The organism is Pseudarthrobacter sp. NPDC059871, assembly GCF_042731175.1.
Classification (GTDB): Bacteria; Actinomycetota; Actinomycetes; order Actinomycetales; family Micrococcaceae; genus Arthrobacter.
Genome location: NZ_JBHWJV010000011.1, coordinates 1 through 55,587, shown reverse-complemented (window position 1 = coordinate 55,587; position 55,587 = coordinate 1). Strand labels below are relative to the sequence as shown.

At 67.1% G+C, this 55,587-nt stretch carries 53 protein-coding genes, 6 tRNA genes, 2 pseudogenes and 1 riboswitch (1 of these 62 only partly in view); of the genes and pseudogenes, 25 read left to right on the top strand and 36 right to left on the bottom strand.

Annotation, left to right across the window (positions count from 1 at the left end; genetic code table 11):
• A protein-coding gene (locus ACFV4R_RS15335) for an anthranilate synthase component I (RefSeq protein WP_377203229.1) crosses the window boundary here: on the bottom strand, positions 1–58 show its beginning. The gene continues 1,502 nt to the left of window position 1, outside the view; the window shows 58 of its 1,560 coding nt (coding positions 1–58); the start codon lies at positions 56–58; the stop codon falls past the left edge of the window.
• Between the two features lie 107 nt (positions 59–165).
• Positions 166–636, bottom strand: a complete 471-nt coding sequence (hisI, locus tag ACFV4R_RS15330; RefSeq protein ID WP_377203228.1) for a phosphoribosyl-AMP cyclohydrolase — start codon at positions 634–636, stop codon at positions 166–168.
• A gap of 111 nt (positions 637–747) precedes the next feature.
• Here hisI and ACFV4R_RS15325 point away from each other — a divergent pair, with 111 nt between their 5' ends.
• Positions 748–1,392: a TIGR03085 family metal-binding protein gene (locus tag ACFV4R_RS15325; RefSeq protein ID WP_043794572.1), complete on the top strand. Its 645-nt coding sequence runs from the start codon at positions 748–750 to the stop codon at positions 1,390–1,392.
• A 72-nt stretch (positions 1,393–1,464) separates the two neighbouring features.
• Here the strand turns inward: ACFV4R_RS15325 and hisF are convergent, their stop codons facing one another.
• From hisF to ACFV4R_RS15250, 15 genes are all read right to left on the bottom strand, one after another.
• Positions 1,465–2,241, bottom strand: a complete 777-nt coding sequence (hisF, locus tag ACFV4R_RS15320) for an imidazole glycerol phosphate synthase subunit HisF (RefSeq protein WP_377203227.1) — start codon at positions 2,239–2,241, stop codon at positions 1,465–1,467.
• A 44-nt stretch (positions 2,242–2,285) separates the two neighbouring features.
• The gene (gene hisG, locus ACFV4R_RS15315) at positions 2,286–3,140 is read right to left on the bottom strand and encodes an ATP phosphoribosyltransferase (protein WP_377203226.1); all 855 of its coding nucleotides are present in this window, start codon (positions 3,138–3,140) and stop codon (positions 2,286–2,288) included.
• Positions 3,141–3,229: 89 nt separating this feature from the next.
• A complete protein-coding gene (locus ACFV4R_RS15310) occupies positions 3,230–3,493 on the bottom strand; it encodes a phosphoribosyl-ATP diphosphatase (protein WP_015936881.1) in 264 nt (87 codons plus the stop codon).
• Positions 3,494–3,615: 122 nt separating this feature from the next.
• Positions 3,616–4,101, bottom strand: coding sequence for a 6,7-dimethyl-8-ribityllumazine synthase (gene ribH / locus ACFV4R_RS15305; RefSeq protein WP_045730399.1), 486 nt, complete (start codon positions 4,099–4,101; stop codon positions 3,616–3,618).
• Positions 4,102–4,148: 47 nt separating this feature from the next.
• Positions 4,149–4,880, bottom strand: coding sequence for a GTP cyclohydrolase II (gene ribA / locus ACFV4R_RS15300; protein ID WP_091719650.1), 732 nt, complete (start codon positions 4,878–4,880; stop codon positions 4,149–4,151).
• Positions 4,877–5,599 (bottom strand): 3,4-dihydroxy-2-butanone-4-phosphate synthase, encoded by a 723-nt coding sequence (gene ribB, locus ACFV4R_RS15295; RefSeq protein ID WP_377203225.1) that lies wholly within the window; start codon positions 5,597–5,599, stop codon positions 4,877–4,879. The genes ribA and ribB overlap by 4 nt, the downstream gene beginning before the upstream one ends.
• Positions 5,596–6,267, bottom strand: a complete 672-nt coding sequence (locus ACFV4R_RS15290; protein ID WP_377203224.1) for a riboflavin synthase — start codon at positions 6,265–6,267, stop codon at positions 5,596–5,598. The genes ribB and ACFV4R_RS15290 overlap by 4 nt, the downstream gene beginning before the upstream one ends.
• A 17-nt stretch (positions 6,268–6,284) precedes the next feature.
• A complete protein-coding gene (gene ribD, locus ACFV4R_RS15285) occupies positions 6,285–7,388 on the bottom strand; it encodes a bifunctional diaminohydroxyphosphoribosylaminopyrimidine deaminase/5-amino-6-(5-phosphoribosylamino)uracil reductase RibD (RefSeq protein ID WP_377203223.1) in 1,104 nt (367 codons plus the stop codon).
• On the bottom strand, positions 7,388–8,107 hold the full coding sequence (gene pnuC / locus ACFV4R_RS15280) for a nicotinamide riboside transporter PnuC (protein ID WP_377203222.1): 720 nt from the start codon (positions 8,105–8,107) through the stop codon (positions 7,388–7,390). Before pnuC ends, ribD begins: the two co-directional genes overlap by 1 nt.
• Before the next feature lie 96 nt (positions 8,108–8,203).
• Positions 8,204–8,363: riboswitch (FMN riboswitch) on the bottom strand.
• Positions 8,364–8,402: 39 nt separating this feature from the next.
• A complete protein-coding gene (rpe, locus tag ACFV4R_RS15275; RefSeq protein WP_377203221.1) occupies positions 8,403–9,083 on the bottom strand; it encodes a ribulose-phosphate 3-epimerase in 681 nt (226 codons plus the stop codon).
• 49 nt (positions 9,084–9,132) lie between these two features.
• The gene (locus ACFV4R_RS15270) at positions 9,133–10,716 is read right to left on the bottom strand and encodes an RsmB/NOP family class I SAM-dependent RNA methyltransferase (protein ID WP_377203220.1); all 1,584 of its coding nucleotides are present in this window, start codon (positions 10,714–10,716) and stop codon (positions 9,133–9,135) included.
• A complete protein-coding gene (fmt, locus tag ACFV4R_RS15265; protein WP_377203219.1) occupies positions 10,713–11,633 on the bottom strand; it encodes a methionyl-tRNA formyltransferase in 921 nt (306 codons plus the stop codon). Before fmt ends, ACFV4R_RS15270 begins: the two co-directional genes overlap by 4 nt.
• The gene (gene def / locus ACFV4R_RS15260) at positions 11,630–12,232 is read right to left on the bottom strand and encodes a peptide deformylase (RefSeq protein WP_377203218.1); all 603 of its coding nucleotides are present in this window, start codon (positions 12,230–12,232) and stop codon (positions 11,630–11,632) included. The genes fmt and def overlap by 4 nt, the downstream gene beginning before the upstream one ends.
• 51 nt (positions 12,233–12,283) lie before the next feature.
• The gene (locus ACFV4R_RS15255; protein ID WP_377203217.1) at positions 12,284–13,144 is read right to left on the bottom strand and encodes a cytochrome; all 861 of its coding nucleotides are present in this window, start codon (positions 13,142–13,144) and stop codon (positions 12,284–12,286) included.
• A 104-nt stretch (positions 13,145–13,248) separates the two neighbouring features.
• Positions 13,249–13,320 (bottom strand) — tRNA-Val (locus tag ACFV4R_RS15250).
• Between the two features lie 325 nt (positions 13,321–13,645).
• Between ACFV4R_RS15250 and ACFV4R_RS15245 the strand changes: the two genes are divergently transcribed.
• The 7 genes from ACFV4R_RS15245 to ACFV4R_RS15215 all read left to right on the top strand — a co-directional run bounded on the left by ACFV4R_RS15245 (position 13,646) and on the right by ACFV4R_RS15215 (position 16,076).
• Positions 13,646–13,718: transfer RNA gene (locus ACFV4R_RS15245), tRNA-Gly, on the top strand.
• A 45-nt stretch (positions 13,719–13,763) separates the two neighbouring features.
• Positions 13,764–13,834 (top strand) — tRNA-Cys (locus ACFV4R_RS15240).
• Between the two features lie 42 nt (positions 13,835–13,876).
• Positions 13,877–13,948: transfer RNA gene (locus ACFV4R_RS15235), tRNA-Val, on the top strand.
• 51 nt (positions 13,949–13,999) lie between these two features.
• Positions 14,000–14,072, top strand: a tRNA-Gly gene (locus ACFV4R_RS15230).
• 37 nt (positions 14,073–14,109) lie between these two features.
• Positions 14,110–14,181, top strand: a tRNA-Val gene (locus ACFV4R_RS15225).
• Positions 14,182–14,345: 164 nt separating this feature from the next.
• Positions 14,346–14,609 (top strand): antitoxin, encoded by a 264-nt coding sequence (locus ACFV4R_RS15220; RefSeq protein ID WP_377203216.1) that lies wholly within the window; start codon positions 14,346–14,348, stop codon positions 14,607–14,609.
• Positions 14,610–14,819: 210 nt separating this feature from the next.
• On the top strand, positions 14,820–16,076 hold the full coding sequence (locus ACFV4R_RS15215) for a benzoate/H(+) symporter BenE family transporter (protein WP_377203215.1): 1,257 nt from the start codon (positions 14,820–14,822) through the stop codon (positions 16,074–16,076).
• 51 nt (positions 16,077–16,127) lie between these two features.
• On the opposite strand, the gene zapE is transcribed toward ACFV4R_RS15215, so the two are convergent.
• Positions 16,128–17,165: a cell division protein ZapE gene (gene zapE / locus ACFV4R_RS15210; protein WP_377203214.1), complete on the bottom strand. Its 1,038-nt coding sequence runs from the start codon at positions 17,163–17,165 to the stop codon at positions 16,128–16,130.
• 229 nt (positions 17,166–17,394) lie between these two features.
• Here zapE and ACFV4R_RS15205 point away from each other — a divergent pair, with 229 nt between their 5' ends.
• The 3 genes from ACFV4R_RS15205 to ybaK are packed head-to-tail and all read left to right on the top strand — an operon-like array spanning position 17,395 to position 19,317.
• A complete protein-coding gene (locus ACFV4R_RS15205) occupies positions 17,395–18,318 on the top strand; it encodes a sulfurtransferase (RefSeq protein ID WP_377203213.1) in 924 nt (307 codons plus the stop codon).
• A 27-nt stretch (positions 18,319–18,345) separates the two neighbouring features.
• Entirely contained in the window at positions 18,346–18,810 is a 465-nt protein-coding gene (locus ACFV4R_RS15200; RefSeq protein ID WP_091723945.1) for a SufE family protein, read from the top strand.
• Between the two features lie 12 nt (positions 18,811–18,822).
• A complete protein-coding gene (gene ybaK, locus ACFV4R_RS15195; protein ID WP_377203212.1) occupies positions 18,823–19,317 on the top strand; it encodes a Cys-tRNA(Pro) deacylase in 495 nt (164 codons plus the stop codon).
• Positions 19,318–19,360: 43 nt separating this feature from the next.
• Here the strand turns inward: ybaK and ACFV4R_RS15190 are convergent, their stop codons facing one another.
• On the bottom strand, positions 19,361–20,638 hold the full coding sequence (locus ACFV4R_RS15190; protein WP_377203211.1) for an alpha/beta hydrolase family protein: 1,278 nt from the start codon (positions 20,636–20,638) through the stop codon (positions 19,361–19,363).
• 138 nt (positions 20,639–20,776) lie between these two features.
• Between ACFV4R_RS15190 and ACFV4R_RS15185 the strand changes: the two genes are divergently transcribed.
• The 9 genes from ACFV4R_RS15185 (at position 20,777) to ACFV4R_RS15145 (ending at position 31,050) form a co-directional block, all read left to right on the top strand.
• On the top strand, positions 20,777–21,268 hold the full coding sequence (locus ACFV4R_RS15185) for a hypothetical protein (protein WP_091719620.1): 492 nt from the start codon (positions 20,777–20,779) through the stop codon (positions 21,266–21,268).
• A gap of 14 nt (positions 21,269–21,282) precedes the next feature.
• On the top strand, positions 21,283–21,831 hold the full coding sequence (gene msrB / locus ACFV4R_RS15180) for a peptide-methionine (R)-S-oxide reductase MsrB (protein WP_377203210.1): 549 nt from the start codon (positions 21,283–21,285) through the stop codon (positions 21,829–21,831).
• A gap of 236 nt (positions 21,832–22,067) precedes the next feature.
• Positions 22,068–23,432 carry a DUF6421 family protein gene (locus tag ACFV4R_RS15175; RefSeq protein WP_377203209.1) on the top strand — a complete coding sequence of 455 codons (1,365 nt, stop codon included), beginning with the start codon at positions 22,068–22,070 and terminating at the stop codon, positions 23,430–23,432.
• Positions 23,433–23,446: 14 nt separating this feature from the next.
• Entirely contained in the window at positions 23,447–24,160 is a 714-nt protein-coding gene (locus tag ACFV4R_RS15170; RefSeq protein WP_377203208.1) for an SDR family oxidoreductase, read from the top strand.
• Between the two features lie 74 nt (positions 24,161–24,234).
• Entirely contained in the window at positions 24,235–25,332 is a 1,098-nt protein-coding gene (locus ACFV4R_RS15165; RefSeq protein ID WP_377203371.1) for a threonine aldolase family protein, read from the top strand.
• A gap of 55 nt (positions 25,333–25,387) precedes the next feature.
• Positions 25,388–26,038, top strand: coding sequence for a DUF3000 domain-containing protein (locus tag ACFV4R_RS15160; RefSeq protein ID WP_377203207.1), 651 nt, complete (start codon positions 25,388–25,390; stop codon positions 26,036–26,038).
• A gap of 70 nt (positions 26,039–26,108) precedes the next feature.
• Positions 26,109–27,440 (top strand): HRDC domain-containing protein, encoded by a 1,332-nt coding sequence (locus ACFV4R_RS15155; protein ID WP_377203206.1) that lies wholly within the window; start codon positions 26,109–26,111, stop codon positions 27,438–27,440.
• A 128-nt stretch (positions 27,441–27,568) separates the two neighbouring features.
• Positions 27,569–28,864, top strand: a complete 1,296-nt coding sequence (locus tag ACFV4R_RS15150) for a thiolase family protein (protein ID WP_377203205.1) — start codon at positions 27,569–27,571, stop codon at positions 28,862–28,864.
• The gene (locus ACFV4R_RS15145; RefSeq protein ID WP_377203204.1) at positions 28,861–31,050 is read left to right on the top strand and encodes a 3-hydroxyacyl-CoA dehydrogenase NAD-binding domain-containing protein; all 2,190 of its coding nucleotides are present in this window, start codon (positions 28,861–28,863) and stop codon (positions 31,048–31,050) included. Before ACFV4R_RS15150 ends, ACFV4R_RS15145 begins: the two co-directional genes overlap by 4 nt.
• Before the next feature lie 22 nt (positions 31,051–31,072).
• Here the strand turns inward: ACFV4R_RS15145 and ACFV4R_RS15140 are convergent, their stop codons facing one another.
• Genes ACFV4R_RS15140 through ACFV4R_RS15130 form a run of 3 tightly spaced genes read right to left on the bottom strand, consistent with a single transcriptional unit; the run spans position 31,073 to position 34,361 of the window.
• On the bottom strand, positions 31,073–32,761 hold the full coding sequence (locus ACFV4R_RS15140) for an ABC transporter ATP-binding protein (RefSeq protein WP_377203203.1): 1,689 nt from the start codon (positions 32,759–32,761) through the stop codon (positions 31,073–31,075).
• Positions 32,758–33,507 carry an energy-coupling factor transporter transmembrane component T gene (locus tag ACFV4R_RS15135; protein WP_377203202.1) on the bottom strand — a complete coding sequence of 250 codons (750 nt, stop codon included), beginning with the start codon at positions 33,505–33,507 and terminating at the stop codon, positions 32,758–32,760. The genes ACFV4R_RS15140 and ACFV4R_RS15135 overlap by 4 nt, the downstream gene beginning before the upstream one ends.
• 11 nt (positions 33,508–33,518) lie before the next feature.
• On the bottom strand, positions 33,519–34,361 hold the full coding sequence (locus tag ACFV4R_RS15130) for an ECF transporter S component (protein WP_377203201.1): 843 nt from the start codon (positions 34,359–34,361) through the stop codon (positions 33,519–33,521).
• Between the two features lie 245 nt (positions 34,362–34,606).
• On the opposite strand from ACFV4R_RS15130, the gene ACFV4R_RS15125 reads away from it, so the two are divergent.
• A complete protein-coding gene (locus ACFV4R_RS15125; RefSeq protein WP_377203200.1) occupies positions 34,607–36,031 on the top strand; it encodes a mycothione reductase in 1,425 nt (474 codons plus the stop codon).
• Between the two features lie 10 nt (positions 36,032–36,041).
• Here the strand turns inward: ACFV4R_RS15125 and ACFV4R_RS15120 are convergent, their stop codons facing one another.
• The 8 genes from ACFV4R_RS15120 to ACFV4R_RS15085 form a co-directional block, all read right to left on the bottom strand.
• Positions 36,042–37,067: a nucleoside hydrolase gene (locus tag ACFV4R_RS15120; protein ID WP_377203199.1), complete on the bottom strand. Its 1,026-nt coding sequence runs from the start codon at positions 37,065–37,067 to the stop codon at positions 36,042–36,044.
• A gap of 76 nt (positions 37,068–37,143) precedes the next feature.
• On the bottom strand, positions 37,144–38,121 hold the full coding sequence (locus ACFV4R_RS15115) for an aldo/keto reductase (protein ID WP_377203198.1): 978 nt from the start codon (positions 38,119–38,121) through the stop codon (positions 37,144–37,146).
• A gap of 9 nt (positions 38,122–38,130) precedes the next feature.
• The gene (locus ACFV4R_RS15110) at positions 38,131–38,691 is read right to left on the bottom strand and encodes a hypothetical protein (RefSeq protein ID WP_377203197.1); all 561 of its coding nucleotides are present in this window, start codon (positions 38,689–38,691) and stop codon (positions 38,131–38,133) included.
• Positions 38,688–39,272 carry a DUF402 domain-containing protein gene (locus ACFV4R_RS15105; protein ID WP_377203370.1) on the bottom strand — a complete coding sequence of 195 codons (585 nt, stop codon included), beginning with the start codon at positions 39,270–39,272 and terminating at the stop codon, positions 38,688–38,690. The genes ACFV4R_RS15110 and ACFV4R_RS15105 overlap by 4 nt, the downstream gene beginning before the upstream one ends.
• A 47-nt stretch (positions 39,273–39,319) precedes the next feature.
• The gene (gene dxs / locus ACFV4R_RS15100; protein WP_377203196.1) at positions 39,320–41,293 is read right to left on the bottom strand and encodes a 1-deoxy-D-xylulose-5-phosphate synthase; all 1,974 of its coding nucleotides are present in this window, start codon (positions 41,291–41,293) and stop codon (positions 39,320–39,322) included.
• Between the two features lie 141 nt (positions 41,294–41,434).
• Positions 41,435–44,248, bottom strand: coding sequence for an aconitate hydratase (locus ACFV4R_RS15095; RefSeq protein WP_377203195.1), 2,814 nt, complete (start codon positions 44,246–44,248; stop codon positions 41,435–41,437).
• Between the two features lie 180 nt (positions 44,249–44,428).
• Positions 44,429–45,817, bottom strand: coding sequence for a class I SAM-dependent RNA methyltransferase (locus tag ACFV4R_RS15090; RefSeq protein WP_377203194.1), 1,389 nt, complete (start codon positions 45,815–45,817; stop codon positions 44,429–44,431).
• Entirely contained in the window at positions 45,814–47,790 is a 1,977-nt protein-coding gene (locus tag ACFV4R_RS15085; RefSeq protein WP_377203193.1) for an APC family permease, read from the bottom strand. The genes ACFV4R_RS15090 and ACFV4R_RS15085 overlap by 4 nt, the downstream gene beginning before the upstream one ends.
• 119 nt (positions 47,791–47,909) lie before the next feature.
• Between ACFV4R_RS15085 and ACFV4R_RS15080 the strand changes: the two genes are divergently transcribed.
• Both ACFV4R_RS15080 and ACFV4R_RS15075 read left to right on the top strand, forming a co-directional pair.
• Positions 47,910–48,584, top strand: a complete 675-nt coding sequence (locus tag ACFV4R_RS15080) for a TrkA family potassium uptake protein (RefSeq protein WP_045730364.1) — start codon at positions 47,910–47,912, stop codon at positions 48,582–48,584.
• A pseudogene (locus ACFV4R_RS15075) lies at positions 48,581–49,273 on the top strand (potassium channel family protein); the annotation flags it as partial. The gene ACFV4R_RS15080 and the pseudogene ACFV4R_RS15075, both read left to right, overlap by 4 nt.
• Positions 49,274–49,565: 292 nt before the next feature.
• Here the strand turns inward: ACFV4R_RS15075 and ACFV4R_RS15070 are convergent.
• The 4 genes from ACFV4R_RS15070 to dut all read right to left on the bottom strand — a co-directional run bounded on the left by ACFV4R_RS15070 (position 49,566) and on the right by dut (position 52,110).
• A complete protein-coding gene (locus ACFV4R_RS15070) occupies positions 49,566–50,246 on the bottom strand; it encodes a DUF3159 domain-containing protein (RefSeq protein WP_377203369.1) in 681 nt (226 codons plus the stop codon).
• A gap of 173 nt (positions 50,247–50,419) precedes the next feature.
• Positions 50,420–50,785 carry a hypothetical protein gene (locus ACFV4R_RS15065; protein ID WP_377203192.1) on the bottom strand — a complete coding sequence of 122 codons (366 nt, stop codon included), beginning with the start codon at positions 50,783–50,785 and terminating at the stop codon, positions 50,420–50,422.
• Positions 50,778–51,491 carry a DUF3710 domain-containing protein gene (locus ACFV4R_RS15060; RefSeq protein WP_377203191.1) on the bottom strand — a complete coding sequence of 238 codons (714 nt, stop codon included), beginning with the start codon at positions 51,489–51,491 and terminating at the stop codon, positions 50,778–50,780. Before ACFV4R_RS15060 ends, ACFV4R_RS15065 begins: the two co-directional genes overlap by 8 nt.
• A 97-nt stretch (positions 51,492–51,588) precedes the next feature.
• Entirely contained in the window at positions 51,589–52,110 is a 522-nt protein-coding gene (gene dut, locus ACFV4R_RS15055) for a dUTP diphosphatase (protein WP_377203190.1), read from the bottom strand.
• 139 nt (positions 52,111–52,249) lie between these two features.
• Here dut and ACFV4R_RS15050 point away from each other — a divergent pair, with 139 nt between their 5' ends.
• Both ACFV4R_RS15050 and sepH read left to right on the top strand, forming a co-directional pair.
• Positions 52,250–52,735, top strand: a complete 486-nt coding sequence (locus ACFV4R_RS15050) for a DUF3093 domain-containing protein (RefSeq protein ID WP_377203189.1) — start codon at positions 52,250–52,252, stop codon at positions 52,733–52,735.
• 191 nt (positions 52,736–52,926) lie between these two features.
• The gene (gene sepH / locus ACFV4R_RS15045; protein WP_377203188.1) at positions 52,927–54,318 is read left to right on the top strand and encodes a septation protein SepH; all 1,392 of its coding nucleotides are present in this window, start codon (positions 52,927–52,929) and stop codon (positions 54,316–54,318) included.
• Positions 54,319–54,419: 101 nt separating this feature from the next.
• On the opposite strand, the gene ACFV4R_RS15040 is transcribed toward sepH, so the two are convergent.
• A complete protein-coding gene (locus ACFV4R_RS15040) occupies positions 54,420–54,641 on the bottom strand; it encodes a hypothetical protein (RefSeq protein ID WP_377203187.1) in 222 nt (73 codons plus the stop codon).
• Between the two features lie 66 nt (positions 54,642–54,707).
• Positions 54,708–55,587, bottom strand: a pseudogene (locus ACFV4R_RS15035) (hypothetical protein); the annotation flags it as partial.

Below are 55,587 nucleotides of genomic sequence, written 5' to 3'. Positions count from 1 at the left end.
GGCCGGCCAGCTCCCGGAATTCCTCAAGGCTGGGGCTGATGGTTCCAAGGTCCTGCATGGCTATGCTTTTCCGCCTGTTCTTAGAAGGGCCGGCTGCGCCGGGCGCCTGAAGTTCTTCGGGGAGCCGGTCTCCCCTTTCGGCCGGGTGGGCCTGCGGAGCCGGGCTCAGTCGTTGGCCGCGGTCACCACGGCCAGGTCCCTGCCGTCGAAGCAGGTCCTGGTGCCGGTGTGGCAGGCGGCACCCACCTGGTCCACCCGCACCAGCAAGGCGTCGCCGTCGCAATCCATGGCTACGGACTTGACCCACTGGACGTGGCCGGACGTATCGCCCTTGCGCCAGTACTCCTGGCGGGACCGGGAGTAGAAGGTGACCCTGCCGGTGGTCATGGTCCGGTGCAGCGCCTCGTCATCCATCCAGCCGAGCATGAGGACCTCGTTGGTGTCGTACTGCTGCACGACGGCGGCCACCAGGCCTGCGTTGTCACGCTTCAGCGCGGCGGCAAGCGCCGCCGGAAGGGGGCTCGCCGGTGCGGAGGTTTCCGGAGCGCCCCCGGCAGCGCCGGGCAAGGCAACGCCGGGCAGGGCGGCACCGGTGGTTTGGGCGGCGGTTTGTACGGGGGCAGGCTGCTCAGACATCAGGTCAAGTCTAGTGCCTTGGCCACAGCCGGACCCGATGTGAACAACGGCACGCCGGCCGCAGGGGCCGTGCTGCCCAAGTTCGGGCCTCTCATGCTAGTTTTCCAAGTGATGCATTTCGTCGAACCGTCCCGAGAAGTCCTGGCCGAAACCCTGCTTGCGGCCGGCCCTGACGCGCCCACGCTCTGCAAGGGGTGGCGCACCAGGGACCTCGCCGCGCACCTTTACCTGCGTGAGCGGAAGGCTGCCGTGGGGCTTGGCCTGATCATCAAGCGGTTGGCCAAAGCCTCAGACCAGGCCACAGCGAAACTGGCTGCGAAGCTGACCAACACCGAGGACTACGCCGGCCTGGTCAATACCTTCCGCGCCGGTCCCCCGGCACTCTCCCCGATGAGCATCAGGGCATTGGATGAGAGTGCCAACCTGATCGAGTACTTCGTCCACACCGAGGATGTCCGCCGGGCCGTCGACCGCTGGGCGCCCCGCGCCCTCGACGAGGCCTACTCCGACGCGCTCTGGGATGAACTCGTCAAGCGGGCAGCCATCCTGTACCGCGGCGTGGATCTGGGCATCGTGCTGGTCCGGCCGTCGGGTCCCCGCCACGTGGCCAAGCGCGCACCGGTATCGGTGGCCATCGTTGGCGAGCCGGGCGAACTGCTGATGCACGCCCACGGCCGCACCCGCCACGCCCTGGTCACCTTCGAAGGCCAACCGGACGCCGTCGCGCTCCTGCAGTCAGCAGAAGTCGGCCTTTAACCCACTCGCGCCATCAGTTGGTGTCGCTAAGAGCGCCTCTTAACAACCCCAACTGACAGCGCAACGGGAGGGTCAGCGGACCTCGAAGCCGGCGTTCCTGATGGCGTCCTTGACCTGGTGCATCATGTCGTTCGGGCCCCAGTGGAAGATCGAGGCGGCCAGGACGGCGTCTGCCCCCGCCGCGACAGCGGGCGGGAAGTGTGCGGGTTCCCCGGCGCCGCCCGAGGCGATCAGCGGCACCTTGACGGCGGCGCGGACCATCCGGATCATTTCCAGGTCGAAGCCGTCCTTGGTTCCGTCCGCATCGATGGAGTTCAGCAGGATTTCGCCCACCCCGCGGTCGGCTGCCTCCTTGGCCCACTCGATTGCGTCGATTCCGGTGCCGGTCCGCCCGCCGTGCGTGGTCACTTCGAAGCCCGAGGCGGTCGGCTTGGATCCGGCACGGGTGCGGCGGGCGTCCACGGACAGGACGAGGACCTGGGAACCGAAGTGCCGGGTGATCTCGTCAATGACGTCCGGGCGGGCGACGGCGGCGGTGTTGATGGCTGCCTTGTCCGCGCCGAACCGCAGGAGCTTGTCCACCTCGGCCACGCCGCGGACGCCGCCGCCAACGCACAGCGGGATGAAGACTTCCTCGGCGGTGCGGCGGACCACGTCGAAGGTGGTCTCGCGGTTGCCTGAGGACGCCGTGACGTCGAGGAACGTCAGTTCGTCGGCCCCCGCATTGTCGTAGCGGTGGGCCAGCTCAACGGGGTCGCCGGCGTCGCGGAGGCCCTCGAAGTTGACGCCCTTGACGACGCGACCGGCGTCAACATCAAGGCAGGGAATGACGCGGACTGCTACTGCCATGGGTACTCCTGGAGAAATCTGCGGTGCTGTGTGGGGTTCCGGCGCTAAATCCGGCAGGCGTGGATGCTGCTGACCAGGATGGCCCGTGCACCGAGATCGTACAGTTCGTCCATGATCCGGTTGGTTTCCTTCTTCGGCACCATGGACCGGACGGCCACCCAGTCGGAGTCGCGCAGCGGTGACACCGTGGGCGATTCCAGCCCGGGGGTCAGGGCAGCCGCTTTTTCCACCAGTTCCTTGCGGATGTCGTAGTCCATGAGGACGTACTGGCGGGCCACCAGGACACCCTGGAGGCGGCGGATGAGGACGTCGACTTCCTTGGCGGTACCGTTGGTTGTCCCGCCGGTGCGGCGGATCAGGACGGCCTCGGACTTGAGGATGGGGTCGCCGAAGATTTCCATCCCGGCGGCCTTGAGGGTGTTGCCCGTTTCCACGACGTCAGCGATGGCGTCGGCGACACCCAGGCGGACTGAGGACTCCACGGCGCCGTCAAGGCGTACCACATTGGCGTTGATGCCGCGTTCGGCAAGGTAGCCGCGGAGCAGGCCGTCGTAGCTGGTGGCGAGGCGCTTGCCGTCGAGTTCTTCGGCGGAGGCAAAGTCGCCCACGGGTCCGGCGAACCGGAAGGTGGAGGCTGCGAACCCCAGCGGAAGCAGTTCTTCGGCTTCCACCTCGGCGTCCAGCAGGAGGTCGCGGCCGGTGATGCCGACGTCGAGGGTCCCCCGGCCCACGTACACGGCGATGTCGCGCGGGCGGAGGAAGAAGAACTCGATGTCGTTATCCGGGTCCACCATGACCAGTTCGCGGCTGTCGCGACGCTGGCGGTATCCCGCCTCGGACAGCATCGCGGAGGCGGCTTCGGACAGGGATCCCTTGTTGGGGACGGCAACTCGGAGCATGGGGGTGTTCTTTCTGGATGGAATGTCTAGGGGTTCAGGCAGTGCTGGCCACGGCTGGACCGGCGGCAGGACGCGCGCCGGGCTGGTGGCTACAGATGCTTGTAGACGTCTTCCAGGGTCAGGCCTTTGGCGAGCATCAGAACCTGCAGGTGGTACAGCAGCTGGGAAATTTCCTCGGCCGCGGCTTCATCGGATTCATATTCGGCAGCCATCCAGACTTCGGCTGCTTCCTCAACGACTTTCTTACCGATGCCGTGCACACCGGAGTCCAATTCAGCGACGGTGCGGGAGCCTTCCGGGCGGGTGGCTGCCTTCTCGCTGAGCTCAGCGAACAGCGTCTCGAAATTCTTCACGCCCTCCAGCCTACTTGCTGCGGCACGGCGGGCGCTTCCCGGGCCGTTCCATGACGGACGCGATGTGAGCGAATACACACCGCGCCCGCCATTGGCTTTCGGTACTGCCTGGTGCCTGTCGGCTACGTGTACTGCTTGAGGACGACGGCGGTGGCCAGTGCCGCGGTGACGGCCTCGTGCCCCTTGTCTTCCTTGGAGCCGGGGAGGCCGGCGCGGTCCAGGCCCTGCTGTTCGGTGTCGCAGGTGAGGACGCCGAAGCCCACCGGCACCCCGGTGCGGACGCTGACGTCGGTGAGTCCCGACGTCGCGGCCTGGCAGACGTACTCGAAGTGCGGGGTACCGCCACGGATGACGACGCCGAGCGCCACCACGGCGTCGAAGTGCGGTGCCAGGCGTGCGGCCGCTACCGGGAGCTCAAAGCTGCCGGGTACGCGGATGACCGTGGGTTCGTTGATGCCGGCGTCCTTGGCCGCGCGCAGGGCGCCGTCCAGGAGGCCGTCCATGATCTGGGTGTGCCAGCTGGCCGCGACGATCGCGAGCCGGAGCTGCGACGTTTCGGCCGGGTTGAGGGTGGTGAGGTCGATATCGGGGGCGCCGTGTCCGCTCATGGGTGCGAGGTGTCCGTTCAGTCTGGTGGTTCAGTGGTGTGGTCAGGTCAGTCTTGTTCGTGGCGGAACGGACCGTCAGGGCCCGGTACCGGCACGGGGTCGGCCCCGGTGTCCAGCAACAGCCGGTGTTCCATGCGGTCCTTCTTGGTCCGCAGGTACCGGATGTTCTGCTCGCGGGAGGGCACCTCGGTGGGAACCATCTCCACCACCTTGACGCCGGCCTTGGCCAGCCGGTTCTGCTTGTCCGGGTTGTTGCTGAGGAGCCGGACCTCGTGCAGGCCCATTTCGGCGAGCACCTGAGCGGCGGCCTTATAGCAGCGCGCATCCACCGGCAGGCCCAGCTGTTCGTTGGCCTCTACAGTGTCGAAGCCGGCTTCCTGCAGCGCGTAGGCCTTGATCTTGTTGGCCAGGCCGATGCCGCGGCCTTCCTGGCCGCGCAGGTACAGCAGGGTGCCGCCGTGTTCATGGATCAGTTCCAGGGCGTAGGCCAGCTGTTCGCCACAGTCGCAACGGTATGAGCCGAAGACGTCACCGGTCAGGCATTCCGAGTGCAGCCGCACCAGCGGCGCCTTTCCGTCGCTGGGCGGGTTGGGCGAACTGACGGCGAGGTGTTCCACGCCGGTCACAAGGTCGGTCCATGCCTGCGCCACAAAGTCACCGAAGGCGGTGGGAAGCTGCACAATGGGACCGCCGCTGACGGGGTGTGGAGCCCCACCGTTGCCGGTGTGGTGCTTCCGGTGACCGTTCTGGCTGTCGTCGCTGGCTGCCGATGCCGTCATCGCTTCTCCTTTTCTCCGCCCGGAACAATCCGGACATTCTGATCCAGGCCTCCCCCGGTCCCGGCTTCAAGATACGCCACCAGGTCCTCGATGGAGACCAAAGGGCACCCATGTTCCGCTGCGAACGAACGGAGCCCGTCCAGGCGCATCATCTCACCGTCGTCGTACACCACCTCCGCGATGACGCCGACCGGCTCAAGTCCCGCCAGGCGGCACAGGTCCACCGCGGCCTCGGTGTGGCCCTGGCGCTCCCGCACACCTCCGTCAACCGCACGGAGCGGAAAAATATGCCCCGGGCGGGTCACTGAAGCGGGGAGGGCCTGCGGATCCGCGAGGACGCGTGCCGTGAGGGCGCGGTCCGTGGCGGAGATGCCGGTGCTGACACCAATGGCGGCGTCGCAGGACACCGTGTAGGCGGTGCCTTTGGCGTCCTCGTTGACTGCCGTCATGGGCGGGAGTTCCAGGGCGTCTGCCCGCTCCCCCGTCAACGGCACGCAGATGACGCCGGAGCTGTAGCGGATGGTCCAGCCCATCAGCGCGGGCGTGGCATGCTGGGCTGCGAAGATGATGTCGCCTTCGTTTTCCCGGTCCTCATTGTCCACCACGAGCACCGGCCTTCCCGCCGCCATGGCGCGGACGGCGTCCCCGATGGAATCCAGTCCGCGGGTGGGAACCACTGCCGGCACGGCTCCGGGTTCCAGGCGGGCAGTCCCGTTCACAGGGCACCACCCGGTGCTCCCGCAACGGTGCCCCCGGTCTCGGTGCCGCCGGTACCAACGGTGCGGAATGCGAGCAGCCGTTCGGTGTACTTGGCGAGGACGTCCACTTCCAGGTTGACCCGGCTTCCGGTGGTCTTGGTGCCGAGACCGGTCTCTGCCAGGGTAGTGGGGATCAGTCCCACTTCGAACCAGGGCTGTTCCTCCGCGGCGGCGCTGACGGCCGTCACGGTGAGGGAGACGCCGTCGATGGCGATGGAGCCCTTCTCGGCGATGTAGCGGGCCAGGTTGGCGGGTACTCCGAAGCGGAGCCGCTCCCAGTTGCCCTGCGGCTCGCGTTCCAGGAGGACGCCGACGCCGTCCACGTGGCCCTGCACCACGTGGCCGTCCAGCCTCCCTCCTGCGGGGACGCACCGTTCCAGGTTGACGGCGTCCCCGGCGGCCAGCTCGCCGATGGTGCTCCTGACCAGGGTTTCGCCCATGACGTCAACGCTGAATTCCTTGCCGTCGATGTCCGTGGCGGTGAGGCAGACGCCGTTGACGGCGATGGAGCCGCCCAGGGCCAGTCCCTCGGTGGTGCCGGGGGCGCGGAGCCGGACGGTGGCGCTGGTATCGCCGTCGCGCTCAACGGCGAGCACCTCTCCCTGTTCGGCGATAATTCCGGTAAACATCAGTAGCCTCCCTGGGCTTATCGCGCAGCTTCGCGCGATGGTTGTTGGTCAAATGCAACGTGGCGTTGCGGTTTCAGGTGAAGTCTCAGGTCACGGCCCAGCGTGCGCACGGCGCCGCCGTCGGAAGCGTCCCACTCCCATTGCTGGGCGTCCGGAAGGGTGCTGATTCCCAGCCCGTCCAGCGAGGAGGTCCCCGAACCGAGCAGTGTGGGTGCCAGGTAGACGATCAGTTCATCCACCAGCCCTGCCGTGAGGAATGCGCTGAGAATCCGTGAACCGCCTTCCACCATGACGTGGCGGGTTCCGGACGCATACAGGGTGGTCAGCGCCTCGCGGGGGTCCCGGGTGGCAAGGTGGACGGCCAGGCCGTCGTCGCCCAGGATTGCGGCGTCGTCGGGAATGTTCCGCAGGCCCATGACGGCGCGGACCGGCTGCCTCGCTGCCGGGTTGCCCGAGGCGTCGCGGGCATTCAGCCGCGGATTGTCCACCGCGACCGTCTGGGTTCCCACCAGGATGGCGTCGATGCGGCTCCGGATCCCGTGGTTGTCTGCCAGGGACTCCGGGCTGGAGATCCACTGGCTGGTGCCGTCTTCGGCTGCGATGCGTCCGTCGAGGGTTTGGGCGATATGGAGGGTGGTGAAGGGTCGCTTTTCTGCTACGGCCTCGAACCACCGGCGGTTCAGTTCCAGGGATTCCGCTGCCGCCAGGCCGCTGCGGACAGCGATACCGGCCTTGCGCAGGGTCGCTGCTCCCCCGGCGGCAGGGTCGTGGGGATCGTCCACGGCGTAGACAACATCGGTGATGCCGGCGGCGATGATCGCTTCCGTGCACGGTCCGGTCCGGCCCACATGGTTGCAGGGTTCCAGGGTTACCACCATGGTGCAGCCGGCAAGGTCCACGCCCGCTTCCTGGGCGCGGGCCACGGCATCAGCCTCAGCGTGGGCGGTGCCCGCGCCGCGGTGGTATCCGGTGGCAAGTTCGCGGCCGTCAGGGCTTACGACGACGGCACCCACCAGGGGATTGGCGCCGCGCGGCCCCTGCAGGGCAGCTTCGAGGGCGTGCTCCATGGCTTGGACTTCCGCGGGGGTGAAGGGTGCGGCCACCCGGAGTTCGGCGGCCATCAGAGCTTCACCCGCGGGTCCGGAAAGGCGGTTTCCACCGAGGCCGGCTGCTCGTCGCGCCCGCCGGCTGTGCCAGCCCTGCGGGAGGCATTCCACCAGACAAAGAACCCGGCCAGGGTGAAGAAGCCGTAGAAGAGGTACATGAAGGCGCTGGCGTAGTAGCCGGCGCTGAACAGGAGCGGGACCCCCACAATGTCCACGGCCACCCACATCAGCCAGAACTCGGTCCAGCCCCGCGCCATGCCGTAGGTGGCCAGGAGCGATCCCACGAAGGTCCAGGCGTCAGCCCACACCGGCGGGTAGGACCCCAGGGAGTCAAAAAGCGGGGTCAGGGCAACGGTGCCGGCCACCAGCGCGGCCGCAAGGATGAGCCGGGTCCGGTTGCTGGCCCACTGGGGCACGACGGCGGTGTTCCCGCCATCGGCGCTCCGGCCCTGCTTCCAGCGGTGCCAGCCATAGGCAGCCACGGCGATGAACATCACCTGGCGGCCGGCCTGCCCCCACAGGGTGGCCGGTGTGGCGGAGCCGAAGACGTTGCCCAGGAACACCGTGAGCAGCAGCAGGTTGCCAACAATGCCCACGGGCCAGGCCCAAACTTTGCGGCGCATGCCGCCGAATGCACTTGCCAGGCCGAAAATGTTGCCCAGCACTTCTCTCAATATCAGGACAGATCCCCCCACGGGGATCTGAGCGTCAAAGAGCCATCGCAGGAGGTCCATGTCTGTGTGTCGTTCCTTCCCTGTCAGAACCGCGATGGCTCCGGGGGTATACGACAGCAGAACGCTTCGGAGCCCACGGGCGCCGAAGATACAGCTGTACGTGCTTCTCTCATCCAGACTTTAACTGTCGGTACCGGAATTTCACCGGTTCAACCGTTCACCGGGGCTTCGCCTGGCTTGCCAGGAAAAACCATCGGTTCGCGGGTCGCGGACTGTCACCGCCGGTTCGGACTTACACCGACCCCGGAGCACGTATGTGTGTTGTTATTGTGCCACAACTGGATGTGGCTTCTTCTTATTCCGCCGTCGCCTTCCGTAACGAACGGCTGCCTTCCTCGCGGAGCCGTTCGATGGCTGCCGCGGGGTCGTCGGCCCCGTAGACAGCGGAGCCGGCTACGAACACGTTCGCTCCGGCTTCCGCGGCGCGGGTGATGGTGTCCTCAGTGATCCCGCCGTCTACCTGGATGGCCACGCCGATGCCGGAACCGTCAATGGCGGCGCGGGCGCGGCGGATCTTGGGGAGGGTGACGTCGAGGAAAGCCTGGCCGCCGAAACCCGGTTCCACAGTCATGATGAGCAGCATGTCCAGCTCGGACAGCATGTCCAGGTACGGCTCCACGGCGGTGGATGGCCGCAATGCCATTCCCGCTTTCGCACCCCTGCTGCGGAGTTCACGGGCCAGCTTGATAGGCGCGATGGACGCCTCTGCATGGAACGTGACGGAGGCCAGGCCCGCGTCCGCGAAACCAGGCGCCCAGCGGTCGGCGTCGGCGATCATCAGGTGGGCGTCCAGGGGAACCGGGCTGACCGCCTGGATCCGCTGCACCACCGGCAGTCCGATGGTGAGGTTGGGGACGAAGTGGTTGTCCATGACGTCCACGTGCACGGCGTCGGCGTTGCTGATGCGCTTCAGCTCGGCCTCAAGGTTGACGAAGTCGGCCGAGAGGATGCTCGGGTTGATGCAGCATTGCGTCACGGGGATGCCTTTCGAAGGGTGGCTGGTGTGCGTGTGCCGGAGGGTGGCGTCAGGCCTTTTTTCGGATGAGGGCCAGGAACATGGCGTCGGTGCTGTGGACATGCGGCCACAGTTGCGCGGTCAGTTCATGCCCTGCACCAAGGTTCCCGGTGAGGCTGACGGAGTCGAGCACGGCCCCGGCGTCAAGGAGTTCCAGGTCATCACGTTTCCGCAGGGCGTCCGACACCACGGCGGTGGTTTCGGCGGGATGCGGCGAGCACGTCACGTACGCCACAACTCCCCCGGGCCGGACAGCTGCCAGCGCCGAAGTGAGCAGGTCGCGCTGCAGCGGTCCCAGGTCAGCCAGGTCCTTGGGCGAGCGGCGCCAGCGGGATTCAGGACGGCGGCGCAATGCCCCCAAACCGCTGCAGGGCACATCCACCAGGACACGGTCGAAGAATCCGGGCTGCTCTGCGCCGACCTCACGGCCATCCCCGGTGCGCACCTGCCAAGTGTCGTCCGGGACGGCGGACAAGGCCTGTTTGACCAATTTGGCGCGGTGCGGTGCGGGCTCGTTCGCCAGCAACGTGGCTCCGCGTTCCCGGGCGAGGGCGCCGAGCAATGCCGCTTTCCCGCCGGGTCCGGCGCAGAGGTCGAGCCAGGCTTCAGGCGCTGCGGCACCGGGAGATGCGGTTCCCAGCTCCACCGCAGCCATCGCACGGGCCACCAGTTGCGAGCCGACGTCCTGTACCCGGGTGGTGCCTGCGCGTACCGAGGACAACCGTCCCAGGTCTCCACCGCTGGACAGGGCGGACCCTTCAACAAGTTCACCGGGTGTGGCGCCGTCTTCAAGCGCTTCGTCAAGGTTCCCCAGTCCGGGAAGGGCCACCAGGTTGACCACCGGGGCCGCGTTGTCCGCTTCGAGCAGGGCGTTGATTTCCCCGACCGGGCGGCCGTGGGCCACCAAGGCCTGGCGCATGGCCCGGACGATCCATTCGGGGTGGGCGTGGCGGAGCGACGCGATGCGGGTTTCGTCGGTTTCGTCCGCTACCAGCAAGTCCAGCCACTCATCCAGGCTGTGGGCGCTGACCTTGCGAAGGACCGCATTAATCAGGGCGGAGGGTCCTGCACCGATGACTGCGCGGGCGAGACCCACCGTCTGGTCCAGTGCCGCATGGGCAGGGACGCGCATGGCGAGAAGCTGGTGGACGCCGATGCGCAGCGCATCCAGGACTGCAGGGTCCAGCTGGTCCAGCGGCCGGTCGACGCAGCGCGCCAGGACGGCGTCGTAGGTCCCCTGTCCCCTCAGCGCGCCGTAGCTCAGCTCGGTGGCGAACCCGGCGTCGCGCTTGTCCAGCCGGTGCTGCCGGATCCGGGCCGGCAGGACAAGGTTGGCGTAGGCGTCCTCCTGCGCAACGGCGCGGAGTACCTCGAATGCCACGAGCCGGGCGGGGTCTGCCCGGCGGGTGCGCTGTGCGGGCGCGTTCTCGGTGAAGTTCCGCTGCGGGCCACGGTTCCGCTCCCGGCCCTGGGCGTCGCGGCGGCTGTTGTCCCGCGGGCCGCCCTGGCCGCGGCCGCTTTGGCTGGCGCCACGCCCGCGGCCGGAGGGACGGCCTTGCTGTGCACCACCGGAATTCGTACCGGATCCACTCATTCGAATACCACGCCTTCCAGCGAACCAATGCCGCGAGCCCAATCGGGCGCGGCCATCATCTTTTTTCCGGCGGGCTGGATGCGGGTCAGCTCCACAGCGTGGGAACCGGTGCCCACCAGCACGCTCTTGCCGTGAACTGCCAGGGCACCAGGTGCGAGGTCCTCAACATCCGGACGCAGCCGCACAGGATCGAGCTTGACGCGCTGGCCATCCAGGAGCGTCCAGGCTCCGGGCTCGGGGGTGGCGCCACGGGCCTGGCGGCCGATGGCCAGGGCCGGGTGGTGCCAATTCAAGTGCCCGTCTTCCAGGGTGAGTTTTGGCGCCAGCGATACGTCTCCGGCCTGTGGCACCGCAGATGCCTTACCCGTTGCGACGGCGGACAGGGTCTGCGCCAGCAGGACCGCGCCGCTGTGGGAGAGCCGTTCCAGGAGCTGGCCGGCCGTGTCTTCCGGGCCAACGGACTCGGTGAGGGTGCCGAACACCGGTCCCGTATCGAGCCCCTTCTCCAGCTGGAAGGTCACGGCGCCGGTGACGTCATCGCCGGCCATCACCGAGCGCTGCACAGGTGCGGCACCGCGCCACGCGGGCAGCAGCGAAAAGTGCAGGTTGATCCAGCCGTGGCGTGGAATGTCCAGGGCTGCGGGGGGAACCAGCCCGCCGTAGGCCACGATGGCTGCGACATCGGGGGCAGCGGCCGAGATCTGTTCGACGGCGGCGTCGTCAACCTTTGCAGCGTAGATGACATCCAGCCCCAACTCGAGGGCCCGCGCAGCGACCGGCGACGGCGTGAGGACGCGTTTGCGCCCAACCGGGGCGTCCGGGCGGGTCAGGACGGCGACGACGTCGAAGCCGGCGTCGACGAGGGCATTCAAAGAGGGAACCGCGACGGCGGGAGTCCCCGCGAAAAGGACCCTCACCCCGCATTACCAAAACTGGAGCCGGCAGTACCGGAACCGCCGAAGCTCGCTCCACCGAAGCTGGACCCCACGGTCTTCGCGCGCTTGGCGGTGGTGCGCTCCGTGACGGAGTCGTAGTTGGCGTTGCGGATGGAGCGCAGGGCGGACTTGCGGTCCTCGCCCTCCAGCCGGTCTGTGTAGAGGACGCCGTCCAGGTGGTCGTTCTCGTGCTGGAAGCAGCGGGCCAGCATGCCTTCGCCTTCGATGGAGACCGGGTTGCCGTGCATGTCCACGCCGGTGACGCGGGTGGCGCGGAAACGGCGTACGGGGAAGCCCAGGCCCGGGATGGACAGGCAGCCCTCCACGTGGTCCGGCTGGTAGTCGTCACTGTTTTCGAGCACGGGGTTGATGATGTGCCCTTCGACGCCGTCAATCCGGTAGGTGAAGACGCGCTTGCTGACACCGATCTGGGGCGCGGCAAGGCCGGCACCATCCACGTCCTCCATGGTTTCGGTCATGTCGGCGACCAGCTTGGCAAGTTCAGGCCCGAATTCCGTCACAGGATCGGCCACAGTGCGGAGCACGGGATCGCCGATAATGCGGATATTCAGAATAGCCATGCGCGGATTTTCCTCACGGTTAGCGGCAATGGGACCAATCCAGTTTAGGCGCTAGGCGGTGCGGGCCTGGGCCAGCGGCGGCGGGGCGATCGGGAGCAGGGCAGTGCCGGCACTGATGGTGTCGGCCGAGAGCTCCCACACGCGCCGCAGGGCGCAGAACTTCCACCAGTGGTGCTTGAGGACCTCGGGGTTGGCCCGCACCGGACGGACCTCCGTTTCCCCGATGGCCACCGCCAGCAGGACGGGGTCTTCCCCGTACTTCCACGGTTCCCAGGTACCCGCCACCGGATCCACCAGGCTCTCCTCTGCTTTCATGCCGGCCACCAGCTGCATCACCACTTTGTCGTCAAGGGCCTTGACCTGGCCGTCGCGGGTGGTGCCTTTGGTTTTGTAATCGATGAGGCAAATGCGGCCATTGATCCGCGCCACCAGGTCCAGGGTTCCCGCGTAGCCCACCGCTTTGTTCCAGACGGTAATTTCCGGAGCCAGGGGCTCCACACGGAAAAGCTCCCACCACTCGTCGAACCGCACGGCGAAGGCTTCCTCCCCGTTGGCGGCCAGCGCTTCCCGAGCTTCCTTCATGGCATGCGGACGCCCGAGTGCGCGCAGCGCAACCTGCTCGCAGTACGTGTGGACACGGTCTCCGCGGCGGGCGGCGTCGTCCCGATACGTCTCAGCGGCCTTGGCCGCCCGGTTAATCGCCTGCTTGATCTTCGCCGGGCTGCCCAGGCAGTCGGACAGCAGGGGGTCCTTGGCCAGGCTGCTTGCCCCCATGTAGCCGAACCAGCCGTCCAGGCCGTGCGGCTGCTGGCTGATGACTGTGGTGATGGACGGCACGGAGAACTGCTCCGACGTGGACCGGGCATACATCCGGCCGTATTCGGTGGCATGGGCGAGGAGCGGATCAGTCATACAAAGACTCTTTCACAGGGGGCCGACAAAATCTCCGGGAGCCAGGCCCAGGCATAAAAAAGGTCCGCCTCCGCTGCTGATGAGCGGAAACGGACCTTCTGCGGTGGGCGATACTGGGTTCGAACCAGTGACCTCTTCGGTGTGAACGAAGCGCGCTACCACTGCGCCAATCGCCCCGATGCATTTGAATGCTAACCCACACGGCGGCCTTTTCAAAAATCGGCCCCCGGCCTCATGAACAGCGCCGCGGGATGCCCCGTTTCCATTGACCCCTCCGGCGGATATCCAATCCCCCTTTCTGTATCCCGCGCCGGCAGCGGCGACGCGGGATACTCGAATTACATAGTTGTAAGTCGCTGCTTCCGCGCCATTACTGGGATGCAGGGACACAGGCACAGCGGCCGGAACTGCCGATTTGGTGTTTCCCGGAACCTCCTATATTGTTTTTACTCGTTGGAAGCGAGGAAATGCCGAAACGGCAAGGAATCAATCCTCCAAACTGCGGACGTAGCTCAGCTGGTAGAGCACCACCTTGCCAAGGTGGATGTCGCGAGTTCGAATCTCGTCGTCCGCTCGCAGGACACTGTCACGGCAACGGTTGCTAAACCGGGGCTTACACGGTGGGTTGGCCGAGAGGCGAGGCAGCGGCCTGCAAAGCCGTATACACGGGTTCGAATCCCGTACCCACCTCGGTGAAAACCATGGTTTTTCGGATACCCTCCGAATCAGCATGGGCGATTGGCGCAGCGGTAGCGCGCTTCCCTGACACGGAAGAGGTCACTGGTTCGATCCCAGTATCGCCCACTCGGCAAGGTAACTTGCCAACAGCATTCCGGCCCCGGCCGGAACGCAATTGCGGACGTAGCTCAGCTGGTAGAGCACCACCTTGCCAAGGTGGATGTCGCGAGTTCGAATCTCGTCGTCCGCTCTCTTTTTACAACCCATTGGCCGGTCCCCCGGTTTCCGGGCGATTGGCGCAGCGGTAGCGCGCTTCCCTGACACGGAAGAGGTCACTGGTTCGATCCCAGTATCGCCCACACTCGAAGCAGCTCTTGAAGAGCTGCTTTTTTGTTGCCCTCTGTGACCCCATCCGCTGCGGGCGAACGGCCAATCTCCCGAATGTCCTTGGAACTGCCCTCCTACGGGTCTAGGATCGATTGCGCAAGGAGCGACCTGGCTCCGCGACCGAAGGGAGGTGCTCGTGGGACTGATTGACGATCTAAAGGGCAAGGCACAGGGTCTTATCCGCGGAAACGAGCAGACCATCAAGGACGGCATCACCAAAGCCGGCGATTTTGTCGACCAGAAGACCGGCGGCAAGTACGCCGGCCACGTCGATAAGGTCCAGGATGGCGCTTCCAAGCTCGTGGACAAGAATAGGGCCCCTGGCGAGGCACCTGCCGCAGAGCAGGTCCCCCCGGTCAATCCCGTCAACCCGGCACCGCCGGCTGACAGGACTCCGTAAGGATCAAGGCCGGGGCATTGCCCCAGCACGTCAACGGGGCGCGGGTCCCGCCGGGAGGCGGCGCCCGCGCCTTTGGCGTTTAAATGGCATAGTGACTGCCGGCCGCTGCCGCTGTTCCGGGCGAAGGCCCGACTGGCTGAAAGGGCGCACCGGGGAGGCTGTGCTCACCTCAATTGCCACCCGGGCCGTAACCACGGATAACCTGCCGGTATGGCGAAGTCTTCCGCACCCACCCGCCCCCGCCGGACGGGCAGACCCTCCACTTTCGATTCCCGGCCCGTTGTTGCCGGCATTGTCACGGCCCTGGTGGGCTTTACGTCGTCCTTCGCCGTCGTCCTCGCCGGACTCAAGGCGGTGGGGGCCAACCCGGCGCAGGCTGCTTCCGGACTGCTGGCACTGACCCTGGCAGTCGGCGTCGGCGTCCTGCTGCTTGCATGGCGGTCCAAGGTTCCGGTCACGCTGGCCTGGTCCACACCAGGCGCAGCGCTGCTCGCTACGTCCGGAACGCCCGACGGCGGATGGCCGGCCGCCGTCGGAGCATTCCTTGCCGCCGGGGTGCTGATAGCGCTGACCGGGCTTATCCCTGCCCTCGGCCGGCTGATGGCGCGGATCCCCGCGTCGCTCGCCCAGGCAATGCTGGCCGGCGTCCTGCTGCAGTTATGCCTGGCACCGTTCACTGCGCTGGGCACCGTCCCGCTCTTCGTGGCCCCCGTCATTGTCTGTTGGCTGCTCATGATGAAGTTCGCCCCGCGCTGGGCTGTGCCTGCGGCACTCGTGGTGGCGCTGGGAGTGATCGCCTTCTCGCTGGTTGCCTCCGGCACCGGGCCCGGAACGGGCGGGGTGCTGCCGCAACTCGTGTGGACCACGCCGTCGTTCAGCCTGCAGGCCATGGTGGGCATTGCCCTGCCGTTGTTCGTGGTCACCATGGCCTCCCAGAACGTTCCGGGCGTGGCGGTGCTCCGGTCGTTCGGCTTTGCCACGCCGTGGCGGGCATCGATGCTGGTGACCGGTGCCGGCACTGTGCTGGGCGCGCCATTCGGCGGGCACGCCATCAACCTTGCCGCCTTGAGCGCGGCCCTCGCTGCCGGCGAGGAGGCCGGCAGCAACCGGAGCAGGCGTTGGGTTGCCGGAGTTACCTCAGGGCTGGCCTACATGGTCCTGGCCGCATTCTCGGCTGCTCTGGTCACCCTGGTCAGTGCAGCACCGGCCGGCATGCTGGAAGCGGTGGCAGGCCTGGCGCTTTTGGGCACGCTGGCGGCGTCAGTCTCCTCGGCGCTGGCTGATGCCGAGGACCGCATCGCCCCGGCCGTCACGTTCCTGACCGCGGCTTCGGGCCTCGCCTTCAGCGGGATCGGCTCGGCGTTTTGGGCGCTCCTTGCCGGCCTGCTGGTCAGGACGCTGCTGGTCCCCCGCCGGGAGCGGAAACTGCTGGACGGTGGACATGCAGGCGCGAAGGACAGCGCCTAGGAAGGGCCTCCGAGGGGCACTGCAAAGTACATCACTGCCCCGCCGGACGAACTAGGACGGTTCGTGGTTCTGGCCTTCGCGGGCCAGCGCGGTGAGCCTGGACACGGCGCGGAAGTACTTCTTCATGTAGCCCCCGGCCATCATTTCCTCTGTAAAGAGCTTGTCGAACGGCACGCCGCTGGCAAGGATGGGGACGTCCTTGTCGTAGAGACGGTCAGCCAGGACCACGAACCTGAGCGCCACGGCCTGCTCGGTGATGGTCTCCACGTTGCGCCACACCACGCCGTCGATGCCGTCGATGAGCTGGCGGTAACGGCTGGGGTGCACGCCCGCGAGGTGGTGGATGAGGGTGCTGAACTCGTCCTGGGCCACTGTCTTGCCGTCGAATTCCGCTTTCATGTGGGCGGACAGTTCGCTGTTCTTCAGCGGGGCCGGGGCTGCCGGCAAGCCGCGGTGGCGGAAGTCCTCGCCGTCGATGCGGATGACGTCGAACTGGTCCGCCAGGACCTGGATCTCGCGCTGGAAATCCACGGCTGCGAAGCGGCCGTCGCCCAGTGAGCCGGGCAGGGTGTTGGAGGTGGCAGCCAGCTTCACGCCGGCGTCGGCCAGTTCCCGCATCAGCCGGGACATCAGGACTGTGTCGCCGGGGTCGTCGAGTTCGAATTCGTCGATGCACACCAGTTTGTAGCTGCTGAGTGCGTCGACTGTTTTGCGGAAGGACAGGGCGCCCACCAGGTTGGTGTACTCAACGAAGGTACCGAAAGCCTTCGGCCCGGGGGCAGCGTGCCAGAGAGAGGCGAGCAGGTGGGTTTTGCCCACGCCGAATCCGCCGTCCAGGTAGATGCCGGCACGCGAGCTGTCCTTCTTGCCGAACAGCTTCTTGAAAAGCCCGCCGCCGTCAGACGGTGCCACATTGCCGGCAAACCCCTCCAGGGCATGGACGGCAGCAGCCTGGCTGGGCTGCTTTGAGTCCGGACGGTAGCTGGCGAAGGACACCTGGCCAAACCGCGGCGATGGATAGAAACCCTTAAGGAGTTCGTTCACCGACACTGCAGGAGTGCGCGCAGCAAGCTGTTCGATCTGTACCAAGGTGGTCCGTTCTGCTGGTAGGTGGTCCCCAGAAAGGATACCGGCTTCGCGGTCCCCGTCCCGGCGCGGCGTCGGTGGGACCACCAGGGGTGATGAAGCCAACATTTCGTCCTGTTAACGGAATACGGACAACGCATCTGCCGCTGGATAGTGTGGGGAAAGGTCCCCATGCAGGAGCCGTTTACCGCACTGCGCGGCCCTCCCGTGTCCTCGATGAAAGGCCAAGACCATGCCCTACCCCGTTGAACAGAATGAAAAGTTCGCCGCCTACGCCCACCCGGAGCGGCTGGTTTCCACCGAGTGGCTCGCCTCCGCACTGGAGAGCGGCGCCGTTGCCAACGGTGAACTGGTTGTCGTGGAATCGGACGAGGACGTGCTGCTGTACGAAACCGGGCACATCCCCGGCGCAGTAAAGATCGACTGGCACACCGACCTGAACGACGACGTTACCCGCGACTATGTTGACGGCGCAGCCTTCGCTGAGCTGGCCGCCTCGAAGGGCATCTCCCGGGACACCACCGTGGTGATCTACGGCGACAAGTCCAACTGGTGGGCCGCGTACGCCCTGTGGGTCTTCACCCTTTTCGGCCACCAGGACGTGCGCCTGCTCGACGGCGGCCGGGACAAGTGGATCGCCGAAGGCCGGGACCTGACCAAGGACAAGCCTGCGCCCGCCCCGGGGAACTACCCCGTGGTAGAGCGCGACGACGCCCCCATCCGCGCCTTCAAGGACGACGTGCTGGCCCACCTGGGCAAGCCCCTGATCGACGTCCGCTCCGCCGAGGAGTACACCGGCCAGCGCACCCACATGCCGGCCTACCCGGAAGAGGGTGCACTGCGCGGCGGCCACATCCCCACTGCTGCCTCCGTGCCGTGGGCCCGCGCAGCGGCCGAAGACGGCACGTTCCGCAGCCGGGAAGAGCTTGACGCCATCTACCTCGGCGAGGCCGGCCTTGCCGCGGGCGACGACGTGGTGGCCTACTGCCGCATCGGCGAGCGTTCCAGCCACACCTGGTTCGCCCTGAAGTTCCTGCTTGGCTTCGAGTCCGTCCGAAACTATGACGGTTCCTGGACCGAGTGGGGCAACGCCGTCCGCGTCCCCATCGTCAAAGGCGCCGAGCGCGGCTCCTTCCCCGTCACCGTTGGAGTCTGACGAAAGCTCCCGCGTAAACTGGCCATGATGACTACTCAAGCCTTGCCTTCCGCCCTCGCGGCGATTGTGGACGACTTCCAGGCCCTGTCCGAGCCCGAGCGGCTGCAGCTGCTGCTCGAATTCTCGGAAGGGCTGCCGGAACTTCCCGAACGGCTCACCAACCATCCCGAGCTCCTGGAGCAGGTAGTGGAGTGCCAGTCGCCGCTGTTCCTGACCATCGAAACGGAAAAAGACGGCAGCGACGGTCCCGGCACCGCCGTCCGGCTCTTTTTCAAGGCCCCCGCCGAAGCGCCCACCACGCGTGGCTTCGCCGGAGTGCTGCACGAAGGCCTGGATGGACTCTCGGCGGCGGAAATCCTTTCAGTACCGGATGACATGCCCGAACTGCTGGGCCTGACCCGGGCCATCACCCCGCTCCGGATGAGGGGCATGACGGCGATGCTGGGCAGGATCAAGCGCAAGGTAGCTGCAGCGTCCGGCGTCCGCGCCTGACGCCACAGACGCGTGGCACGCAAAAGCACTGCACAGGGAACCCCGGCCGCGGCGGCACTCGCCGCCGCCGGGGTTCCCTTCGTGCTGCACCCCTATTCCCATGATCCGGCCGCGGCCAGCTACGGGGCCGAGGCGGCCGCCGTCCTGGGGATCGATCCGGCACAGGTGTTCAAGACCCTGATGGTGGAGGTTGAAGGCCGGCTGGCCGTGGGCATCGTCCCCGTCAGCGGGACCCTGGACCTGAAAGCCTTCGCTGCGGCGATGGGGGCAAAGAAGGCCGCCATGGCGGATCCGGCCGCCGCGCAGCGCCGGACCGGCTACGTGCTGGGCGGTATCTCACCGCTTGGCCAACGGCTCCCCTCCCCCACAGTGCTCGATTCCTCCGCCCTGGAGCTGGACACCATGCTCGTCTCCGGCGGCCGGCGCGGCCTGGACATCGAACTCGCGCCGCTGGACCTTGTCCGGCTGACCGACGCAATCACCGCACCGATCGGCAGCAACGCCTAGCTGCATGCCCGGGCAAATCAGCCGGGCTGATCAGCCAGGTTGATTAGTCCGGCTGGTCTCCCGGCCGGGTGCCCGGGTTGAGGCGCGGCGCGAGCTGTTGACGCAGCCACGCCTTCACCAGCCGCTCCCAGCGCTCGGGGTCCACATTCCATTCCTTGGTGTGCCGTGCATGGTTGAAGGCTTCGAAGGTCACCATTTCAGGGTTCCGCTCGGCCAGCAGCGCGGACGGCTTGTAGGGCACATACTCGTCATCGACGCTGTGCAGGATCAGCGTGGGGGTCCGGAGTTCGACGGCGCGCGATACCCAGTCCATCGCCTTCAGGTCCACGGGCGCGGACAAGCCAGTCAGCCTGCGCCCCAGCGGATGCCCCAGCATGAGCTGCCCATACCGGCCCACCAGTGAGGGAATCCGGTTCAGCTGCGCGTGGTGGGCCAGGACGTTGACCCAGTCGATGACCGGGGCGTCCAGGACCATGGCCCGGATCAGGTGCCGGTAGCGGGACAGGTCGGCTGCCTGCAGGCAGATGGCCCCTCCCATGGACCAGCCAAACAGCACCACCTCCTCGGCGCCGTTGTCCAGCGCATACCCGATGGCCGCTTCAATGTCCTGCCATTCCGTGGAACCCAGCCCGTAACGGCCGTCATCCGCCGACGGCGCCAGGCCGTCATTGCGGTAGGAGAGCAGCAGGCTGGTCAGCCCCAGCTCCAGCGCCGGTCCAACGGCGCGCAGGGCTTCCTGCCGGGTGGCGCCGCGCCCGTGCACCATAAGCGCCCACGTTCGGGCGGTCCCTCCGGCGCGGACCAGCCAGGCCGGCGCGTCGCCGCGGTCCACGGGTATGGCCACCTCCTCGGCTGAATAGCCGACGGCGGCAGGGTCCGGGTAGAGGGCGCCGCTCCACCAGCCCCAGCGGGCGGCAGAGAGGTCTCCGGCATAGACCGCTTCGACTTCGCGCAGTACGGTCCGTTCAGAGGGCGAATAGGAGATGATGCGGCCGATCCTGGCATGCCCCCTGCCGCCGTCGAAATAGAAGCCGTACCTGCCGTCCACAGTGGTGTCGTCCGTAGCGGCCAGGATCACCTGCTGCTTTTCCCCGTCGCGGATGACCGCAAGGACTTCCTGGTCCGACGTCCGCTGCCGTGCCGGCGTAATGACGCGCCGGGCAAAATACACCGCGAGCGCTGACGAACCCGCCGCCAGGAGCCCGGTGAGGGAACTCCCCGCGATGGCACCGGCGATGGCCCATCGGGTCCCCAGCGACATGCCCCCTGTTTCCGGGGTGTGGGCAGTGTGCTCCGGGTGCGTCCGCAGATAAGAAGCCATGCTCCTATTCTTACCGTCAGCGGAAGGATCACCGCATTCCCGGGCGGGCGGGTCCTGTGTGGACAGGTGCCCCATGCACCGTGAAAGGCCCATGTACAGGTGAGTGCGGCGCCCCACGCACAGGGCTAGGCTAAGGCCATGAGTGAACCCATCGTCATCCTGACCGAAGAGCCACTGGGGGCGGACGACCGCCTGAACATCGAACGCCTGGTGGACGGAGCAGACTCCCGGCTTCTGGTCCTTGTGCCGGCCAATACCGAACGGCACCTGCTGGTGGATTTCCTCGAACACCTCTCCCTCCTGGAAATTGCCGCGGCCTTCCGCGAACTGACCTCCCGTGCGCCGGACCCCGCTGAGGAACGCGCCCACGCCACGGAAACCCTGTCAGCCTCACTTGCCGCCCTGGAAGGACTGGGCGCCGGTGTCGACGGCGAGGTGGTGGACGGCGGTGCCGTCAACGGACTGGTGGCCAGGGTCAGGGACACCGGCGCCACGCAGGCAGTGGTGATCACGCGGCCGCACGCGGTGTCCGATACCTTCCACACCGACTGGGCGAACAAGGCCCAGGACCAGCTCGGCATCCCCGTCCTGCACCTGTACGCAGGATCGGGATTTATCGGCGACTCCTAGGCGTTGACCACAACATGAGTATCTTCGGAAACAACATTTTCGGAAACAAGGCCACCCACGCTGTCGCGGACCCGGCAGCCGATTCCCACGGCACCGGCGGGGAGGACGGCGGGGCCGCCGTTCAGAAGTCCGACGCGCAGTGGCGCGAGGAACTGACGCCCGAGGAGTACCGCGTCCTCCGGCAGGCTGGGACCGAGCGCCCGTACACCGGCGAGTACTGGGACACCCACACTGCGGGCGTGTACCAGTGCCGGGCCTGCGGGACCGAACTGTTCACCAGCAACGAGAAGTTCGATTCGCACTGCGGCTGGCCGTCTTTCTGGGCCCCGCTGGCCGAGGGCACGGTCCGCTACATCCACGACCGCACCATGGGGATGGACCGCGTGGAGGTCCGCTGCGGCGCCTGCGATTCGCACCTGGGCCACGTGTTCGACGGCGAGGGCTACGGTACTCCCACGGACCAGCGCTACTGCATCAACTCCGTGTCGCTGCGGCTCGTCCCGAAGGACGGGGCTGAGGCGGCGGACGGCACGGTGCCGACGGACGGTGCTGCGGCGGGCTGATTCAGCAGCCGGTTCCGGCGGGCGGGCGCGGCGGACGGATCTGCCGGGCCCGCCCGCCGGTCCGTTGACAGGGCGCGCCCAGAGGCACGATCCCCCAGCGCAGGGCGGGCTCAACGGGCGCCTCATGGAACTGAGAAATAGTCTTTCTTAGCCTCAACCGCTTTTCAGATTAGTTCTGCTTGTTGCTTGCTACGCTCCGAAGAGAGAAGCAAGCAACGCCCAGAAAGGCAGCGACGATGACTGAAACCCTCACCGCCGTCCCCCGGATTTCCGCGGACAACCAGGACTGGATCCGCCTCCGGACCGCAGCCTCGGCCCTCCAGGGCCTGCAGGCCGCGGACGGCTCCGTGCCGGATGCTGCCAGCCACACCACGGCGGCACTGCACGTTGACACCATCGTGGACGCCGTCCGGGCCCTTGCCCCGGCCTTCCCGCACGACGCCGCGTACCTGGACGCTGTCTGCGCCGACTTCACGGCCTGGGTGGCCGGCGGGTTCGCTGTTCCGGACTTCCTCTCCTCACTGCTGTCCTTCCAGCCCCAGGAACTCCGGCAGGACGGCCTCCAGCACCTGGTGGTCTTCCCCATGTACACCCAGAACGGCAGCAGCAGCCGGCTGGTGGAGGCGGTCCTGATCGAGGTCATCTGGCCCGAATTCATCGCGGGCCTGGAGGCAGGCGACTACTCCAACAAACTGTTCGTCCCCATCCGGTTCGTGGACTTCACCGCAGGCTACGACACCAACTCAGCGGTCCTCTTCCCGGAAACCGTGGCCGTCAGCACCACCCCCACCTTCACCTGGGGTGCCATCTTTGCCGACCGCGAGGCCGCGCGCTTCCGGCGCGTGCTCAAAGCCGCTGCGGAAACCACCCGCCTCGAACTGCCCGAGGGAGCCGCTGAACTGCTGGCCGACCAGGACCTGACCGAGGCCACCTTCGTCATGTGGGACCTGATCCACGACCGGACCCACATGCGCGGCGACCTGCCCTTCGATCCGTTCATGATCAAGCAGCGCATGCCCTTCTTCCTGTACTCACTGGAAGAACTCCGCTGTGACCTCACAGCCTTCCGGGAATCCGTGCGCATCGAGAAGGACGACGACGCCGATCCCGAAGCCCGCCGGCACGCCAAACTGGTGCAGTACGCCGTAATCTTCGACCGGATCTTCCGCTTCGCCATCACCGGCAGCCGCGTCCGCAACTACGACGGCCTGGGTGGCCAGCTGCTCTTCGCGTGGCTGCACCAGCAGCACGTCCTGCACTGGACCGATACCCGCCTCACCATCGACTGGGACGGGGTTCCGGATGCCGTGATGGCACTCGGGGCACGGATTGACGACCTCTACTGGCGCTCCATCGACCGGCCCAAGACAGCCCACTGGCTGGCAGCCTACCGCCTCATCTCCGGCACCGTCACGCCCAACCCGGCGTCCGTGTGGGCGAAGGGCCCGGACGCCCTGCCCCTGTCCGGTCCCCCGCGCGGCCTGACCGACCAGGTGCTGGACGATGAATTCCCGCTGTCCATGTTCTACGAGGCATTGGAGAAGAAGATGCGTCCTGTCATCGAGTCCACCGCAGGCATCACCGGCAGCTCGGCGCTGTGAAGGAAGCCTCCGGCATGCTTCCTGCCCTCACCGTCCTCGTCACAGGCGGCAGCGGAGCCTCCGGCGTGGCGGTCGCCGGCGCCCTCCGCGCGGCCGGGCAACGGGTCATCATGGTGGGTTCCGACCAGCAGCGGATCGAGGCAGCAGCACAACAGGCGGGCGACGGCGTCACGCCCCTGACGTGCGACCTCGCCATTCTCGACGACGTCAGGCAGCTCCGCGACGACGTCGCGCTCCACGCCGGGGCCGTCGACGCCGTCATCCACCTGGTGGGCGGATGGCGCGGTGCGCAGGGAATCGCCGACCAGTCCGACGAGGACTGGGATTTCCTCGAGCGGGGTGCCGTCACGACGCTGCGCAACATCACCCGGGTGTTCTTTGACGACATTGCTGCCTCGCCGCACGGCAGGTTCGCCATGATCTCCTCCACTGCAGTGGAGAGGCCGGAGGCCAGCGTGGCCAACTATGTGGCCGCCAAGGCTGCCGCCGAGGCGTGGACCATGGCCGTGGCGGACGGTTTCCGCCGCATGGCCGCGACCGGCGGCGGGGAAGCGGCCGCCGTCGTCCTCGTGGTGAAGGCCCTCGTGGACGACGGACTGCGCCGCAGCCACCCGGAACGGACGTTCCCGGGAGCCACGGACGTGGCCGAACTTGCGGAGGCGGTGGTGGGGCTGTTCGACGCCCCTGCGGCCGTTCTGAACGGGACCCGGGTCCGGCTGGCTCTGTGACCCGCAAGGACCCCGACGCGCAGGGGCACCCCACCGCTGCAAGCCATACATAGACTGGGAATGTGAGCAAAGGCATGACAACCACAGCAGAGACCGGCGCGGCCCTTCGGCTGCACGACCCCAACGTGCGGGGCTTCGCCTCGGACAACTACTCCGGCGTCCACCCGGAGATCCTCGCGGCGCTTGCCGCAGCCAACGAAGGCCATCAGGTGTCCTACGGCGAGGACGACTACACCTCCCGGCTGCACGAGGTCATGGAGGAACACTTCGGGCCCGGCATCGAATGCTTCCCCGTGTTCAACGGAACGGGGGCGAATGTCCTCTCGCTGCAGTCCCTGCTCCCCCGCTGGGGAGCCGTGGTCTGCGCCTCCACCGCCCACATCAACATGGATGAGAACGGGGCACCGGAACGCATCGGCGGCATCAAGCTGCTGCAGGTCCCCACCCCTGACGGGAAGCTGACGCCGGAGCTGATCGACAGGGAGGCCTGGGGCTGGGGTGACGAGCACCGCGCACAGCCGCTGGCCGTCTCCATCACCCAGACCACCGAACTGGGCACCTGCTACACACCGGAGGAAGTGCGCGCCATCGCCGACCATGTCCACGCGAAGGGCATGAAGCTGCACATGGACGGCGCCCGGCTGGCGAACGCCGCAGCCCACCTGCAGGTGCCGCTGCGGGCCTTCACCCGGGACGCCGGCGTCGACATCCTGTCCTTCGGCGGCACCAAGAACGGCCTGCTGTTCGGCGAGGTGGTGGTGGCGCTGAACCCCGAAGCTGCCTACGGACTGGTTTACCTGCGCAAGATGAACATGCAGCTGGCATCAAAGATGCGCTTCATGTCCGCCCAGTTCATTGCCCTGCTCGAAGGCGGCCTCTGGCTGCGCTCGGCCTCCCATGCCAACGCGATGGCGTCCAGGCTCCGCGCTGCAGTGGACACCATCGACGGCGTCCGGCCCACACAGAAGACGCAGTCCAACGGGGTGTTTGCCGTGCTTCCCGAGGGAGTGGCGGACCGGCTCCGTGCATCCTTCCGGTTCTACGACTGGGACGAAGCCGCCCGGGAAGTGCGCTGGATGTGTTCGTTTGACACCACCGAAGAAGACGTGGATTCGTTCATCGCCGCCATCCGCCACGAACTGCGCGACTACGACGGCGGGCAGGCCGGCTGAGGAGCACATGACGGCGAGCCTCCCCGGACAGTGCTGAAGGGTTGCGTAATCTGCCATGGTGAACGCACTTGACCAGGTTCCCCCGGATTTCCTGCACGCCCTGGGAACCCTCAGGAAAGCCCGGTGCCGCAAGGAACTCCACCTCGCGGAAATCCCTGCGCCGGCCCGCCTGGCACCCTTCGCCGTCGCCCTGGGTGCGGAAGTCATGGCCCAGGGCGCCGGAACTGCGGCTCCTCCCCTGCACGGACCGGCCGCAATGGCCCTGGCCGCCGCCGGCACCGGGGAGGACAGCGACACGGAGCTCGCCACCGGGCGGTTCATACTGCTGCACGATCCCGAAGGCTCGGCAGTGTGGGACGGGGAATTCAGGATCGTCACCTACATCCGTGCGGAGCTCGAACCGGATATGGGCAACGACGAGATGCTGGGAACGGTGGCCTGGACCTGGCTGGTGGAGGCACTGGAAAACCACAATGCGCCGTACCGGGCCGCCGGCGGGACCGCCACACGGGTGCTGTCCGAAAGCTTCGGGACGCTCTCAGAACGGCCCGGGACCATCGACATCGAACTGCGGGCATCCTGGACCCCCGCCACTGCCGACGTCACGGCACACCTCGAAGCCTGGTCCGACATGGTGTGCACCTTCGCGGGCCTCCCGCCCCTTCCCGACGGCGTCACGCCCCTGCCGCAACGGCGCAGGAACTGACACCCGTCCAGCCCTGCCGGGAGCCGGCCAGCGGACCGCCGGCGCGCAGGACCGGTAAACTGGGGGCATCATGACCCCTAACAACCCGGAAAACACCACGGCCGGCGCTCCGGCTGCTGATACCGCACCCCAGATCACCGTGGAGGGCTTTGACAGCCCCATCCCCGAAATCATCGAACTCGACGCACCCCGTGAGGGCGTCCCCCTGGTCATCGAGACCCAGGCCGGACTGGAACGCTGCGCAGCTGCCATCGCCGCAGGAACCGGGCCGGCAGGGGTGGACGCAGAACGGGCCTCAGGGTTCCGCTACGGCCAGCGTGCCTTCCTCGTGCAGATCCGCCGCGAAGGCGCCGGCACCTGGCTGATCGATCCCGAGCCGTTTGATGACCTCGCCATCATTAACGACGCCCTCCGCGGCGTCGAGTGGATCCTGCACGCCGCAACCCAGGACCTTCCGTGCCTGTCGGAGCTGGGCATGTGGCCGGACAAGCTCTTCGACACGGAACTCGCCGCCCGGCTGGCAGGGCTTCCCCGCGTGGGCCTTGCCGCCGTCATAGAGCAGCTTCTCGGCTTCGGCCTGGCCAAGGAACACTCCGCCGCCGACTGGTCCACCCGCCCCCTCCCGGAACCATGGCTGCGCTACGCAGCACTGGACGTCGAGGTCCTCAGTGAGCTGCGGGAAGAGCTGGTGGAACTGCTCCAGGCCGACGGCAAGCTGGAGTATGCCGAGCAGGAGTTTGCCGCGATCCTGGCAGCAGGCATCGCGCCGCCGCGGCTTGACCCGTGGCGGAAGACTTCCGGCCTGCACCAGATCAGGGACCGGCGCCAGCTGGCCGCCGTCAGGGAACTGTGGCTGGAACGCGACGCGCTGGCCCGCAAGCGCGATGTGGCACCGGGCCGGCTGATCCCGGACTCCGCGCTGGTGTCCGCTGCCAAGGCCATGCCTTCCACCGTTCCCCAGCTCCTGGGGACCAAGGGCTTCCACGGCCGGGCGGCGCAGCGTGAGGCTCCGCGCTGGCTCCGTTGCATCGCCGCCGCCCGCGATCTGGACGATCTTCCCCCGCTGCACCTGGCAACCAACGCGCCGCCGCCGCCCAGGGTCTGGGCCGAACGCGACCCCGAGGCCGCCGCGAGGCTCGCCACGGCCAGGCCGCTGCTGCAGGAGCGCGCCGACCAGCTGAACCTCCCGGTGGAAAACCTGCTCACGCCCGACTACCTCCGCCGGGTGGCCTGGCGCCCACCGGCAGCGATCAGCGAAGAATCGGTGGCTTCAGAACTGCGCGGACTTGGTGCGCGCGAGTGGCAGGTGGAGCTCACTGCCCCGCTCATCACCCGCGCTTTCCTGGACCCGCAGCCGCTTCCGCCCAAAGAGCCGAAAGCCGCAGTCACCGCGGGAAGCTAGCCGTCCGGCGCCCCTTCCACACCGGCCTTGCAGCCTAAGTTACTCGCGAGTAACATCGGACGTACTGCTGCGCACCCTGCCGTCCTCCGGCATGTGCGCGGCGCCTACGTCTCGATGAGGAGTTACACGTGAGCCACACCGGAAGCGGCGCCACCCGGCGCACTGTCCGCGACGTCGTCTTTGTTGACGGCCTCCGCACGCCCTTCGGCCGGGCCGGTGAGAAGGGAATCCATGCCGGTACCCGCGCCGACGACCTGATCGTGAAGTGCATCCGCGAGCTGCTGCGCAGGAACCCCTCGCTGCCGCCCGAACGGGTGGATGAGGTGGCCATCGCCGCCACCACCCAGACCGGCGACCAGGGCCTCACCCTGGGCAGGACCGCTGCGCTGCTGGCCGGATTGCCCCGCACCGTACCGGGCTTCGCCGTGGACCGCATGTGTGCCGGCGCCATGACCGCCGTGACATCCACGGCCGGCGGCATCGGTTTCGGCGCGTACGACGTCGTCATCGCCGGCGGAGTGGAGCACATGGGCAACCACCCCATGGGCTCCGGCGCCGATCCGAACCCCCGGTTCATGTCCGAACGGCTGGTGGACCCCGCCGCCTTGAACATGGGCAACACCGCCGAGAACCTGCACGACCGCTTCCCCGCCATCACCAAGGAGCGCAGCGACGCCTACGCCGTAGCATCCCAGGACAAGCTGGCCGCAGCCTACCGTGAGGGCCGGATCCAGCCCGACCTGGTGCCGGTGGCCGGCCGGAAAGCAGGCCAGGGCTGGACCGTGCACAGCGTGGACGAACCGCCGCGCCCCGGGACCACCGTTACCGACCTCGCCGCGCTCCGCACTCCCTTCCGCGCGCACGGCCGCGTTACCGCCGGCAATTCGGCGGGCCTCAATGACGGAGCCACCGCCGCCGTCCTGGCCTCGGGTGAAGCGGCAGCAGACCTTGGCTTGCCGGTGAAGATGCGGCTGGTCAGCTACGCGTACGCCGGTGTGGAGCCTGAAGTCATGGGCATCGGCCCGGTCCCTGCCACCGAGAAGGCACTGCAGAACGCGGGCCTCACCATTGGAGACATCGGCCTCTTCGAGATCAACGAGGCGTTCGCCGTCCAGGTCCTAAGCTTCCTGGACCACTTTGGCATTCCCGACGACGACCCCCGGGTTAACCGCTACGGCGGCGCGATTGCCGTGGGCCACCCCCTCGCCTCCTCCGGTGTCCGGCTGATGACCCAGCTGGCCCGCCAGTTCGAAGAAGACCCGTCAGTGCGCTACGGCATCACCGCCATGTGCGTGGGACTCGGCATGGGCGGCACCGTCATCTGGGAAAACCCGCACCACGCCGATTACAGTGGCGGCACCGGCACCACAGGAACAGCAACCACCGCCCCGGCAGCAGTCCGGACCGAAGGAGCCACAGCATGAGCGCCGCAGATTTCACCGGATTCGCCAGCCTGTTCCCCAACGAAACAGTCACCCATTCCTACGTGCAGGATATTCCGCTTCCCGCTGCCCCCGGCAAGGAAAGCCCCGGCACGTTTGCCCTGGTCACACTGGACAACGGACTGGACCACAGCAAACCCACCACGCTGGGTCCCAACACCCTCGTGGAACTGGGTACGGCACTGGAAGGCCTGCGGGACCGTGCCGCCCGCGGTGAGATCGCCGGCGTCGGGGTTACCGGCAAGCCCTACTACCTCGTGGCGGGAGCCGACCTCTCCGCCGTGAAATCGCTGGAAGAGCGCGAGCACGGACTCCACATGGCCCAACTGGGCCACGATGTATATGCAACGCTGGCCAACCTGGGCGTTCCCAGCTTCGCCTTCATCAACGGCACCGCCCTGGGCGGCGGACTGGAAATCGCGCTGCAGTCCACCTACCGCACCGTGTCCACCGGCGCCGGCGCCCTGGCCCTCCCCGAAGCCCTCCTGGGGCTGGTCCCGGGCTGGGGCGGCGTCTACCTGCTCCCCCGCCTGATCGGGCCCGGGAACGCCGTCAAGGTGATGATCGAGAACCCGCTCAGCAACAACCGGACCCTTAGCGGCCCGCAGGCTTTCGACCTTGGCATCGCCGATGCCCTGTTCGAACCCGCCGACTTCCTGGAGCAGTCCCTCGCGTGGGCCGCGAAAGTCATCGCCGGCGAGCTGGTCCCGGAACGCACCAACGCCGTCGACCCCTCCCACCCGGACACCGCCGGACGCTGGGCCGCCGCGGTGGCCGCGGGGAGGAAGTTCGTGGAGTCCAAGACGTCGAACGCGGCGCCCGCCCCGGGCAAGGTCCTGGACCTGATGGAAGCCAACCGCACCATGAGCCAGGCCGAATCGGCAGCCCTCGAGTGCGAGACACTGGCCGGGCTGATGCAGACCGATGAGTTCCGCGCCACTGTGTACGCCTTCCTGGACCTCGTCCAGAAACGGTCCAAGCGTCCCGCCGGCGCCCCCGACCGGAAACTCGCCCGCCCCGTCACCAAAGTCGGCGTGGTGGGAGCCGGACTGATGGCCGGCCAGCTGGCGCTGCTGTTTGCCCGCCAACTGAAGGTGCCGGTGGTACTGACCGACATTGACCAGGCCCGGGTGGACAAGGGCGTCGGCTACGTCCACGGCGAGGTGGACAAGCTGCTGGCGAAGAAGCGGATCAGCGCGGATGCCGCCAACCGCACCAAAGCGCTGGTGTCCGGTTCGGTGTCCAAGGAGGCCTTCGCGGACGCTGATTTCGTGATCGAAGCGGTCTTTGAGGAACTCAGCGTCAAGAAGCAGGTGTTCGCCGAGTTGGAGGCCGTCGTTTCGGAAGACTGCATCCTTGCCACCAACACGTCGTCGCTCTCGGTGACGGCCATGGCCGAGGACCTGCAGCACCCGGAACGGCTGGTGGGCTTCCACTTCTTCAACCCGGTTGCCGTGATGCCGCTGCTGGAGATCGTCCGCGGCCCGCGGACCAATGACGCCGTCCTGGCCACCGCGTTCGAACTCGCAAAGACGCTGAAGAAGACCGGCGTCCTGGTCAAGGACGCCGCCGCCTTCGTGGTCAACAGGATCCTGCTGCGCCTGATGGGCGAGGTGACGGCCGCCTTCGATGAAGGGACACCGGCCGACGTGGCGGACAGCGCACTGAAGCCGATGGGCCTGCCGATGTCCCCCTTCACGCTGCTGGCCATGGTGGGCCTGCCGGTGGCCCAGCACGTCCAGGAGTCACTGAACACTGCCTTCGGAGACCGGTTCCCGGTGTCCGCCAACCTGCACAAGCTGATCGACAACGGTGTGAAGAGCCTCTGGGAAACCGGGCCGGACGGTTCGGTTTCCATCCCGGACTCCACCCTGTCGCTGATGTCTTTCGGCACCAGCCCCTCCACCGCCGGCCAGGTGCTGCGGCGCACGCAGGACGCCTTGGCCGAAGAGATCGGCCTCATGCTGGACGAAGGCGTGGTGGCAGGACCGGAGGACATCGATCTCTGCATGATCCTGGGCGCAGGGTGGCCCATGTTCCTCGGCGGCATCACGCCGTACCTCGACCGGGTGGGTGCCTCCGAAAGGGTCAACGGCAAGCGGTTCCTCCCGCCGGGCGTGGCGTCCGGCGTGGCCCCGGGTCCGGCTGCGGGTCCGGCCTCCAACTAAGTCTGCCGCAGCCGGCCGCCGCTTAGCACCCGGCGAGCCGGCCGCCGTCGAGGGCCACCAGGCGGTGGGCCGCCGTCCGTGCATAGTCCAGGTCATGGGTGACCAGCACGACGGCGGCCCCCTCCGCGGCCGCGGAACGGACGGCTGCGTCCAGCACGGCCAGGCCGTCGCCGTCCAGAGCCACGGTGGGCTCGTCCAAAGCGATGACGGAGGGCCGCCGGGCCAGGACGGTGGCCAGTGCCAGGAGCCGCTGGCCGGACGCTGACAGCTCGGCCGGGTGTCCGTGGGCTGCACCTTCGAGTCCGGCCGCCGCCAACGCGGCCCCAGCACGTTCGCCTGCCTGCGCGGTGCCCAGCAGGCGGTCCAGGCCAAAGCGGACCTCGCGCAGGAGCGTCCGTTCGAAAAGTTGGTCACGGGGATGCTGGAAGAGCAGGCCCACCTCAACGGCAGTCTCCCCCACCGAACGCCCCGCGATGTCGCTGTTGTTCACCAGCACGGAACCGGTTGTCGGCTGCAGCAGCCCGTTCAGGTGCCGCAGAAGGGTCGACTTGCCCGCTCCGTTGGGACCCGTGACGGCAACGATCTCCCCCGGGTGCACCGCCAGGTTGATGCCAGCCAGGACCAGGGGCTGCCGGGGTGGCGAAGGTGCGCTCCTGCTGCGGGTCAGCCACCGGCCTTTGTTGCGGGGCCGGCGGGCGTCGGGACCGTAGCTGAAGGAGACGTCACGCAGCTCCAGCGCCGCGCGGGCTCCGGCAGTGTGCCGCGGAGTTGCTGTAATCACGGCGGTGCCGGTGGCGGCTGGAACCGCAGCCTGGCCTGTGGAGGCTGGGCCGACGGCTCCGGCGCTTGGCTGCGTGGTCAGGGCGGTCCGGGCGGTTGGCGGCGCGGGGCGGGCGGCTCCGCCCACCCACCGGATTCCCGCAGGAACCAGGCCGGTATCCGGGCCAAGGCTCGCAGGGTCGCCCGCGGCCGCCATGGTCCCGGCAGCGAGCACCAGCCACTGGTCCGCTGCCAGCAGGAGCCCGTCGATCACCTGGCTCAGGATCACGACGGCGGTTCCCGACGCCACGAGTTGCCGCACCAGGACCGCCAGCTCCTGGGCCCCTGCCGCGTCCAGGGAGCCGAACGGCTCGTCCATGACCAGCACGGCAGGCCCGGAGATGACGGCGCAGCCAATGGCCAGTCGCCGCAGCTGCCCGCCGGAGAGCCGGGCTGGATTCCTGTCGAGCAGTCCGCTGAGCCCCAGGAGGCGTGCCGTGCGTTCCACGGCGGCAACCATGGCCGGGCGGGGTACTCCTGCGTTCTCCAGCCCGAAAGCCAGTTCCTCCGCGACCGTCGCCCGGACGGTGGACAGGGCCGCTGCCGCGTCCTGGGGAACGAAGCCCACCTGCCGGCCCCACGCGGCGGTGTCGATGCGCGGTTCAACCCGGTGCTGACCATTAACGTCAGCGCTGCCCAGTCCGCTCCCGAAGTCCAACCGCGTGCCTGCCAGCTCCAGGTAGCCGTCCAGGGTTCCACCGCTTCCGGGCGTCAGCCAGCCTGCCAGCAACCGTCCCAGGGTGGTCTTTCCGCTGCCGGACGCACCCAGTACCGCGGTCAGGGTGCCCGGCGCGGCGGCGAACCTGATCCTTTCCAGGACTGGATCGCCGCCGTCGTGGAATGTGAAGCGCTGGATGCCGGCCTGCAGGACCGGACTGGATGAGAGCGTCACGCCCACCCCCCTGCTGCTCCGGCCCACAGGCGCAGGACGACCGCGGCAGCCGCTGCGAGCAGCAGCACAGTACGCAAGAGGCGCTGGGCTGTGGAGTCCGGGACGGTGCGGTAGCTGGTCCGCGGTCCGCTGCTGCTGAAACCACGTGCTTCCAGTGCAGCGGCACGGGTACCGGCATCGTCCACCAGTGCCAGGACCAGCGGTATAGCCTGCAGCCGGAACGCAGCCGCCCGGTGGACCAGACCCCTGCGGATCACCAGCCCGCGGGCTTCCTGCGCGGTGCGGATACGCTCCGCCTGCGCCGCGATGGCCGGCAGCAGGGTGAGCGTGGAGGCCAGCACAAAGGCAAAGCGTCCGCGGACTCCCTTGGCATTCAGGGCAGCCACCAGGTCAGGGACGCTGACGCTGAAGGAGAAGGCGAGGAGCGCCAGGACGGCCGCCCACACCTGCACGCCCCGCTGCAGCGCGAAATCCAGCCCTTCGGCCGTGACCCGGGCAGGGCCCCACTCGGCCAGGACGGTGCTGCCCTCGGGATAGGCCAGCCCGTGCACCATCAGCAGGGACAGGGTGAGCGGCACCAGTATTGCCGCTGCCGCCGGCAGCAACCGGCGGGCCGTGCCACCCGCGGCGGACACGGCGAGTACACCCGCAACGACGGCGAGGGACAGCGGCCAGCTGGCTGCCGCCGTCGTGATCACGGCTGTGCTGCCGGCCGCGGCGAGGCCGGTCAGCGGGTGGACGCGCATGGGAACGGGATTCAGGATGCGGGCGTGGAATCCTGTCCGGCCGCCTGTCCCGGCGCCTTCCCGGCCAGGACGTGGTGCCGGCGGACAAACGGAAACTGGAACCTGGTCCGGCGCGGCAGCGCGTACACCAGGACGGCCACCACGGTGAACACGATGGCCTTGTCCATGGGGTCGGAAATGAGTGCCTGCTTGGTGATGGCGGCCAGCAGGGTGTCTCCCATCGACCGGAAGGCGCTGACGATGGCGCCGGTTGCCACGCCTGAAGTGCCGCCGAAGACGAAGGCGGCCACCGGTGCCGAGACGACGCCCCCGATGATGCCGGTGGCGAAGCCGGCAACGGGGGCCAGGTAGAAACGGCGGAACAGGCCGTACCGGGCAGCAAGGCCGGCGAGGCAGCCGATCAGCGCAGCGCCTGCGGCGAAAGGCAGGACCGTGGGATTGAAGAAGGACCAGACGATGCTGCTGAGTGCACCGGTGGCAGCACCCGCGGAGGGGCCGGCCAGGACGGCGATCAGGACAGTACCGATGGCGTCCAGGTAAAAGGGCACCAGAGTACTGCCGACGAACTGGCCCAGCACGATGTTCAGGACCAGGGCCACCGGAATCAGCACGACGGTGGACGCCGGCAGGCTGGGCAGCACGGCCACGATCAGCAGGATGGCACCCACCAGAAACCCGGAGAGGGCGATCAGTGCGGACGCACTGCCCGGGCCACCGGTGATGTCCGCGGGCTGGTTGAGGACCAGGAAGACGTAGGTGCCGGCAATGGCCAGGGCACCGAGGATTTCCAGGAGCCGGCGCCGGCGGGCAGCGGCGGGCGCCGGGGACGGCAGCGTCAGGGAGGGCGATGACATGAAGGTTCCTTTGGGGTGCGGCACTGACGGCACGGAAAAACCGGGCCATGCGGAACGCCGCCTATGTCACCTCGGCGGCAGGAGCCGGAATGAACCGGCAGACGGAACCAGTCTACCGGCGCTGCAGCGTGCCGGCAGGTGTCCTCCCTTAGACTGCCGGAAGGGGCACCGGCAGTTCGGCTGGCGGCCCGCCCAAAGAACAACGGCCCTCCCTGGCAGGGGGTCCTCCACTGAAAGCTGGCCCCATGCCGCACTACGAACTCGCCATCATTGGATCCGGATCAGGGAACTCGCTGATTACCCCGTACTGGGACGGCAAGCGGGTGGCCCTGATCGACGGCGGCGTGTTCGGCGGAACGTGCCTGAACGTGGGCTGCATCCCCACCAAGATGTTCGTCTACCCTGCCGGGCTGGCCGCTGCGCCGGCGGAGGCCCGCCGGCTGGGCGTGGACCTGAGCCTGGACAAGGTGCACTGGAACGGCATCCGGGACCGGATCTTCGGCCGGATTGACGCCATCTCAGCATCGGGCCGCCGGTACCGGGCGGACGAGCTGGACAACGTTGATCTGTACGAGGAGCACGCGCGCTTCACAGGTCCGCGGTCCTTGCGGACGGACTCCGGGGTGGAGATCACAGCGGACCAGGTAGTGGTTGCCGCGGGTTCGCGGCCTGTGGTGCCGGACATTGAGGGCATTGACCTGCCCCAGGTGCACACCTCGGACACGGTGATGCGGGTGGACGGACTGCCCCGGCGGGTGGTGGTGGTTGGCGGGGGCTACATCGCCGCAGAGTTCGCCAGTGTTTTTGCCGGCCTCGGCTCCGACGTGACCCAGGTGAACCGGTCCGGTCGCCTGCTCCGCAGCCATGATGCGGACATCGCGGAACGATTCGCGGCCGCTGCCGCCGAACGCTGGACGCTCCGGACCGGTTTCGCGATCCAGTCCGTGGAGGACAACGGCGACGGCAGCGTCACTGCAGTCTTCGCGGGCGACGGCGGGGCACCGCTCAGGGTGCCGGCGGACCTCGTCCTTATGGCCACTGGCCGGGTCCCCAACACCGACAGGCTGGGAGCCGGAGCTGCGGGCTTTGACCTGCACGACGACGGGATACTCGCCGTGGACTCAAAGCTTCGGGTCCTCTCCGGAGGCGAACCCCTGCCGGGCGTGTATGCACTGGGCGACGCAGCCAACCCGTACCAGCTCAAGCACGTGGCCAACAGGGAAGCCCGGGTGGTGGCCCATAACCTTGAGCACCCGGACAAACTCCGAGACATCGACTACACCGCCGTCCCGTCCGCCGTGTTCTCCAATCCGCAGATCGCTTCGGTGGGGGTGACGGAAGAGGAGGCCCGGTCCGGCGCTGCAGCCGGATCCGAGGTTGTCACCGCCCTGCAGGAATACGGCAGCACCGCGTACGGATGGGCCATGGAGGACCAGGAGGGGGTGGTCAAGCTCATCGCCGAGCGCTCGACGGGACGGCTGCTGGGGGCCCACATCCTGGGCCACGAAGCGTCCAACCTGATCCAGCCGCTGGTGCAGGCCATATACCAGGAGACACCCGTGCACGAGCTGGCCCGCGGCCCGTACTGGATCCACCCGGCGCTGATGGAAGTGGTGGAGAACGCGTTGCTGGCCTTGGACACCGATGTACCGGCGGACGCCCCGCTCTAGCGGCCCCGTGTCAGCCCAGCCGGGCGGCCAGGTTCCCGATGGCCGTGATGAGTTCCCGGAACGCCTGCTCCGGGTTGTTGGCCGAGACGATCCGGGCGTTCGGTGCGCTCCCCCACAGCCCCCGGTAGTCAGCCACAGTCGTTCCCATCAGCAGCGGCGAGTCCGTCTCGACGTCGATGGTTGCCGGCCGCGCACTGTACTCGAGGGTGCCCGCGGCAACTCCTGCGGCAAAGAAATCGTGGACGTGCGCCAGGTAGCCCTGGTCGTACAGCCTGTGGAACTCGAAATAGAACCGCAACGCGTCCGAGAGGTGACGGATGACGCGGTTATCTGAGGTGCTCCGACGGCCCTCGGGCTGGTCCGGGAGCACAAGCTCGGGAATGGAGGCACCGGCCGCCTCGGCGAGCTGCCGGACATGGTCAGGCCGCATCTCCATCCGCTCGGTGGTGTCCAGCGAACAGACCACCGGCAGCTTCGCGGCGGGCCTGCCGCGGTAGGCGGCGTACACCTCCTTGGCCGCATGCGGATCCACGTGGGTGTTCCACTCGGCGGTGGGCGTGGTGTTCCCCTGGTAATAGAAACTTCCGCCCATGATCACGACGCCGGCCAGCAGCTCGGGCAGGTCCGGCTCCTTGCGGAGGGCCAGGGCGAAGTTCGTCAGCGGTGCAGTGATGAGCGCGGTGAGTTCGCCCGGCCGGGCGCGGGCATGGTCGATCCAGAGGTCGACGGCGTTCCGCGCCGAGACCTGCCCGCCCGGTTCGGGCAGGACGGCATAGCCGATCCCCTGCGGACCGTGCGTTTCCGGGGTGGTGACCAACGGGATGGACAGTGGTTCCCGTGCCCCGATGGCCACCTCAACGCCGGGGCGTCCGCACAGTTCCAGCAGCGCCAGGGTATTCCGTGCCACCTGGTCCGCGTCCACGTTTCCGGGGGTGGCCGTGACGGACACGAACTCCGTGTCCGGCAGGGCGGCAAGGTACGCAAGGGCCAGGGCGTCGTCGATGCCGGTGTCGACGTCCAGCAGGAATGCGGTCATGGTTGCGGGTCCGGTTGCGGGGTTCGGTCGTTGGGGTTCAGCTGCAGGGGTTGGCTGGTGCCGGTCCTCGCGGCGCCTAGAAGAGGGCTACCTTGGGCACGGCAGGAAAGATGCTGTCCAGTTCCGCGAGGTCGTCCGCCGACGGCTGCCAGTGGGCCGCAGCAGCGTTCTGCCGGACCTGCTCCGGTTTGGTGGCCCCGGCAATGACGCTGGCCACGGACGGCTGGGCGGCGAGCCAGGAGAAGGCGACCTCCACTTCGCCCAGGCCGCGTTCCTTGGCGAACAGGCTGAACTTGCCCAGCTGGTCCCAGTCGGCGTCGTCCACCATGTTGGTGCGTGTGTGGCTGAGCCGCGACCCGTCCGGCGCGTGGCCGGGCGCGTATTTGCCGGTCAGCAGGCCGTTGGCCAGCGGAAAGTACGGGAGGACGCCCAGGCCGAATTCCTCGGCAGCGGGGGTGACCTCCAGTTCCGCCCGGCGGTCCAGGAGGTTGTAGTGGTTTTGGGTGGAGATGAAGCGGGCTCCGCCGAGTTCGCGTGCCACGTACTCGGCCTGGGCGATCTGCCAGCCGGCGCGGTTGGAGTGGCCGATGTACCTGACCTTCCCGCTGCGGACAAGGTCGTCCAGCGCGGACAGGGTTTCGTCGATGGGCGTCTGCGGATCCGGCGTGTGGAACTGGTAGAGGTCGATCCAGTCGGTGCCAAGGCGCCGCAGGGACTCTTCGACGGACTGGATGATGTACCGGCGGGAACCGCGCGCGCCGAAATCCGGACCGTTGACGCCCTTGGCATCCATTCCGAACTTCGTGGCCACCACAACGTCGTGCCGGCGGTTGCCGAGCGCCTTGCCCAGCATTGTCTCGCTGAGTCCGGGCTCGCGGCCGTAGTTGTCCGCCACGTCGAACAGCGTGATGCCGGCATCAAGGGCCGCGGAAACGACGGCGTCGGTGCCTTCCTGGGATTCGGTGAGGGTGTTGGCGCGGCCCAGGTTATTGCATCCCAGGCCCACCGTGGAGACGGTCAGGCCAGATTTTCCGACGCGGCGGTTCGTTGTCACAGGGAACTCCTAGAGGCTGAAGCTGTTGGCGGGTTTGGCGGAGTGCTTGAGCTTGAAGTTTTCCGGATCGCTGAAGGGGGCAGCACCGATGCTGAGCTTGGTGAAGTCCAGGTCCTCGCCGCGGGCGCATATCTTGATGGCGGCGACGGCCTTGTTCACGTCCGGGCAGAGGCAGAAGATGTTGAGCTTGAAGTCGCTGAACCCGCTGCGGTCCACGGTGCCCAGGCCCCGCCAGGCGAGGTGGCTGATGAGGGCGTCGGACGCCTTCTGGGCAAGGTGGTGGTCGCGGGCGGTGCCTTCACGGGTCTTCAGGGCGAACTGGGCCACCACCCAGAACTGGTCTTCGGCAGGGATCTCGGCGTAGCCATCCTCGGCGCACTGCGCGGCGAAGGCATCCATCAGCCCGTCGGCGGCGGCAGCATCCGGTACGTCTGTCTCCTGGGTCTTGCTCTGGTGCCCCACGGCACCGAAGTTCATGACGAACTGGCCGTACTCTTCGTCGTACCATGCCTCCCGGAAGTGGAGTGCGCCTTCGTCGTCGCGTTTGTAGACCCGCATGTTGTCGCTCATATTCGTCCCTTGGTAAACCAGCCGACGTCCGTGCCGTCGAACGGTGCCTCTTGCGCCTTAACGGCCTGGAAAAGTTCTGCGGCGGAAGCCTCAAGGGACTCCGCCAGTGCTGCGGGGTAGTTCATGGCGGCGCGGTGGTCCTCGAACTCGTCCTCGTCGTCGATGAAGACGCCGCGGCCCTCTGTGCTCACCACGTCCAGGTCCATGTCGATGACGTGGAATTCGGTGACGTGCGGCCGGATGGGGTTCCATTCATGGGCCACGGCGAGGTCGATGTAGATCCGGACGCCACCGGGGTGGGCATCATCGTAGAAGGTGGCTACCCAGTCGCCGTCGCGCGGAACCAGGAGGACGGCGTCGGACCTGGTGTAGAACGCCGCGCCCGGCCGGGAACAGAACTCGTTCGTGCCCTGGAAGATCCACCAGCCGTGCCGGTCCTCGCCGAGGTAGCGGCCGGGCACCACCCAGTGTGCCTTGCCGTTCCACTTGCGGTTGCGGGCCACCACCAACTGGCCGGGTTCGAGTCCCTGCGGTGTCCGGGTTGCCCCTGGGTGGCCGGTTTCGTGCTGGTCTCCCAGCAAGCCGGGATAAGCGCGCCCGCCTTGGTCCTCCAGCCTTTCTTCTCCCCTCACAGGATGGGGAGGCTGCCGGTGGTGGGGTGTTCCTGCCCCGGCAATGGACGCGCGAAGGGGACCTTTGTCCCCAAAACCTGGGCGACGACGTCGTGCGTGATCTGTTGGGCGGTGAGGCCCACGCGCTCCATCACCTCGCTGCGGGTACCGTGGTCCAGGAACTCAACCGGAAGGCCCACCTCGTTCAGCGCTGTGTCCACACCTGCTGCCCGCATTTCCTGCCGGATCCGCGATCCCACTCCGCCGGCGCGGACGCCGTCCTCGATGCAGATCACCAGGCGGTGGTGCGAGGCCAGGGCGATGATGGAACGGCGGACCGGAAGGACCCAACGGGGGTCCACCACAGTGGTGCTGATCCCCTGCGCGCCGAGCCGGTTGGCCACGTCGAGGGCGAGCTCGGACATGGCGCCGACGCTGACGATGAGGACATCGTTGGCAGTGGAGCCTGCGGGCCGGCGTGCCAGCACGTCAACGCCGTCGCTGAGGCGTTCCAGCGCTTCGATTTCCGCCCCGACGGATCCCTTGGAGAAACGGACCACGGTGGGTGCGTCATTGATGGCCACGGCTTCGCGCAGCTCCTCGCGGAGGCGTGACGCGTCGCGGGGCGCGGCCAGGTGGAGGCCGGGGACAATCTGCACCATGGACATGTCCCACATGCCGTGGTGGCTGGCGCCGTCCGGGCCGGTGACGCCTGCCCTGTCCAGGACGATGGTGACGCCGGCCTTGTGCAGTGCCACGTCCATGAGCAGCTGGTCGAAGGCACGGTTGAGGAACGTGGCGTAGACGGCCACCACGGGGTGCAGTCCGCCGAAGGCCATGCCGGCTGCGGACGTCAGGGCATGCTGTTCAGCAATTCCGACGTCGATAACCCGGTCCGGGTGCTTGGCGGCAAACTTGTGCAGGCCCACCGGGATGAGCATGGCGCCGGTGATGCCCACGACGTCATTGCGCTCGTCCGCGATCGCGGCGATTTCGTCGGCAAAGACCGACGTCCAGGACTTTGCGCCCGCAGTACCGGTGGGTTCGCCGGTCTCCGGATCGATGATGCCGACGGCGTGGAACTGGTCTGCCTCGTGGGCGCGGGCGGGCGCATAGCCGTGGCCCTTCTCGGTCATGGCGTGGACGATCACCGGGCCGTCGTAGTTCCGTGCGGTGGCGAGGGCGTGCTCCAAGGCCTGGAGGTTATGCCCGTCCACGGGGCCGATGTACTTCATGCCGAGGTCCTCGAACATGCCCTGCGGGGCCCACCAGTCCTTGACGCCCTTCTTCATGGCGTGGAGGCTCTTGTAGGTGAACTGGCCCGCCGGGCCCCCGTTCTGGAGCTTCTTCTTCCACCAGTCCAGCGCCTTCTCGTAGGCAGGTGCTGCACGGAAGGAGTCGATGGTGGGGCGCAGGGACGCCAGGTAGTCGGCGAAACCACCCACGGTGGGTGCGTAGGAGCGCCCATTGTCGTTGACGACGATGACGACGCGCCGCTTCTTGTCGGCTGCGATGTTGTTGATGGCCTCCCAGGCCATCCCGCCGGTCAGCGCGCCATCCCCCACGACGGCGACGACGTGGCGGTCGCCTTCGCCGGTGAGCTGCCGGGCGCGGGAGATCCCGTCGGCCCAGGACAGTGACGAGGACGCGTGGGAGCTTTCCACGATGTCGTGTTCCGACTCGGCCCGCGAGGGGTAGCCGGAGAGGCCGCCTTGCTGGCGGAGGGTGCTGAAATCCTGCCGGCCGGTCAGCAGCTTGTGGACGTAGGACTGGTGTCCGGTGTCGAAGACGATGCTGTCACGCGGCGAGTCAAAAATGCGGTGCACGGCCAGCGTGAGTTCCACGACGCCGAGGTTGGGTCCGAGGTGGCCGCCCGTCTGGGAAACGTTAGTAATCAGGAATTCCCTGATCTCCGAGGCCAGCTGTTCCAGCTGCTCTTCGGATAAATCGTTCAGGTCCTGCGGATTCCGGATGGTGTCCAAGATTCCCAATGACCCCTCCTTCGGGTGGTAGACGTGCCGTTTAACTCTAACGCCTTGGTCCGCGGACAAGGCTCAGGCGGACGGCCGAAGCCCCGGCTGGTCGGTGACCGGCCGGGGCTTCGGAGTGGTTCTGCCTGCTGGCAGGCTCCGCTAGTTAGCGGAGATCTGGCGCAGCACGTACTGCAGGATGCCGCCGTTGCGGTAGTAGTCCGCTTCACCCGGCGTATCGATGCGAAGGACGGCGTCGAAGGTCTTCGAGGAGCCGTCTTCGGCGGTTGCCGTGACCTTGAGGGTCTTGGGGGTGGTGCCTTCGTTCAAGGCGGTGACGCCCTCAACCGAGAAGGTTTCCGTGCCGGTGAGGCCCAGGCTGGCAGCATTCTCGCCGGCCGGGAACTGCAACGGCAGGACGCCCATGCCGATGAGGTTGGAGCGGTGAATGCGCTCGTAGCTCTCGGCGACAACGGCCTTGACACCCAGCAGGGCGGTACCCTTGGCAGCCCAGTCACGCGACGAACCCGAACCGTATTCCTTGCCCGCCAGGACCACCAGCGGGGTGCCGGCTGCCTGGTAGTTCTGCGCGGCGTCGTAGACGTAGGCCTGCGGGCCGTCGGCCTGCGTGAAGTCGCGGGTGAAGCCGCCCTCCACGCCGTCCAGGAGCTGGTTCTTGATGCGGATGTTCGCGAACGTACCGCGGATCATCACCTCGTGGTTGCCACGGCGGGAGCCGTACGAGTTGAAGTCCTTGCGCTCCACACCGTTGGCCAGCAGGTACTGGCCGGCGGGGGTGTCGGACTTGAACGAACCGGCAGGCGAGATGTGGTCCGTGGTGACGGAGTCGCCGAGCTTCAGCAGCACGCGGGCGCCGCTGATGTCCTTGACCGGCTCAGGCTGTGCCTTCATGCCCTCGAAGTACGGGGGCTTCCGGACGTAGGTGGACTTGGCATCCCAGGCGAAGGTGTCGCCCGCAGGGGTGTCCAGCGCCTTCCAACGGTCGTCGCCTTCAAAGACGCCCTCGTAGCCGCGGGCGAACATGCCCTTGTCGATCGAGGAGTCAATGACCTGCTGGACCTCGACCGGGTTCGGCCAGATGTCCTTCAGGAAGACGTCATTGCCGGCTTCGTCCTGGCCCAGGGCATCGGCTTCGAAGTCGAAGTCCATGGTTCCGGCCAGGGCGTAGGCGATGACCAGCGGCGGGGAAGCCAGGTAGTTCATCTTGACGTCCGGGTTGATGCGGCCTTCGAAGTTGCGGTTGCCGGAAAGCACAGCCGTGACGGAGAGGTCGTTTGCCTGGATGGCTTCGGAGATCTCGGCGTCGAGCGGGCCGGAGTTGCCGATGCAGGTGGCGCAGCCGTAACCCACGATGTAGAAGCCGAGCTTCTCCAGGTACGGGGTCAGTCCCGACTTGTTGTAGTAGTCGGTCACTACCTTGGAGCCCGGGGCGACGGAGGTCTTGACCCACGGCTTCGCGGCCAGTCCCTTTTCCACTGCGTTGCGGGCAAGCAGGGCAGCAGCCAGCATCACCGAGGGGTTGGACGTGTTGGTGCAGGAGGTGATCGACGCGATCGACACCGCACCGTGGTCCAGCTCGAACTCCCGGCCGTCCGCGGTGGTGACGGCCACCTTCTTGGACGGGCGTCCATTGGCCTTGGGGCCGTGGCTGTGGGGGGCCTGCTCCGTGAGGTGCGTGGCCGAAGCGGTGAACGACGGGGAATCCGATGCCGGGAAGCTCTCGTCGATCGCTTCGTCCAGGCTGCCGTCGGCCAGGTCAACCTTGACGTAGTTGCGGAGGTCCTCGCGGAACTGGTCCTTGGACTCGCTGAGGATGATCCGGTCCTGCGGGCGCTTAGGGCCTGAGATCGACGGAACGACAGTGGACAGGTCCAGTTCAAGGTACTCGGAGAACTTGATCTCGCGGGAAGGATCGTGCCAGAGGCCCTGTTCCTTCGCGTACGCCTCGACCAGGGCAACATTCTCATCGGAGCGGCCCGTGAGGCGCAGGTAGTCCAGGGTGACGTCGTCGATGGGGAACATGGCGGCGGTGGAACCGAACTCCGGGCTCATGTTGCCGATGGTGGCGCGGTTGGCCAGCGGCACGGCCGCGACACCCTCGCCGTAGAACTCAACGAACTTGCCCACCACGCCGTGCTGGCGCAGCTGCTCAGTGATGGTGAGAACAACGTCGGTGGCGGTGGCGCCGGCCGGGATGGACCCGGTCAGCTTGAAGCCGACGACGCGGGGAATGAGCATGGAGACGGGCTGGCCGAGCATGGCTGCCTCGGCTTCGATGCCGCCGACGCCCCAGCCGAGCACGCCCAGGCCGTTGACCATGGTGGTGTGGGAGTCGGTGCCGACGCAGGTGTCCGGGTAGGCACGCAGGGCGCCGTTGACTTCACGGGTCATGACCGTGCGCGCCAGGTACTCGATGTTGACCTGGTGCACGATGCCGGTTCCCGGGGGGACGACCTTGAAATCGTCAAACGCGGTCTGGCCCCAGCGAAGGAACTGGTAGCGCTCACCATTGCGCTGGTATTCGATCTCCATGTTGCGCTCCAGCGCGCCGGAGTTACCGAAGGCATCGATCTGCACCGAGTGGTCGATGACCATTTCGGCCGGTGCCAGCGGGTTGACGCGCTTGGGGTCGCCACCAAGTTCCTTGACCGCTTCACGCATCGTCGCCAGGTCCACCACGCAGGGGACGCCGGTGAAGTCCTGCATGATCACGCGCGCCGGCGTGAACTGGATTTCTGTATCGGGTTCCGCATTGGGATCCCAGCCTGCCAGGGCGCGGACGTGATCGGCAGTGATGTTCGCGCCGTCCTCGGTCCTCAGCAGGTTTTCAAGCAATACCTTGAGGCTGAACGGAAGGTTTTCTGCACCTTCAACGGAGTTCAACCGGAAAATTTCATATTCGGTTCCGGCTACATTAAGTTGGCCTTTTGAACCGAAGCTGTCCACAGTGCTCATCGCAGGACTCCTCTCGCAACAGTTTCATCTTTGTCGCGCGGTTGACCGCCTGCTAGTTAGGTGGTCCTAATTAGCTCAGGACCCGAAAATGGCACACAGCCGCCCGCGAATACGGGGCGCGACGTGGGACTACTACGGCCATCGTAGTCGAAAACGCCGTGGCCATCATGGATGCTGCCGTCACGAACGGGGCGTCAGCAGCGCCACCGTCTCCAAGTGGTGGGTGTGCGGATAGATGTCGAAGGCCCGCAGGTTGGCGAGCTCCCAGCCAGCGTCCCGGAAGTAGGACACGTCACGGGCGAACGACGCCGGATCGCAGGATACGTAGGCAATGGCCCGCGGGTGCGCGTCGGCCAGTTGCCGCACCACTGCCTTGCCGGCACCGGCGCGCGGCGGGTCGAGGACCAGGGCGTCGAAATTCCGCGGTTTTTGGCGCAGGACACGCTCCACCCGGCCCTGCACAATTTCCACCTGCGGGGCAGCATGCAGGTTCTTGCGGGCATCCCTGCTGGTTCCCGGTGCGCCCTCAACGGACAGTACCGAGCCGGTCTCCCCCACGGCGTCGGCCAACACCGCGGTGAACAGTCCGGCGCCGGCATAAAGGTCCGCAACCACCGCTCCGGGGTGCAGGAACCCGCCCCCGTGCAGGAAATCTGTGACAGCCCCCACAAGTGTCCCGGGCGCGTCGCGGTGGATCTGCCAGAACCCGGCGCCCGTGACCCGGTAGTCGTGGCCGGCCGCGGATTCCTGTACCCACGAACGGCCCCGCAACCGGGTCACTTCCCCCGAGACGGGGTCGAACCCGGCTGCCGACACGTCATCCGGCAGGGCCGCGGCAACGGCAGCCAGTCGTTTGGGTTTGGTTCCCTCCGCCGGAGCCAGCAGCACCAGCGGGCGGGAACCGTTTGCCGGGGCCGCGACTTCCACCCGTTCGATGCCCTGCAGGTCGATGTTCCACAGCTGCAGGGCGTTGATGGCGTCCGTGGCGAGCGGCATCTCCCGAACCGGGAGGACCTGCGTGGAGCGGTGCGCGTGCATGCCCAGCTTCCCCGAGGGCGTCACCGAGAAACTGGCGCGCGTGCGCCACCCAAGGCCCGTCCCGCCGTCGGCCGCTTCTCCCACGGCCTCCACGGCGCCGCTCCAGCCGGCCGGCGGCTGTCCCGTCCCGCCCAGCCGCCTGAGCTGTTCGTCCAGCACCTCGGCCTTGAGCCGAAGCTGCCGGCCCCGGCTGATGTGGCCGAACTCCGCACCGCCCACCGGAGGATGTCCATGCCCCCAGGCCCGGGTGGAATCCGCCGCATGCCAAAAGTGGTCCACACGGTCCGGGGACGCGTCCAGAACGTCCACGACGTCGGCGCGCCAGAACTTTGCGCTGTCCCCGGCGTCGGTGAGCCGCACACGGACCTTTTCCCCGGGAAGGCCGTGGCGGACGAAGATGACGCGGCCTTCGTGGCGGGCTACGCAGTGGCCGCCGTGGGCGATGGGCCCCACCTCGACGACGAGTTCCTCCCCCGCATGCGCATCTGTTGTGCTGCCGGCGGCGGCGGTGGTGGAGGTTCTGGAGGTCATTGCACGTCCTGGAGGTTCTTGGCTTCTTCGGATGATTTGAGCTGCCATGGCACGCTGGCCACCATGACTCCGGGTTCGAAGTGCAGCCTGGTCTTGATGCGCAGGGCCGTCTGGTTGTGCACCAGCTGCTCCCACCACTTGCCCACCACGTACTCGGGGATGTAGACCACCACCAGGTCGCGCGGAGAGTCGAGGCGCATCTGTTTGATGTATTCCATGATGGGCGTGACGGTTTCCCGGTACGGGCTCGCCAGCACTGTCAGGGGAACGGGGATGTCCAGTTTCTCCCAGTCATTGACGGTGTGCGCGGTTTCGGCGGCATCGATGTCGACGGTGATGGCGTCCAGCCTGGACGGGCGCGACGCGCGGGCGTAGGCCAAGGCGCGGAGCACCGGCTTGCGCACGTGGGACACCAGGAGGACGGCGTGGACGCGGGTGGGCAGCGCGCGCGGAGACGAGTCCTCGTCCACGGCCAGTTCCTTGGCCACGTTGTCGTAATGGGCGCGGATGCTCCACATGATGAGGAACAGGATGAACATGGCGAGCAGCGCAATCCAGGCACCTTGTTCGAACTTGGTGATGAGCACGATCACCAGGACCAGCGCGGTCATGCCGAAGCCGATGGTGTTGATGGTGCGGGACTTCAGCATCCTGCGCCGCACGGCCTTGTCCTTGGCGAGCTTCAGCTCCCGGCCCCAGTGCCGGATCATGCCGAGCTGGCTGGCCGTGAAGGAGATGAAGACGCCAACGATGTAGAGCTGGATGAGCTTGGTGACATCGGCGTTGAACGCGATGATCAGCACCAGGGCTCCGGCGGCCAGGGCCAGGACGCCGTTGCTGAAGGCCAGCCGGTCGCCCCTGGTGCGGAGCTGGCGCGGCAGGTACCCGTCCTGGGCGAGGATGGACCCCAGCACCGGAAACCCGTTGAACGCGGTGTTGGAGGCGAACACCAGGATGACGCCGGTGGCGGCCACCACAATGTAGAACGGGATTGAGCCCGGGCCGAAGATTGTCTGCGCGATCTGGCTGATGGCCGGGTTCTGGATGTACCCCTCAGGCAGCGGGCTGCCGTTGAGCAGAAATTCCTTGGCAGGGTCCAGGACAATGTGCACCTTTGTTGCCTGGGCCAGGAACATGATCCCTGCCAGCATCGAGGCGCCGATAACGCCCAGCAGAAGCAGCGTGGTGGCGGCATTCTTGCTCTTGGGCGGACGAAAGTTGGGCACGCCGTTGCTGATCGCTTCGACGCCGGTGAGGGCCGCGGCTCCCGAGGAGAAGGCACGCAGCAGGAGGAAGGCGCCGGCAAGTCCTACGAGGCCCTCGTCGAAGCCTGCCGCGGGGACGATAGTGAAGGCGGCGGAGGGGGCCTCGCCCAACTGTCCGGTGGCCACCTGGTAGACGCCTACCGCCGTCATGCCAAGAATGGAGGCCATGAAGATGTACGTGGGGACGGCGAACACGCTGCCGGCCTCCTTGATGCCCCGCAGGTTGACCAGGGCCAGGATGATCACGCCGATGGTGGCGATGGTGGCCTGCTGGCCGTGGAGCGAGGGCACCGCCGTGGTCAAATATGCCGCTGCCGAGGACATGGAGACCGCCACGGTGAGGACATAGTCCACCAGGAGCGCTGAGGCGACGGTGAGCCCGGCGTACTTGCCCAGGTTCTCATTGGCGATCTCGTAATCGCCACCACCGGACGGGTAGGCATGGACATTCTGCCTGTAGGACGCCACCACGGTCAGCAGGACCACCATGACGGCCAGGCCAACCCACGGGGAAAAGGCCACGGCGCTGACGCCGGCCAGGGCCAGGGTGAGCAGGATTTCGTCCGGCGCGTACGCGACGGAGGACAGTGCATCAGACGCGAAGATCGGAAGGGCGATCTTCTTCGGAAGCAGGGTATGGGCCATCCGGTCATTCCGGAACGGCCTGCCCACCAGAACGCGCTTAACCGCGTTGAATATTGTCAGCACTCCACAAAGCTAGTCTGATTCCCGGATGATGTCATGACGGCAGCGGGGCGGCAGGAAGCGGGGGCGCTGCCGGTAGAGTTCTAGCTGCAGAAGCTGGACCGGAATACAGAGGAGATACGGTGGCGCATTTCGTGATCATGGGATGTGGCCGGGTGGGGGCCACGCTGGCGCACACACTCGAAGATGCCGGGCACTCAGTGGCCATCATCGACCAGGACGACCGCGCGTTCCGCCGGCTCCGGCAGGGGTTCACGGGGCGGAAGGTCACCGGCGTCGGTTTCGACCGGGAAACGCTCAAACAGGCCGGCGTGGCAGAGGCTTACGCCTTCGCAGCTGTATCAAGCGGCGACAACTCGAACATCCTGGCTACCCGGGTGGCCCGCGAAACCTTCCATGTGCCGCATGTGGTGGCAAGGATTTACGATCCCGGCCGCGCCGAGATCTACCAGCGCCTGGGCATCCCCACCGTGGCGGCGGTCCGCTGGAGCGCCGACCAGGTGCTTCGCCGGATCCTTCCGGAGCAGCACCTTGCCGGCGACTACCGCGAACCGTCCGGACGCCTGGTGTTGGCGGAATTGGACCTGGACGCCGGGTGGGTGGGCCACAGGATCAGCGCCATCGAGAAGGCGGCCGGTGTTCGCGTGGCGTTCCTCACCCGTTTCGGAGAAGGGCTGCTGCCGGATGCCGGCACGGCCTACCAGGACGGCGACACCGTCCACGCCATGCTCCAGGTTGACCGTACTTCCCACGTCGCCCAGGTCCTGACCAAAGCCCCCGCTAAGGAGTTGCAGTGAAAGTCGTGATCGTTGGCGCGGGCAGCGTCGGATCGTCCATTGCCAGGGAATTGCTTTCCCACAAGCACGAGATCCTCCTGATCGACCTCAAGCCCGAGGTCATCGGCCGCAGTGGCCTTCGGGGTGCGCACTGGCTGGTGGGTGACGCCTGCGAACTGAGCACGCTCCAAGGGGCGAAGGTTGAGGAAGCCGACGTGGTGGTGTCCGCCACGGGCGATGACAAGGTCAACCTGGTGGTCTCGTTGCTGGCGAAAACGGAGTTCGGCGTGGGCCGTACGGTGGGCCGCGTCAACAACCCGAAAAACGACTGGATGTTCAACGACTCCTGGGGCGTGGACGTTGCAGTCAATACCCCGCAGCTGATGACCGCCCTGGTGGAAGAGGCCGTGGAAATCGGCGACCTGGTCCGGCTCCTGACCCTCCAGACGGGTGTTGCCTCCCTGGTGGAATTCACGGTTCCGCACGACTCGCATGTCATCGGCAGCACCGTGGGCGACATCGAGTGGCCCGATGATTCCACGTTGGTGGCGATCCTGCGGGACCATGCACCCATCACTCCCAGCCGGGATGACGTCATCGACGGCGGTGACGAACTGTTCTTCGTCACCACTATCGCGGCGGAGGATGAATTGCGTGCCCTCCTCTCCCCCGATGCTGCCGATTCAGCAGCTCAGCCGGAGGAAGGGGAAACGCCCGGCGGTCAGGTGCAGTCAAGAGCCGGCACAGCCTCTGGCGGCGGGGATCAGGTCCGCGCCGTGAGTGGCAGCGCGGAGCACACCGATGCTGGCACTGTGAACGGCAGCGCCGCATCCGCTGATACTGCGCATGCCGGCACGACTCAGGATTCCCGGCAGGCCCGGCAGTCGTCCCTGGAGGACGACGGGTTCGACGGATAGCATGGCCGCGGCACCTGTTGCGTGACCCGCCCGGGCCGGCGGTGGCCGGCCTGAACAAGCACGAGGCGCAGGATTCCCGGCGAGCCTAGCCCTTCGCGGGCGTTTGGCTGCCCGCTGCATCCGCGTCGGCGGGCCGGGTGACCAGCCAGGCGATCCAGACTCCAAGGATGTACAGCGGGGCGCCCATGATCAGGCGCGTGGTCGCCAGGGCTGCGAGCCCCTCCGGTCCCATCAGGTAGAGCGGGACCTGCACCAGGAGCCGCAGTGCCAGGACGCCGACGATGATCCAGGTGCCCAGCTGGTAGGCACGAACGCGGGCCGGATCCTTGCGCCAGTCCAGCCCTTCATTGCGGATAAAGCCGAACAGCAGCCCCGCAACGGGCCATTTCACGAAGATCGAGATCACCATCGCAATGATGTACGCCCCGTTGGTGAAGAACCCGGGCAGGTAGAAATCCTCGGCCTTGCCTGTGGTGTTCGCAAGCCACGCGGAAATTCCGACGCCGACAACCCCGGCAAGTGCCTGGGTCAGCGGCCGCCGCTGCACGAGACGCGCCACAGTGAACACCGCGGCGGTGGCCAGCGCCGCCACCAGCGACGGGGTCAGGTCCTGGGTCACCGTAAAGGCAATGAGGAAGACCAGACCGGGCAGGATGCTCTCGGCAATGCCTTGGACCCCGCCCGCGCTCTTCAGGACGTCGACGCGCCCGTCGTGGGTCCTGTGCAGTCCAGCCTTGGCGGCGTAGTCGGCGGCCAAGCCGGCCATAGGCGAGGACCCGCCGCCGTCCCGTGGGCCGTTGTCCCGGCTGTCATCGGCCGGGAAGTTGCTGACCTGGTCTTTTGTTGACGGAGACTGACCACCCTGCGCGCCGTTAGCTCCGGACTTGCCGGAGGTGTCCTGGTGGGCCGCGCCGGGCGACGGGTCTGGCTGGTGCGCGGTCATTCGTTCTCCTGGTGGGAAAGTATTTCGTAGCGCGGGTTGAAGATGGTGGGCATCCCCTCGCTCCTGGACAGCATGCCTTCGAGCTTGAGCTCGGTCCCGGCTTCGATGCCGGGAACGCGGCGCCGGCCCAGCCACACGACCCGGAGGCGCGCTCTTGCCGCGCCGGCCCGGACGGATCCCGGACGGAGGGCGCCGGAGTCGGAGACTATGGCGCTGAATGCCGCCGTCCGGTCGGCTGGAACATAGGTGACGGACTCGATGCGGCCCTGGCACAGGACGCGCCCCTTGTCCGGCAGTTGGTCCAGGGGAACCGGAGCCTTGCCGTGCGACGCCGGTGATCCCCCACCCACGGCTTCAGCCAATCTGGGTGATTTCGGGGCCGCGTTCCGGCTCCTGGAGGTTCGGAGCGCCCGGGGGCGGTGTGGTGGTTGCGTCCTTGGGGAGGCGCAGCTGGAGAAGGTCGCGTGGAGGCATGGGGCTGTCCCCGCGGACCACCACCACCTTCCGGAACAGTGCTTCGAGCGGTTCAGCCGCGTCACGTTCCAGCGCAGCAGGTCCGCCGAGCACGCCACGAAGGAACCAGCGGGGTCCGTCGACGCCAATGAAGCGCGCCACCCGGAATCCCTGGCTGCCGTCGGGGAGCCCGGCAGGAAGCTTGGCCACGAGTTCTGTTCCGAAGGGGCCTTCGATGTCCTCCACCTGGCCGCCCTGCGCACCGACCGACTGGCCGATCTGGGTGCGGATCTCTTCCCAGAGTTCTTCGGTTTTGGGTGCGGCAAAAGCCTGCAGCTGCAGGCTGGACCCGTTGAGGTCCAGGGTGACTGCCACGACCCGCTGGGTGGCTTCCTCAACCTCGAGGCGGAGCTGGAGGCCCTCGCTGGGGGTGATCAGCAGGGCGCCGAGGTCCACATAACCGTCGCGGCTGCTGATTTCAGACTCATCCAAGGGGCCAGTGGCTGGCTGGTCGACTGCCTCCGCTTCACCGTCTGCGGGCGCATCGTCAGCGAGCAACCCGTCCGGTGCGTCCGGTTGCTCCGTCTTGGCTTTCCTGCCGAACCCAAAGGCCATGAGGATGTTTCTCCTTTAGTGTGAATGTTCCGGTCCGGCCCTGGGAGGTACCGTCGCCGTACTGCGTTGGCCGTGGCACCAGCTGCCACGGGCCCGATCAGGCTCCGGGCAGATTGAACCCGCCGGTGGAGCCGAAGCCCCCGGTGCCGCGCACGGACCCGCTCAGTTCCGTGACTGGAACGAACTGTGCATACTCGACGCGCTGGATGACCATCTGCGCAATTCTATCGCCGCGCCGCAGCTCGATGGCCTGGCTCACATCGGTGTTCAGGAGGGTGACCGAAATCTCGCCGCGGTAACCGGCGTCGACTGTTCCCGGGGCGTTGACGATGGTGAGGCCGTGCTTGGTGGCGAGGCCGGAACGGGGGTGGATCAGGGCCACGAATCCCTCAGGAAGGGCAATGGCCACGCCGGTTGGGACGAGCCGACGCTCACCTGGCTGGAGGGTCACGTCCTGCCGCGCGCGGAGGTCCGCGCCGGCGTCGCCGGGATGGGCGTAGGAAGGCGCTTCCAGTTCCGGATCCAGCATCTTCAGCCGGACCTGGAGGGTGGGAGCGGAGGCCGGAAGTTCCGGCGCTTCGTCGAAAACGGTATTTGCTGCGGAGGGTTGATCAGTCACAGTCACTCACTCTAACCCTCGCTTCAGGATCAGACCTAGGGTGGGCCACCGAAGGGCGGAGGCCCATGGCCGGGGTGGACGGCATGTGCGGATTGACCGCCAAGATGAAATAGCCCGGCAAAGGTGGAAAGCTTGGCCTATGCCCGAAACAAGCTCCCCCGCCCCCACGCCCAGCCCGTCTACAGGGTCCTCGGCCACTTACAGGGAGAAGCTTTGGCCCAACGTGTGGATCTGGATCATTGCTGCTGGAATCTCGGCAGCCGGGATCCTCGTGTTTGCACCGATCAGCATGTTCGCCGGCATCACTGCAGCGGTGGTCCTCTTCGCCATCATGGCGGTGCTCCTCATCGTGTCGACGCCGACCCTCCTGGTCACCGGGGAAACCTTCACCGTTGGCCGAGCCACCATCGAGCGCAAGTTCGTCGGCGCCGTCGAACACTTCAGCGGCGGGGAAGCGACGGCGGAGCGCGGCACCAGGCTCAACGGCCTGGCCTACCTCTGCATCCGCGGGTGGATCGACCCCGTAGTCAAGGTAGAGATCACCGATCCTGCCGACAAGACGCCCTATTGGCTGACCTCGTCGCGGCACCCGGAAGAACTCGCGGCGGCCCTTACCCGCCACTGATACGTCAGGTACCCCCATGCAGGCCAGGGACAAGAACGGCTGACAGACCCGGGCCCGCGGCATTCGAACAGGAACGCGGTGGCAACGCCGGAAGGCCGGAATATCGCGGCGCGCCCTGCCCCTTGAGGCAAATAACGCCCACCGGGTGGCAGAGTTTCGATTGATAGTGATGCCAGGGTGGAGGATTTTGGATGCAGGATCTACGGCTTGTAGGCGTGCACGACGACGGGACTCACCTCCTGTTGAGCGGGGCCGGCGGTGAGATGTTCCGGCTGCCGATCGATGAAGCGCTCCGGACGGCGGGCCGGTCGGCTCCGAAGCTGACGCCGGAACGGCCTGCCATTCCGATGTCCCCCCGGGACATCCAGGCGCGGATCCGCGCCGGTGCCACGGCCGCCGACGTCGCAGAAATTTCCGGCCTGCCGCTTGCGAAAGTCGAGCGATACGAAGGCCCGGTCCTTGCCGAACGGGAATACATTGCGCAGCAGGCCCGCAAGGTTGAAGTAGCCACGCCCTCCCCCGGCCATGACGTCTACAGGTCCGCTTTTGGCGACAATCCCGCCACCCTGGATGAGATGGTGTCGCACCGGCTGACCGCCCACGGCATAGATCCCTCAGCAGTTGAATGGGATTCGTGGCGCAAGCAGGATGGAACCTGGACTGTTACCGCAAGTTTCCAAGCAAAGACTGACGGCACTGCCGGGATCGGCGAGGAACCGCCGGCCACGTGGACTTTTAACCCCGTCCGGAAGGCGCTGCAGAACACCAACCGCTGGGCCCAGCAGCTCAGTGAGCTGGAGCCCCTGGATGGACCCGTTCCGGCCCGCCGCCTGTCGGCGGTCTCGGACCGTCCCTTCGATTTCGAAACCGACGCCGATGCTGTGCGGACTGGCCCGCAGAGTGTCGTTGCAGGGCCCGGCAAGGAAGCTGATGGGCTGCTGGACATGCTCCGTTCGCGCCGGGGCCAGCGCCTGGGCGTCGACGAGGACTCCGATGATGCCCTCGCCATGCTCCTGACCCACGGGGTGCCGGCGGCTCACCCGCGGCCGTCAGAGGTAGTCCCCGAACCTGAGGCTGAGACTGGGGCCGAGGTCGCAGAACCGGACAACGGGCGGCAGGACGACCAGCCGGATGCTCCCGCAGCAAAGGGCGATTCCTTCGTCCGCCGCCGTGATGCGAGGCCCTCCATGCTGTCCCGCCTGAGCCTGATCCCGCCCCACCGTGACGTTGAGGATGATGTTCTTAGATTGCACGACGGTGTCAGCACGGAAACGCGCGAGGTCACCATTGTCGCGTCCCCGCAGAACAGTGCAACCCGGCCGGACAGCCAGTCCGCTCCGGAACTCCCTGCTGACACGTCCTCCAACGACACTCCCTCCGGGCGTGACGGCAGCACCAATGCAGGTTTGGACGAGTTGCTGGGCGGCGGCCAGCGCCGGTTCGCGTCGAGGAACGACGACGGCCAGTCCAGCGTGAAGGGTCAGTCGCCGGAGGCTGAGGCGCCCGAGCGTCAGCCGTCCCGCCCCAAGCGGTCCAGCGTCCCGTCCTGGGACGAGATTGTTTTTGGCACCCGCAGCGAATAGTGGGATATTGCGGCACCTCCGGTTTCCACCCAGGATTTTCGATATACAGCGATAAAGGACCGATTCTTCGCCGTGCATGATCCGTGCGGGCCTGCCGACTGCTAGGCGTGAAGCAACCAGTCTGTGCGGCCTCCCCATGGATCAGCCGGAAGCACGAAAGGTGTCGCGTAGAAGGCCTCCCACAGCGGATCGTCCGGGGAAAGATCTCCGGGTTCGATGAGGTCCTCTCCGAGTAGCTCTCTATCCAGTGACTCGTCGTCGGGTGGGTCCGCGAGCAGGTGTTCCGGACAGACTGCAATGCCGGCAAGTATCTGCTCCTCCAACGACAACTGTGCTTCAGCTGATCCGTGGACAGTCGTTTCCTCCGGCAGTTCCCCGGGAAACGTTTGCTATGCTGGCTCCTGCGCTCTGGCAATGCTTTCGGCCGCGTCAGTCCAGCCCCTCAGGATAACGTCGCTGCCCGCCGGCAGATCTTCGATTGTGTCGGGCACTCTGGTCGCGACAGACTTCCCGGCCGCTCCAACGTCGCCACCCTGCGTAGGGTCTCCGCTCGCGGCAGGCTGCCCGGGCATGCCAGGTTCCTCGGCCGCGTCAATGTCGCAGGTCAGGGCCCGATCCTGTTCAAGTTCGGGGAGTCCGGGTGGCCAGTGTGGTGGTTGGGGGTCGGGGTGTTGTGCCGGGTAGTGGCGGCCTGTGGGTGAGGTCCAGCCGGTGGTTCAGTTTCGGTGGCTGGTGTGGGCGTCCAGCCGCTGTTGTGCTTGAGCCGGTGATGTTTGGGACAGAGCTGGGCCAGGTTGCTGACTCCTGTTGTCCCGTTGTGCTGCCAGGCGGTGAGGTGGTCGGTGTCGTTGTCCGTGCTGGTGTTGGTGCAGCCGGGGAAGGTGCAGTGCCCATCGCGCATCCTGATCCAGCGTTTCATCGCCTCCGACAGCCGGTAGCTGGTCCGGCCAATCTCCAAGGGCGCTCCGTCGCGGGGGTCGGTCAGGACCCGGTAGAACGAGGCCGCCCCGTCGGCGACGAGATTCCGGGCCATGGCCGCCGGGATGGGCCCGTATCCGTCCAGGACTGCCGGTTCATCGGTGCGTCCCAGCAGGGTGAAGATCGGCACGGTGACGAGGACGTCGGCCTTGAGTGCGGGGATCTTGCTGAGGTCAACCGCGTAAGGGTCGCTCCTGGTGCCACTGTCAGCATCGTTGCCGCCGGGAACTCCGTGGACGCCAGCCATACCACCGGCTTGTCGGCCATCGTCAGAGCGGCCTGTGCCAGTGG

What these genes read in the sequence shown, in the direction of transcription:
- hisI (WP_377203228.1), bottom strand. Translation starts at nt 636, where the DNA reads ATGTCTGAGCAGCCTGCCCCCGTACAAACCGCCGCCCAAACCACCGGT.
- ACFV4R_RS15325 (WP_043794572.1), top strand. Translation starts at nt 748, where the DNA reads ATGCATTTCGTCGAACCGTCCCGAGAAGTCCTGGCCGAAACCCTGCTT.
- hisF (WP_377203227.1), bottom strand. Translation starts at nt 2,241, where the DNA reads ATGGCAGTAGCAGTCCGCGTCATTCCCTGCCTTGATGTTGACGCCGGT.
- hisG (WP_377203226.1), bottom strand. Translation starts at nt 3,140, where the DNA reads ATGCTCCGAGTTGCCGTCCCCAACAAGGGATCCCTGTCCGAAGCCGCC.
- ribH (WP_045730399.1), bottom strand. Translation starts at nt 4,101, where the DNA reads ATGAGCGGACACGGCGCCCCCGATATCGACCTCACCACCCTCAACCCG.
- ribA (WP_091719650.1), bottom strand. Translation starts at nt 4,880, where the DNA reads ATGACGGCATCGGCAGCCAGCGACGACAGCCAGAACGGTCACCGGAAG.
- ACFV4R_RS15290 (WP_377203224.1), bottom strand. Translation starts at nt 6,267, where the DNA reads ATGTTTACCGGAATTATCGCCGAACAGGGAGAGGTGCTCGCCGTTGAG.
- ribD (WP_377203223.1), bottom strand. Translation starts at nt 7,388, where the DNA reads ATGGCCGCCGAACTCCGGGTGGCCGCACCCTTCACCCCCGCGGAAGTC.
- pnuC (WP_377203222.1), bottom strand. Translation starts at nt 8,107, where the DNA reads ATGGACCTCCTGCGATGGCTCTTTGACGCTCAGATCCCCGTGGGGGGA.
- ACFV4R_RS15270 (WP_377203220.1), bottom strand. Translation starts at nt 10,716, where the DNA reads ATGAGTGGATCCGGTACGAATTCCGGTGGTGCACAGCAAGGCCGTCCC.
- def (WP_377203218.1), bottom strand. Translation starts at nt 12,232, where the DNA reads ATGGCTATTCTGAATATCCGCATTATCGGCGATCCCGTGCTCCGCACT.
- ACFV4R_RS15255 (WP_377203217.1), bottom strand. Translation starts at nt 13,144, where the DNA reads ATGACTGATCCGCTCCTCGCCCATGCCACCGAATACGGCCGGATGTAT.
- ACFV4R_RS15215 (WP_377203215.1), top strand. Translation starts at nt 14,820, where the DNA reads ATGGCGAAGTCTTCCGCACCCACCCGCCCCCGCCGGACGGGCAGACCC.
- ACFV4R_RS15205 (WP_377203213.1), top strand. Translation starts at nt 17,395, where the DNA reads ATGCCCTACCCCGTTGAACAGAATGAAAAGTTCGCCGCCTACGCCCAC.
- ACFV4R_RS15200 (WP_091723945.1), top strand. Translation starts at nt 18,346, where the DNA reads ATGACTACTCAAGCCTTGCCTTCCGCCCTCGCGGCGATTGTGGACGAC.
- ACFV4R_RS15190 (WP_377203211.1), bottom strand. Translation starts at nt 20,638, where the DNA reads ATGGCTTCTTATCTGCGGACGCACCCGGAGCACACTGCCCACACCCCG.
- ACFV4R_RS15185 (WP_091719620.1), top strand. Translation starts at nt 20,777, where the DNA reads ATGAGTGAACCCATCGTCATCCTGACCGAAGAGCCACTGGGGGCGGAC.
- msrB (WP_377203210.1), top strand. Translation starts at nt 21,283, where the DNA reads ATGAGTATCTTCGGAAACAACATTTTCGGAAACAAGGCCACCCACGCT.
- ACFV4R_RS15175 (WP_377203209.1), top strand. Translation starts at nt 22,068, where the DNA reads ATGACTGAAACCCTCACCGCCGTCCCCCGGATTTCCGCGGACAACCAG.
- ACFV4R_RS15170 (WP_377203208.1), top strand. Translation starts at nt 23,447, where the DNA reads ATGCTTCCTGCCCTCACCGTCCTCGTCACAGGCGGCAGCGGAGCCTCC.
- ACFV4R_RS15165 (WP_377203371.1), top strand. Translation starts at nt 24,235, where the DNA reads ATGACAACCACAGCAGAGACCGGCGCGGCCCTTCGGCTGCACGACCCC.
- ACFV4R_RS15160 (WP_377203207.1), top strand. Translation starts at nt 25,388, where the DNA reads ATGGTGAACGCACTTGACCAGGTTCCCCCGGATTTCCTGCACGCCCTG.
- ACFV4R_RS15155 (WP_377203206.1), top strand. Translation starts at nt 26,109, where the DNA reads ATGACCCCTAACAACCCGGAAAACACCACGGCCGGCGCTCCGGCTGCT.
- ACFV4R_RS15145 (WP_377203204.1), top strand. Translation starts at nt 28,861, where the DNA reads ATGAGCGCCGCAGATTTCACCGGATTCGCCAGCCTGTTCCCCAACGAA.
- ACFV4R_RS15135 (WP_377203202.1), bottom strand. Translation starts at nt 33,507, where the DNA reads ATGCGCGTCCACCCGCTGACCGGCCTCGCCGCGGCCGGCAGCACAGCC.
- ACFV4R_RS15130 (WP_377203201.1), bottom strand. Translation starts at nt 34,361, where the DNA reads ATGTCATCGCCCTCCCTGACGCTGCCGTCCCCGGCGCCCGCCGCTGCC.
- ACFV4R_RS15125 (WP_377203200.1), top strand. Translation starts at nt 34,607, where the DNA reads ATGCCGCACTACGAACTCGCCATCATTGGATCCGGATCAGGGAACTCG.
- ACFV4R_RS15120 (WP_377203199.1), bottom strand. Translation starts at nt 37,067, where the DNA reads ATGACCGCATTCCTGCTGGACGTCGACACCGGCATCGACGACGCCCTG.
- ACFV4R_RS15110 (WP_377203197.1), bottom strand. Translation starts at nt 38,691, where the DNA reads ATGAGCGACAACATGCGGGTCTACAAACGCGACGACGAAGGCGCACTC.
- ACFV4R_RS15095 (WP_377203195.1), bottom strand. Translation starts at nt 44,248, where the DNA reads ATGAGCACTGTGGACAGCTTCGGTTCAAAAGGCCAACTTAATGTAGCC.
- ACFV4R_RS15090 (WP_377203194.1), bottom strand. Translation starts at nt 45,817, where the DNA reads ATGACCTCCAGAACCTCCACCACCGCCGCCGCCGGCAGCACAACAGAT.
- ACFV4R_RS15070 (WP_377203369.1), bottom strand. Translation starts at nt 50,246, where the DNA reads ATGGCCGGCTTGGCCGCCGACTACGCCGCCAAGGCTGGACTGCACAGG.
- ACFV4R_RS15060 (WP_377203191.1), bottom strand. Translation starts at nt 51,491, where the DNA reads ATGGCCTTTGGGTTCGGCAGGAAAGCCAAGACGGAGCAACCGGACGCA.
- ACFV4R_RS15050 (WP_377203189.1), top strand. Translation starts at nt 52,250, where the DNA reads ATGCCCGAAACAAGCTCCCCCGCCCCCACGCCCAGCCCGTCTACAGGG.
- sepH (WP_377203188.1), top strand. Translation starts at nt 52,927, where the DNA reads ATGCAGGATCTACGGCTTGTAGGCGTGCACGACGACGGGACTCACCTC.